The 57,671-nt window shown below is 44.2% G+C and carries 51 protein-coding genes, 1 tRNA gene, 3 rRNA genes and 1 other RNA gene (1 of these 56 running past the window's edge); 23 read left to right on the top strand and 33 right to left on the bottom strand.

All coding sequences use genetic code 11. The annotated features are described in order from the left end of the window. The 7 genes from lpxL to K5Q73_RS16015 form a co-directional block, all read left to right on the top strand. On the top strand, positions 1–79 hold the final stretch of the coding sequence (lpxL, locus tag K5Q73_RS16045; RefSeq protein WP_220764921.1) for an LpxL/LpxP family Kdo(2)-lipid IV(A) lauroyl/palmitoleoyl acyltransferase. It extends 851 nt beyond the left edge of the window; 79 of the gene's 930 nt are visible here — the last part of the coding sequence; its start codon lies off the left edge, out of view; it ends in the stop codon at positions 77–79. Positions 80–427: 348 nt separating this feature from the next. Next, positions 428–1,402 carry a LysR family transcriptional regulator gene (locus K5Q73_RS16040; protein ID WP_220764923.1) on the top strand — a complete coding sequence of 325 codons (975 nt, stop codon included), beginning with the start codon at positions 428–430 and terminating at the stop codon, positions 1,400–1,402. Positions 1,403–1,608: 206 nt separating this feature from the next. Next, positions 1,609–3,810, top strand: coding sequence for a molybdopterin-dependent oxidoreductase (locus K5Q73_RS16035; RefSeq protein WP_220764925.1), 2,202 nt, complete (start codon positions 1,609–1,611; stop codon positions 3,808–3,810). A 12-nt stretch (positions 3,811–3,822) separates the two neighbouring features. Beyond that, positions 3,823–4,371 carry a 4Fe-4S dicluster domain-containing protein gene (locus K5Q73_RS16030; protein ID WP_220764933.1) on the top strand — a complete coding sequence of 183 codons (549 nt, stop codon included), beginning with the start codon at positions 3,823–3,825 and terminating at the stop codon, positions 4,369–4,371. Then, a complete protein-coding gene (locus tag K5Q73_RS16025; protein ID WP_220764935.1) occupies positions 4,371–5,000 on the top strand; it encodes a molecular chaperone in 630 nt (209 codons plus the stop codon). Before K5Q73_RS16030 ends, K5Q73_RS16025 begins: the two co-directional genes overlap by 1 nt. 18 nt (positions 5,001–5,018) lie before the next feature. Continuing rightward, on the top strand, positions 5,019–5,972 hold the full coding sequence (locus K5Q73_RS16020; RefSeq protein ID WP_220764942.1) for a formate dehydrogenase subunit gamma: 954 nt from the start codon (positions 5,019–5,021) through the stop codon (positions 5,970–5,972). A gap of 151 nt (positions 5,973–6,123) precedes the next feature. After that, positions 6,124–7,185 (top strand): porin, encoded by a 1,062-nt coding sequence (locus tag K5Q73_RS16015; RefSeq protein WP_220764956.1) that lies wholly within the window; start codon positions 6,124–6,126, stop codon positions 7,183–7,185. Between the two features lie 28 nt (positions 7,186–7,213). On the opposite strand, the gene K5Q73_RS16010 is transcribed toward K5Q73_RS16015, so the two are convergent. The 3 genes from K5Q73_RS16010 to K5Q73_RS16000 all read right to left on the bottom strand — a co-directional run bounded on the left by K5Q73_RS16010 (position 7,214) and on the right by K5Q73_RS16000 (position 10,590). Next, a complete protein-coding gene (locus tag K5Q73_RS16010; RefSeq protein ID WP_220765081.1) occupies positions 7,214–7,555 on the bottom strand; it encodes a YkvA family protein in 342 nt (113 codons plus the stop codon). A 99-nt stretch (positions 7,556–7,654) separates the two neighbouring features. Continuing rightward, on the bottom strand, positions 7,655–9,970 hold the full coding sequence (locus K5Q73_RS16005) for a YgiQ family radical SAM protein (RefSeq protein WP_220764958.1): 2,316 nt from the start codon (positions 9,968–9,970) through the stop codon (positions 7,655–7,657). Between the two features lie 221 nt (positions 9,971–10,191). Beyond that, on the bottom strand, positions 10,192–10,590 hold the full coding sequence (locus tag K5Q73_RS16000) for an MAPEG family protein (protein WP_220764960.1): 399 nt from the start codon (positions 10,588–10,590) through the stop codon (positions 10,192–10,194). A gap of 214 nt (positions 10,591–10,804) precedes the next feature. Here K5Q73_RS16000 and K5Q73_RS15995 point away from each other — a divergent pair, with 214 nt between their 5' ends. Both K5Q73_RS15995 and K5Q73_RS15990 read left to right on the top strand, forming a co-directional pair. Next, positions 10,805–12,025 carry a threonine/serine exporter ThrE family protein gene (locus tag K5Q73_RS15995; protein WP_220764962.1) on the top strand — a complete coding sequence of 407 codons (1,221 nt, stop codon included), beginning with the start codon at positions 10,805–10,807 and terminating at the stop codon, positions 12,023–12,025. Positions 12,026–12,204: 179 nt separating this feature from the next. Next, the gene (locus K5Q73_RS15990; RefSeq protein WP_220764963.1) at positions 12,205–13,851 is read left to right on the top strand and encodes a ShlB/FhaC/HecB family hemolysin secretion/activation protein; all 1,647 of its coding nucleotides are present in this window, start codon (positions 12,205–12,207) and stop codon (positions 13,849–13,851) included. A gap of 66 nt (positions 13,852–13,917) precedes the next feature. Here the strand turns inward: K5Q73_RS15990 and K5Q73_RS15985 are convergent, their stop codons facing one another. From K5Q73_RS15985 to K5Q73_RS15965, 5 genes are all read right to left on the bottom strand, one after another. Further along, positions 13,918–14,334, bottom strand: a complete 417-nt coding sequence (locus tag K5Q73_RS15985; RefSeq protein ID WP_220764965.1) for a DUF6491 family protein — start codon at positions 14,332–14,334, stop codon at positions 13,918–13,920. A 71-nt stretch (positions 14,335–14,405) separates the two neighbouring features. Beyond that, positions 14,406–14,732, bottom strand: coding sequence for a multidrug efflux SMR transporter (locus K5Q73_RS15980; protein WP_028767378.1), 327 nt, complete (start codon positions 14,730–14,732; stop codon positions 14,406–14,408). Positions 14,733–14,966: 234 nt separating this feature from the next. Continuing rightward, entirely contained in the window at positions 14,967–15,806 is an 840-nt protein-coding gene (gene fghA, locus K5Q73_RS15975; RefSeq protein WP_220764967.1) for an S-formylglutathione hydrolase, read from the bottom strand. Positions 15,807–15,900: 94 nt separating this feature from the next. After that, positions 15,901–17,031: an S-(hydroxymethyl)glutathione dehydrogenase/class III alcohol dehydrogenase gene (locus K5Q73_RS15970; protein ID WP_259650819.1), complete on the bottom strand. Its 1,131-nt coding sequence runs from the start codon at positions 17,029–17,031 to the stop codon at positions 15,901–15,903. Between the two features lie 235 nt (positions 17,032–17,266). After that, positions 17,267–17,533 (bottom strand): DksA/TraR family C4-type zinc finger protein, encoded by a 267-nt coding sequence (locus tag K5Q73_RS15965; protein WP_220765084.1) that lies wholly within the window; start codon positions 17,531–17,533, stop codon positions 17,267–17,269. Between the two features lie 275 nt (positions 17,534–17,808). On the opposite strand from K5Q73_RS15965, the gene K5Q73_RS15960 reads away from it, so the two are divergent. From K5Q73_RS15960 to K5Q73_RS15950, 3 genes are all read left to right on the top strand, one after another. Further along, a complete protein-coding gene (locus K5Q73_RS15960; protein ID WP_220764982.1) occupies positions 17,809–18,684 on the top strand; it encodes a LysR substrate-binding domain-containing protein in 876 nt (291 codons plus the stop codon). A 289-nt stretch (positions 18,685–18,973) separates the two neighbouring features. Next, a complete protein-coding gene (locus K5Q73_RS15955) occupies positions 18,974–20,182 on the top strand; it encodes an NAD(P)/FAD-dependent oxidoreductase (protein WP_220764984.1) in 1,209 nt (402 codons plus the stop codon). A 430-nt stretch (positions 20,183–20,612) separates the two neighbouring features. After that, positions 20,613–21,893 (top strand): carbohydrate porin, encoded by a 1,281-nt coding sequence (locus K5Q73_RS15950; protein WP_220764986.1) that lies wholly within the window; start codon positions 20,613–20,615, stop codon positions 21,891–21,893. A 731-nt stretch (positions 21,894–22,624) separates the two neighbouring features. Here the strand turns inward: K5Q73_RS15950 and rnpB are convergent. Together rnpB and rsmI are read right to left on the bottom strand one after the other, a co-directional pair. Further along, positions 22,625–22,970, bottom strand: an RNA gene (gene rnpB / locus K5Q73_RS15945) — RNase P RNA component class A. Between the two features lie 148 nt (positions 22,971–23,118). Beyond that, the gene (gene rsmI, locus K5Q73_RS15940) at positions 23,119–23,961 is read right to left on the bottom strand and encodes a 16S rRNA (cytidine(1402)-2'-O)-methyltransferase (protein WP_220764988.1); all 843 of its coding nucleotides are present in this window, start codon (positions 23,959–23,961) and stop codon (positions 23,119–23,121) included. A 102-nt stretch (positions 23,962–24,063) separates the two neighbouring features. On the opposite strand from rsmI, the gene K5Q73_RS15935 reads away from it, so the two are divergent. The 4 genes from K5Q73_RS15935 to K5Q73_RS15920 all read left to right on the top strand — a co-directional run bounded on the left by K5Q73_RS15935 (position 24,064) and on the right by K5Q73_RS15920 (position 27,636). Beyond that, complete coding sequence (locus K5Q73_RS15935; protein ID WP_220764990.1) at positions 24,064–25,950, top strand: penicillin-binding protein activator; 1,887 nt, start codon at positions 24,064–24,066, stop codon at positions 25,948–25,950. A gap of 114 nt (positions 25,951–26,064) precedes the next feature. Continuing rightward, positions 26,065–26,403, top strand: a complete 339-nt coding sequence (locus K5Q73_RS15930) for a YraN family protein (protein ID WP_220765086.1) — start codon at positions 26,065–26,067, stop codon at positions 26,401–26,403. 73 nt (positions 26,404–26,476) lie between these two features. Continuing rightward, positions 26,477–27,070 carry a phosphoheptose isomerase gene (locus K5Q73_RS15925; RefSeq protein WP_028767370.1) on the top strand — a complete coding sequence of 198 codons (594 nt, stop codon included), beginning with the start codon at positions 26,477–26,479 and terminating at the stop codon, positions 27,068–27,070. Then, complete coding sequence (locus K5Q73_RS15920) at positions 27,067–27,636, top strand: BON domain-containing protein (RefSeq protein WP_220764992.1); 570 nt, start codon at positions 27,067–27,069, stop codon at positions 27,634–27,636. The genes K5Q73_RS15925 and K5Q73_RS15920 overlap by 4 nt, the downstream gene beginning before the upstream one ends. Before the next feature lie 30 nt (positions 27,637–27,666). Here the strand turns inward: K5Q73_RS15920 and K5Q73_RS15915 are convergent, their stop codons facing one another. Continuing rightward, the gene (locus K5Q73_RS15915; RefSeq protein ID WP_220764994.1) at positions 27,667–28,551 is read right to left on the bottom strand and encodes a DMT family transporter; all 885 of its coding nucleotides are present in this window, start codon (positions 28,549–28,551) and stop codon (positions 27,667–27,669) included. Between the two features lie 143 nt (positions 28,552–28,694). Here K5Q73_RS15915 and K5Q73_RS15910 point away from each other — a divergent pair, with 143 nt between their 5' ends. Beyond that, a complete protein-coding gene (locus K5Q73_RS15910; RefSeq protein WP_220764996.1) occupies positions 28,695–29,564 on the top strand; it encodes a LysR substrate-binding domain-containing protein in 870 nt (289 codons plus the stop codon). A gap of 84 nt (positions 29,565–29,648) precedes the next feature. On the opposite strand, the gene trpS is transcribed toward K5Q73_RS15910, so the two are convergent. From trpS to rpe, 3 genes are read right to left on the bottom strand one after another with little or no spacing between them, the layout of a single operon-like run. Then, positions 29,649–30,659: a tryptophan--tRNA ligase gene (trpS, locus tag K5Q73_RS15905; RefSeq protein WP_220764998.1), complete on the bottom strand. Its 1,011-nt coding sequence runs from the start codon at positions 30,657–30,659 to the stop codon at positions 29,649–29,651. A 5-nt stretch (positions 30,660–30,664) separates the two neighbouring features. Continuing rightward, positions 30,665–31,363 carry a phosphoglycolate phosphatase gene (locus K5Q73_RS15900; protein WP_220765000.1) on the bottom strand — a complete coding sequence of 233 codons (699 nt, stop codon included), beginning with the start codon at positions 31,361–31,363 and terminating at the stop codon, positions 30,665–30,667. 3 nt (positions 31,364–31,366) lie between these two features. After that, positions 31,367–32,041 carry a ribulose-phosphate 3-epimerase gene (rpe, locus tag K5Q73_RS15895; RefSeq protein ID WP_220765002.1) on the bottom strand — a complete coding sequence of 225 codons (675 nt, stop codon included), beginning with the start codon at positions 32,039–32,041 and terminating at the stop codon, positions 31,367–31,369. Positions 32,042–32,242: 201 nt separating this feature from the next. On the opposite strand from rpe, the gene K5Q73_RS15890 reads away from it, so the two are divergent. Further along, on the top strand, positions 32,243–32,581 hold the full coding sequence (locus tag K5Q73_RS15890) for a hypothetical protein (protein WP_220765004.1): 339 nt from the start codon (positions 32,243–32,245) through the stop codon (positions 32,579–32,581). Positions 32,582–32,589: 8 nt separating this feature from the next. Next, positions 32,590–32,775, top strand: a complete 186-nt coding sequence (locus tag K5Q73_RS15885; RefSeq protein ID WP_220765006.1) for a DUF2970 domain-containing protein — start codon at positions 32,590–32,592, stop codon at positions 32,773–32,775. Between the two features lie 31 nt (positions 32,776–32,806). On the opposite strand, the gene K5Q73_RS15880 is transcribed toward K5Q73_RS15885, so the two are convergent. The 9 genes from K5Q73_RS15880 to K5Q73_RS15840 all read right to left on the bottom strand — a co-directional run bounded on the left by K5Q73_RS15880 (position 32,807) and on the right by K5Q73_RS15840 (position 42,021). After that, entirely contained in the window at positions 32,807–33,646 is an 840-nt protein-coding gene (locus tag K5Q73_RS15880) for a Dam family site-specific DNA-(adenine-N6)-methyltransferase (protein WP_220765014.1), read from the bottom strand. A gap of 54 nt (positions 33,647–33,700) precedes the next feature. Continuing rightward, the gene (locus tag K5Q73_RS15875; protein ID WP_220765016.1) at positions 33,701–35,191 is read right to left on the bottom strand and encodes an AAA family ATPase; all 1,491 of its coding nucleotides are present in this window, start codon (positions 35,189–35,191) and stop codon (positions 33,701–33,703) included. 163 nt (positions 35,192–35,354) lie between these two features. Continuing rightward, entirely contained in the window at positions 35,355–36,434 is a 1,080-nt protein-coding gene (gene aroB / locus K5Q73_RS15870; RefSeq protein WP_220765025.1) for a 3-dehydroquinate synthase, read from the bottom strand. Positions 36,435–36,437: 3 nt separating this feature from the next. Next, positions 36,438–36,953 carry a shikimate kinase AroK gene (gene aroK, locus K5Q73_RS15865; RefSeq protein WP_220765035.1) on the bottom strand — a complete coding sequence of 172 codons (516 nt, stop codon included), beginning with the start codon at positions 36,951–36,953 and terminating at the stop codon, positions 36,438–36,440. A 214-nt stretch (positions 36,954–37,167) separates the two neighbouring features. Next, positions 37,168–39,219 carry a type IV pilus secretin PilQ gene (locus K5Q73_RS15860; RefSeq protein WP_220765037.1) on the bottom strand — a complete coding sequence of 684 codons (2,052 nt, stop codon included), beginning with the start codon at positions 39,217–39,219 and terminating at the stop codon, positions 37,168–37,170. Between the two features lie 21 nt (positions 39,220–39,240). Continuing rightward, entirely contained in the window at positions 39,241–39,756 is a 516-nt protein-coding gene (locus K5Q73_RS15855) for a pilus assembly protein PilP (protein ID WP_220765039.1), read from the bottom strand. Then, positions 39,756–40,376: a type 4a pilus biogenesis protein PilO gene (locus K5Q73_RS15850; RefSeq protein ID WP_220765040.1), complete on the bottom strand. Its 621-nt coding sequence runs from the start codon at positions 40,374–40,376 to the stop codon at positions 39,756–39,758. Before K5Q73_RS15850 ends, K5Q73_RS15855 begins: the two co-directional genes overlap by 1 nt. Continuing rightward, positions 40,373–40,954: a PilN domain-containing protein gene (locus tag K5Q73_RS15845; RefSeq protein ID WP_220765042.1), complete on the bottom strand. Its 582-nt coding sequence runs from the start codon at positions 40,952–40,954 to the stop codon at positions 40,373–40,375. The genes K5Q73_RS15850 and K5Q73_RS15845 overlap by 4 nt, the downstream gene beginning before the upstream one ends. Further along, on the bottom strand, positions 40,942–42,021 hold the full coding sequence (locus K5Q73_RS15840) for a pilus assembly protein PilM (protein WP_220765044.1): 1,080 nt from the start codon (positions 42,019–42,021) through the stop codon (positions 40,942–40,944). The genes K5Q73_RS15845 and K5Q73_RS15840 overlap by 13 nt, the downstream gene beginning before the upstream one ends. Before the next feature lie 435 nt (positions 42,022–42,456). On the opposite strand from K5Q73_RS15840, the gene K5Q73_RS15835 reads away from it, so the two are divergent. Then, on the top strand, positions 42,457–45,006 hold the full coding sequence (locus K5Q73_RS15835) for a penicillin-binding protein 1A (RefSeq protein WP_220765046.1): 2,550 nt from the start codon (positions 42,457–42,459) through the stop codon (positions 45,004–45,006). A 79-nt stretch (positions 45,007–45,085) separates the two neighbouring features. Here the strand turns inward: K5Q73_RS15835 and argH are convergent, their stop codons facing one another. The 5 genes from argH to argC form a co-directional block, all read right to left on the bottom strand. Beyond that, positions 45,086–46,453, bottom strand: a complete 1,368-nt coding sequence (argH, locus tag K5Q73_RS15830) for an argininosuccinate lyase (protein ID WP_220765048.1) — start codon at positions 46,451–46,453, stop codon at positions 45,086–45,088. Between the two features lie 110 nt (positions 46,454–46,563). Then, positions 46,564–47,802, bottom strand: a complete 1,239-nt coding sequence (locus K5Q73_RS15825) for an argininosuccinate synthase (RefSeq protein WP_220765056.1) — start codon at positions 47,800–47,802, stop codon at positions 46,564–46,566. 62 nt (positions 47,803–47,864) lie between these two features. Beyond that, the gene (locus tag K5Q73_RS15820) at positions 47,865–48,770 is read right to left on the bottom strand and encodes an ornithine carbamoyltransferase (RefSeq protein ID WP_220765058.1); all 906 of its coding nucleotides are present in this window, start codon (positions 48,768–48,770) and stop codon (positions 47,865–47,867) included. Positions 48,771–48,781: 11 nt separating this feature from the next. Further along, a complete protein-coding gene (gene argB, locus K5Q73_RS15815; RefSeq protein WP_220765060.1) occupies positions 48,782–49,585 on the bottom strand; it encodes an acetylglutamate kinase in 804 nt (267 codons plus the stop codon). An 18-nt stretch (positions 49,586–49,603) separates the two neighbouring features. After that, positions 49,604–50,593, bottom strand: coding sequence for an N-acetyl-gamma-glutamyl-phosphate reductase (argC, locus tag K5Q73_RS15810; protein ID WP_220765062.1), 990 nt, complete (start codon positions 50,591–50,593; stop codon positions 49,604–49,606). A 276-nt stretch (positions 50,594–50,869) separates the two neighbouring features. Here argC and argE point away from each other — a divergent pair, with 276 nt between their 5' ends. From argE to K5Q73_RS15795, 3 genes are all read left to right on the top strand, one after another. Next, on the top strand, positions 50,870–52,021 hold the full coding sequence (gene argE / locus K5Q73_RS15805) for an acetylornithine deacetylase (RefSeq protein ID WP_220765072.1): 1,152 nt from the start codon (positions 50,870–50,872) through the stop codon (positions 52,019–52,021). 167 nt (positions 52,022–52,188) lie between these two features. Continuing rightward, entirely contained in the window at positions 52,189–54,825 is a 2,637-nt protein-coding gene (gene ppc, locus K5Q73_RS15800; protein WP_220765074.1) for a phosphoenolpyruvate carboxylase, read from the top strand. Further along, a complete protein-coding gene (locus K5Q73_RS15795; RefSeq protein ID WP_220765077.1) occupies positions 54,825–55,367 on the top strand; it encodes a DUF1439 domain-containing protein in 543 nt (180 codons plus the stop codon). The genes ppc and K5Q73_RS15795 overlap by 1 nt, the downstream gene beginning before the upstream one ends. 73 nt (positions 55,368–55,440) lie before the next feature. Here K5Q73_RS15795 and K5Q73_RS15790 read toward each other — a convergent pair whose 3' ends face one another. The 5 genes from K5Q73_RS15790 to K5Q73_RS15770 all read right to left on the bottom strand — a co-directional run. Next, on the bottom strand, positions 55,441–56,715 hold the full coding sequence (locus tag K5Q73_RS15790) for a CinA family nicotinamide mononucleotide deamidase-related protein (protein WP_220765079.1): 1,275 nt from the start codon (positions 56,713–56,715) through the stop codon (positions 55,441–55,443). A gap of 320 nt (positions 56,716–57,035) precedes the next feature. After that, a 5S ribosomal RNA gene (gene rrf, locus K5Q73_RS15785) occupies positions 57,036–57,151 on the bottom strand. Between the two features lie 17 nt (positions 57,152–57,168). Further along, positions 57,169–57,244 (bottom strand) — tRNA-Thr (locus tag K5Q73_RS15780). 71 nt (positions 57,245–57,315) lie between these two features. Further along, a 5S ribosomal RNA gene (gene rrf, locus K5Q73_RS15775) occupies positions 57,316–57,431 on the bottom strand. 121 nt (positions 57,432–57,552) lie between these two features. Further along, positions 57,553–57,671 (bottom strand): 23S ribosomal RNA (locus tag K5Q73_RS15770); the annotation flags it as partial.

Raw genomic sequence — 57,671 nt, 5'->3', positions numbered from 1 at the left:
TATGACCAAGCCTAGCCAATATATGTGGTTACATAGACGCTTTAAGAATCGCCCTGAAGGCGAAGCGTCTCTGTATTAAGCATCTCTGACTCCAAAATGATAAGCGATAATGCTAACGAGCATTATCGCTTGTATTACATTCCTTGCCCCACCCCCGCCTCAAAATCACGCTTATAATAGTCATCCCAAGTCACAACATTTATTAAACCTTAATTAAAAAACCTTTAATAAGAAAAATTTAAATTAGAGATATTTATAAATTACCTCTACGCATTTCACTTTATAAAAACCATGTATTTCCCATATTGAAAATCACATCACAGCTCATATATCCAAAAAGTCACCTCTTATATTTGTGACAAAGATCATAACTAAATTAACAATGAGGAATCATAGTGTATTCAAGCGATAACAATGGCACTGAAAAATGAAAATGGATAATTTAAACTATAGTCAATTAAAAACCTTGCTTGCTGTTTACAAACACAAACAAGGTAATTTAGCTGCGCTCGAATTAGGCGTTACAAATTGCACTATTACGAGAACATTGAATAGTTTACGAAGTATATTCATGGATTCATTATTCATTAGAAAATCAAATGGATTAATACCGACCCAAAAAACAGAAGAGCTTATCCCTCATGCTCAACTATTAATTGAGCAATATCGCTTAATCGAGAACCAGCACTCTGTTTTCACACCAAGCCACTCAGGTGGGCACTTTACTATTAGGGCATATGACGAATTTATTTATGCTGTACACAAAGTCATAGAAACCTATATTTCTCCTGAAGCGCCAAATATAAGGTTTGATGTTAAAGGACTAAATCATGATTGTTCTCAGGACCTAATCGCTGGCAGTGTTGACTTTGTTGTTGTTTATGAAGGGTTCGACGATACTCGGCTAAACTATGAAATATTCTCTGAAACTGGCGATATCTATATCCTGGCAAATAAAGACCACGCCATTCACCATGAAACCCTGTCTCTAGAGAATATTTCAAAATACTCCTTATTAGAAATAGATAATTATAGCGATCTCAGCTGTCCATTATTAGTCAACTTATGTAGAGACTCAGGACTGCAGATGGATGTGCTTGCCTATACAGATAGCGTCGCCACCGCCATGCGCCTGTTAGCTGACAGCAATAGCATCACATTAAGTTGTAACCATTTTACCCGTGAATTCGTCGATATGCTGCCTAATATCCGCAGCGTTAGATTACCAGATGAATTAATCAAGAGCATAAAAGAAATCAGAAGTGAACAACGAGCGGTTGGTAATTATATCCTCTATGGTAACACCAATAATTCGCCTGTGTTTAATTGGGTGAAGTCAAAGCTTGTTTATGGCCTTGAAAAAGAATGGCGACTTGCTTCTGAAAAACAACCAAACCAATAATAAAGAGATTTATAAACTGACTAATTAGTTACATTTAATTAGTCAGTCAAATAAATATTTCCACCTTACTTAATTAAGTTAGTGCAACACACTATTTAATATTTATAGCACCTAATGAGTTTTTCCTCTTGGATATTAATAAGGGGGAAGAGTTATTGCTATTCCCCCAAAATTCTATCAATAAAAATGAGATGCTGAGTGAACATATGAAAATTAACAGACGCACATTTATGCAAGGAGCTGGCGCAACAGCCATATTATCCTCGTTATCAGGCTTAACCCCAGGAATCGCTAATGCGCGAACGCCAGGAGCACACTCAAACTTATTAGCAAAGCGTAATGGTGAGGTTATTTATCACAGCTGCTTACGTAACTGCGCCGCACGTTGCTTATTAAAGTTTCGCGTACAAGACGGCCGAATGACTTATGTCACAGGAGCAGAAGAGCAGGCCAAAACGGGTAAAGCACCTTGCCTAAAAGGCCAAAGCTACGTGCAGTATACCTATGCACCTGATCGTATTTTGCATCCGATGGAACGAGTCGGAGCCAAAGGTGATGGTAAATGGCGTCGCATTAGCTGGGATGAAGCTTACAAGAAAATTTCAGATCGCTTAAAAGCGGTCGTGGCTGAACACGGCTCAGAGTCTATCTTACCTTATAGCTATTCGGGTAACTATGGTGCCATAGGCATGTCGGCATCTGGTGAGCGTTTCTGGAACCGTATTGGTTCATCTATTCTTGAGCGTAAGGTCTGTACCTACGCAGCATATGATGGTTTAGAGTCTGTCTACGGGACTTTCTTAGGACCCGATCCAGAAGACGTCATGTTAAGCGATGTGTACTTAAACTGGGGTCACGATGAAACCGTTTCTAACACTATCGCGATTAAACTCATTAATCAGGCTCGCGACAGAGGCACTAAATTCTTAGCGGTCAATCCTCAACGCACACCACTGTGTAACCAAGCAGATGTATACCTACAGCCAAAACCAAGTACTGACGTACAGCTGTGTGCAGGGATCATGAAATATCTGGTTGAAAAAGATCTGGTTAACCATAAGTTTATCCAAGAACAATCTATCGGCTATGACGATCTACTCAAGCGCCTAGATGAAATTAGTTACGACGAAATCGAACAGATCACTGGTGTACCAAGAGCCAAAATGTTCGAGTTTGCTCAAATCCTAGGTGAAAACGAAAAAACCATGCTCCGTATGGGCTATGGTTTCCAACGTAACTTTAATGGTGCCCGCATGTCTCGCGCAGTTGCCATGTTGCTAGCTGTAACGGGCAACTTTGGCAAACGCGGTAATGGCCTTGTATATGACAACGTACATGCTGGTGCGGGTTTAAATCAGTATGTAGCCAGTGGCAAATACATGCGTAAGAACCCTGATGCTCAACGCATCAATATGACTGAAATAGCCAAAGCGATTCATCCAACCAACCCAACCAGCCACGACAAGCCAAGTAAACCGATCCACGCAATGATCATTTACAACGGTAACCCTGTGGTAGTGGCACCCGATACCAATGCTGTTATTGAGGGGATGAAACGCGAAGATTTGTTCGTTGTTGGCCACGATATGGTGATGACCGACTCACTGCAATACTGCGACATCATTTTGCCTAGCGCTAGTCAATTTGAGACCGATGATATCGTTGGTGATTATCATGGTTACTACATTCAAGTATGCCAAAAAGTCATTGAACCTGTGGGTGAGTCAAAGTGTAACTGGACCTTCTTCCGCGAGTTAGGCCAGGCCATGGGCTTCGAAGATGAAGCATTTAAAGCAAGTAATGATGACATCATCAAAGAATTGTTAAACACCGATTCTCCAGATTACAAAGGCGTGACGTATGAGCGCTTGATGAAAGAGAAATATATTAAGCTGGATATCCCACAGCCTGTATTAGCTGACGGCAAATATAATACCCCAAGTGGCAAAATTGAATTTAGCTCTAAGCTCATGTCAGACGCTGGTTATCACCCTGTTCTAGACTGGCAGCTCCCCGAAGAAGAGATGGAAGCCAAAGAGCGTAACTTACCGTTTAGATTGCTATCTAGCGGTGTGCCACAGCGGGTAAATAGCTCTTTCTATAACGTTAAGTATATCCGTGCAATTCCAGCCTACTACGTAAAAATTAACCCTGTCGATGCCAAGCAGTACGACGTGAAAGAGAACGATATCGTAAAACTCAGTAACCATCGTGGTGAAGCTCGCTTTGTCGCCATGATTACCGAAGGCGTACTACCAGGCTCAGTCATGACACCGAAATGTAACTGGCTACGCATGAACCCCAATGGTACTGAAGGCTGTACCAATTCATTAACCACCGACAAATTGACCGATATGGGCGGCTGCTCTGCATACCACTCTACTCGTGTAAACCTAGAAAAAGCATGAAGGAGAGTATAAATGGAAAATAAACACCAACTAGGGTTCGTTTTCAGACAAGAAAACTGCATCGGCTGCCAAGCTTGTACTGTTGCCTGCCAAATTCACAACGAGCTTCCTGAGGATGTGCGCTTTCGTAAAGTCGACCGTTACGAAGTGCCTCATGCAGACGGCAGCAAGGATATTTGGTTAAGTCATTCTTGCATGCATTGTGGTAACCCAGGATGCCTAATGGTATGCCCGTCCCAAGCCTATACCGTACGAGATGACGGCTTAGTTGTACTGGATCGCGAAAAATGCACTGGCTGCGGTCTATGCATTAGCGCCTGCCCTTACGATGCAGTTGTGATGCTGAAAAGTGACGGTAAAGCAGCGAAATGCAATATGTGTATTGAACTCATCGACCAAGGCCAAAAACCGGCCTGCGTGGACGGCTGCCCAGTCGAATGCTTAGACGTAGACCGTATTCATGCAGTACTACAACAAAAGAGCACAGCGAGTAAGCAAGGCGTTGGTTACGGCAACTGCATCACTAAGCCCAACATGCTGATCATCAAGGAGCGTGTTTAATGCAGACCGATTTTGGCCCCATTGCCAATGGCTATCAAGCGCTTAAGGGGATGCTATTTACCCCTTCTTCGCCTGAGTCCATGCAGCAGCTTATTGACTGGCTCGAAGCCAGTCAGGCTAACCCAGACCTCTTAGCACAAGCACGTAAAAACCAGCACCAACTGATTGAGCTGGAGTGCGACTTTAACCGGATGTGTATTGGCCCAACTCGATTACTGGTGCCACCATACGAATCTGTTTATCGCAGCGCGGGCTCGCAACTGAACACCAAAGAGACGGTGGCAGTCGCTGATTTTTATCAACAGATCGGCCTAGTGATTGACGCAAAACTCAATGAACCTGCTGACTATATTGGCAATGAGCTTGAGTTTCTATTCTGTGTTGAAGCACTGCTTCATCAACAGCAGAGTCAAGCCAATAATGATGAGTCGGCCGCACTCGATGACTTGGCAGCTCAATTTCTAAATCAACACTTAGGGCTTTGGTATCACTCATTTACAGCTGGGATTGAGCAACACGCTCAATTAGCCTTTTGGCGCAGCTTTGCTCAAACGCTACGTGAGTTTTTAGCCCAAAGACATAACCCAATAATAACTGGGAACACCCCCCAATCAGAACAACGTCATTAAGACGATTAAGGTTATTACATGAAACATTTAACAGCTTTAGTTCCTTTGATGTTAACAGCCATTTTTAGCTTACCGGCGTTATCTTCTGAAGAAGCGCCTACAGCCCAACTGTGGCAACCAGTAACAGAAATTGCTGTGCAAGCCGATGTACCTGAATTATTAGGCATGCCTGAACAGGCACAACTACCACTTGTTGATCCGCTATTCAATCAAGGTAGGATCGAAACGTTAGCGCCCGCAACCTTCTGGGCAGATCTACTCAGCTATAGCTTTTTTGGTGCCATCTTACTACTCGGTGTGTTTGTCATTATCAATGGCAAGTCAAAATTAGCCCATGGCTTTTCTGGCCGTAAGGTTGCGCGCTGGAGTGGTATGGATGTATTTGTTCACTGGCTAGGCGCCATATCTTGCTTATTTCTGATTGTAACCGGCCTTATTATGGTTTCAGGTCGATTCCTGTTAGAGCCTAATATGGGTGTCAATACTTGGATTGGCGTCATTAATACCTCGGTTGGCCTGCATGACCTGATGGCATTCCCCTTTATTCTAGGCTGGGCAGTAATGGTGCTTAAGTGGGCCACTAAACAGACGCCTGAAGCATGCGATATCGGCTGGTTTAAGGTGTTGGGCGGCTATTTGAATTTCGGTTCATTTAAAGGGCAGCATCCTGATGCGGGCTTTGCTAATGCCGGTGAGAAACTCTGGTTTTGGACATTTACCGCTTTTGGTGGCCTTATCGTCGTATCAGGGTTAATTCTTATGTTCCCAAGCTTGGTCGCAACCAAAGATGCAGCGAACCTAAGCCTTATCCTACACCTTATCTCGGCAGCCATTCTTGGCGTATTCACCGTAGTACATATTTTTATGGCAACCGTGATGTCCGAAGGTGGTATGGAATGTATGACTTCCGGCTACTGCGACGAAAACTGGGCAAAGCAACACCACAACTTGTGGTTCAATAAACTGAAGTAATCACTTCCAACCCATCAAAACTTAATGCCTCAAACGCCTGTCAGCATCAATGCTGATAGGCGCTCCGACTAATCATATTAAATCGTATTGCACCAACTCTAGCCTTTAGAGAGGGCGACTTGTTGCAGCCGAAATATAGGGAAATACACCGATGAACACATATAAATCACTCATAGCAGCCGCCGTTAGCCTTTGCTGCATGAACGCTTATGCGACTGACGCAACCACTGCCGAGCTTGAAGCGCGTATCGCTAAGCTTGAAAGCAATCAAGCGCCATCACAATTTAAAAATAGCCAAGTCAGCCTTTATGGTTCAATTCGCCCAACGCTAAGCTACCTAGACGATGGTCAGAACAAAACGTGGGATGTTCGAGATGCACTTTCTCGCGTAGGTATAAAAGCCAGCACCGAGTTTGCCGATGGCTGGACTGCCATCGCACATGGGGAATGGAGTGTCGATATTGCCAACTCTGGTGATTTTGGTAAAGCACGTCAGGCTTATGCAGCTATTGCCTCGCCTTATGGTCAAATTGGCATAGGTAAGCAACGCCCAGCCCAATACACTTTAGTTGCTGAATATGTGGATATTTTCAACCATGGTAATAGTCCATACGCCTACGACTATGACAATCCATTCTTTGTCGATAACTTTGTCACTTATCAGTTAGTCACTGGCAATTTCACCTGGATGGCTGGCGCTCAATTTGATGGTGATAACGGTGATGATGCGACTGATATGATTAACCTTGGTGTGGGTTACGACATAGCCCAGTTACATATCGGCCTAGGCTATATTACTCAAAATACCGCCGACCCCCAGGGAATTGAAGGCGATAACCAAACGCTGGGGGGAGTCGTGGCTTATACCTTTAGCAATGATCTGTATCTAGCTGTGAGTTATCAAGACAAGCAATACAACTACGACACTGGCAGCATGCAAAAAGATCGCAGTGGTAGCACCTTAGATACGGCGCTAGCTTACCCAATCAGCGAGCATTACACGGTTAAGCTGGGTTACTTCCAATTTGAAGATGGTATCAATGATAGTACCTCTGCCGACTACAACGGTTTTAATACCACTTTAGAATGGAACCCTCTCGACAATGTACGTGTCCACCTCGAATACCTAGACAAAAGCTTTGATAATCGTGATGACGACCGTGCCGTTACTATCGGCTTCAAATACGACTTCAACCTCACCTGGCAAGGCTAATCGTCATATAAGCGAATACTTTTAGCGCTTAGTCAAACCAAGCTGCGGTTTTCTCTGCGGCTTGGTTTTTGACATTATCATCCACATACATAGATACCATAGCTAGCGCCGCAGCCAAGGCTCCGAGATCATCAGAAAATCCCATTATAGGCGTCAAATCAGGTATCGCATCAATCGGTGAAATGAAATAGGCTAATGCACCTAAGATGACTGTTTTAGCCCATTTAGGCGTGTCTGGACGTTTAGCGGCATAATACAAACACAAGGCGTTATCGATCACTTCTCGGCCGGCTTTTTTAGCGAATAGTTTTACCTTCAGCCAAAAGCTTTCGTCACTATATTCAATATTATCGTTTGTCTGTTGCGTCATTTTCGCACCCATTAAAAAGGGAATATCCATTAAGATATTCCCTTATTTTAGTTTATTTAGCTATAGCCAGCTTGTCGCTTGAATTCAAAAACGCTCTATTTACCTTTGGTGTTTAGGCGTTGTGCCCCAAGCATTCTTTTTCGCTGGGCGCTTACCACCTTGACTCGGCTTGCCCTGTCCTGGCTTAGACTGTCCAGATTTACCGCCTGCTTTGTTGCCACCTGATTTATTCGCGCCAGGCTTGCTTGCTCCAGATTTACCACCAGCCTTACGATCTTCAAATTGATCTGCCGAGTGACGGGTGAAGGCTTTTTTGCCTTTGCCATCGTCTTTGGTGTTGAGCTTCTTCTTATTACGAATTGCTTCACGCTCTTGGCGAGACTCTGCCGGTACCAAACAGTTAGGTCCATTGCCAATCAGCTTCTCTTTACCCATAGCAATCAGTGCTTCACGGATCAGCGGCCAGCCCTCTGCATCGTGGTAACGCAGCAAAGCTTTATGCAGCTTACGCTGACGGCCCTTCTTAGGGACTGAGACTTCTTCACTAGTATGCTTCACGTTTTTCAGTGAGTTCAGCTCAGTGTGATAAATCGTGGTCGCATTAGCCATTGGCGATGGATAGAAGTTTTGCACTTGATCTAGCTTAAACTTCTCGCCTTTTAACCATAACGCCAAGTTCACCATATCTTCATTGGTGGTGCCCGGATGCGCCGAGATAAAGTACGGGATCAAATACTGCTTCTTACCCGCCTCTTGTGAGTACTTATCGAAAAGCTCTTTAAACTTATCGTAAGTGCCCATGCCCGGCTTCATCATCTTGTTTAGCGGGCCTTCTTCGGTATGCTCAGGGGCAATCTTTAAATAACCGCCAACATGATGGGTTGCCAGCTCTTTAACGTAACGTGGATCTTCGGTGGCTAAGTCATAACGCACACCAGAGGCAATCAGTACCTTTTTAATACCCGGTACGTCACGCGCTGCGCGGTACAGATCGATGGTCGCTTGATGATCGGTATCTAAATGGCCACAAATCGATGGGAATACACAAGACAAACGACGACAGGTACTCTCGGCTTTTACGCTACTACAGCCTAAGCGATACATGTTGGCTGTAGGGCCACCCAAGTCAGAAATCACCCCGGTAAAGCCCGGCACTTTTTCTTGAATGTCTTTAATTTCTTTAACGATAGAATCCTGCGAACGGCTCTGAATAATACGCCCTTCATGCTCGGTAATAGAGCAGAATGAACAGCCGCCAAAACAACCACGCATGATATTGATTGAGGTTTTAATCATGTCGTAGGCTGGAATTTTCTCTTTGCCGTACGATGGATGCGGCACACGCTGATAAGCGAGATCAAACACGCCATCCATTTCATCGGTATTAAGCGGCCACGCAGGTGGATTAACCCAAATAGCGCGTTCGGCGTGCTTTTGAAACAGCGCACGGGCACAGCCTGGATTTTGCTCTTGATGCAAAATACGCGATGCGTGGGCATAGAGGTACTTATCTTCTGAGACCTTTTCATAGCTTGGCAGTAACACATAAGTCTTCTCCCAAGGCTTGGGTCTAGCAGGTTGAACACTGACCGCTTTTGGCGCGTCATTGTCAAAAATCTTTTCATCCGTTGGCCCTGACAGGTTTTTACAACCTACGTCATCGGCGCCATACGGGTTTGGAATAGGATCGATCTTATGCAGTTGATCGATCTTACGTGAATCCATGCCCTTCCATTCTGGTAACGGCTCTTTACGGATCACTGTGGTACCACGAATATCATGCAGCTCAGATATAGGCTCACCGGCTGCCAAGCGGTGCGACAATTCCACCAAGGGACGCTCGGCGTTGCCGTAAACCAAGATATCGGCTTTAGCGTCTAAAATCACACTGCGGCGCACTTTATCTGACCAGTAATCGTAGTGAGCAATGCGGCGTAAGCTGGCTTCAATACCACCAATCACTACTGGCACTTGCTTAAAGGCTTCTTTACAACGCTGGGTATAAACCGTTACTGCGCGGTCTGGGCGCTTACCGCCCACATTACCTGCAGTGTAGGCATCGTCATGACGCATACGACGCTCGGCCGTATAACGGTTGATCATCGAGTCCATGTTACCCGCGGTCACACCAAAATAGAGGTTAGGCTTACCTAACTTCATAAAGTCTTCTTTGTTTGACCAATCAGGCTGGGAAATAATCCCCACTCTAAAGCCTTGCGCTTCGAGCATGCGACCAATAACGGCCATACCAAAGCTTGGGTGATCCACGTATGCATCGCCAGTGACGATAATGATGTCACAACTATCCCAACCTAACTTAGCCATCTCTTTACGAGACATAGGCAAGAAAGGCGCTGGGCGCGTGAGCTCAGGGCGATACTTTGGAAAGGTAAATAACGTGGATTCTACTTGCATGGATTAGGCAGCCTAACTGAAATACAAAAATTACGCAGATATTGCGCCCCAGCTTGCTTGCGCAATGGGGACGCGGAGTATAACAGGCTACGCCTGCAAGGTGTGACTAAAAAAGCATCAAATTAATGCTTTTTTTAGTATAGACCTTTATCCCATAATTTGGCTGTGGGTATTACTGTACTAGGCTTTAAGGCTTTTTAATGGCTATTAATACCTGCTGACTATAGCGCGGTCATAAAAGAAAAAAGGTTTATCAGCGCCAAACCGATTATCACCGCCCAAGTTAACAACATGCCCCAAAAGCGGCCTATATGGTAACCGCCCTTTCCCAGAGTTAAACCAACAGCATGCAGCACACGAGCAAGCAACCAAATGCAGCCAAAAATATGCAAAACCATATTGTTAGTGCCATTAGTCTCGGCTACTAGCAACAGCAGCAAAGCAATGGGTGCATTTTCAAGTAAATTAGCATGCACCCTTTGGGCTAATGCTAGCGATTCATTGCCTGCACTGCCAATGCCAATTTTGTGAGTACGCCTTAGATTTATCACCCGATAAGTCAGAGCAACAATAAGCAATGCTGTGAGGCTGATATATAGTCCAGATATAGCTAGTGTCATGATTATTTCCATTTAAATTCGCATTCAACACCTCAGCATTACAATTAACGAACATCATGTAAATAAATGGCAACTTTTTTAGCTCAAATAAGGTAAGATGCGCTCGTCAAAATATAGCAAGCGAGCATCTGCGCCGAACAACCCATAACAATCATAATAAGCAGTTGTTTAATCTAGTAAATCATCCTGAAGTCACCTATAGCGAAGTAAGATAGTGGATAATCAAGAGTTTTTAGAAAAGCGCCGTTTCATCATCAGGCTAGGTAAAGCCCTACATAAATTTGGTACGCCAGCCTACCGCCTTGAAACCCACCTGCAAGGTGTGTCTAACGTGCTCGGCATTGAGGGCTATTTCTTAATTTCACCTACCGCGATGACTTTCGTGCTACAGCACGACGAAGATCAGGAATACAACCATGTTGCGAGGGTAAGACCCGGCGAATTGGACTTAGGTGCTTTAGCCCGAACTGACGAGCTTGTTGAAGAGCTGATGTCAGGTCAACGCACCCTCAGTGAAGCACTCGAGCGTTTAGAAGAGATTGCTAACAAGCCTAATCCTTATGGCACTAAACTCACCCTGCTGGCTTTTGGCATTTCTGCCGGCGCATTTGCCATGCTGATGGGCACTAGCTGGAACGATGTATTTTGGTCTGGCATGCTCGGCCTGATGGTGTATGGCTTAGTGTACCGCGCTGAACACTCAAAACGCATGGCTGAGATGCTAGAACCTCTATCTGCCATTTTGTGCGCCATTCTTGCCTACGGTATCGCTCGAATCGACCCCTCGGTCAATATTCCGGTTATTATCCTTTCTGGGATTATCATCTTTATACCAGGTTTAGCTTTGACGCTGGGCTTAGCTGAACTTGCCGCACGAGATTTAATCTCAGGTACAGCAAGGGTAATGGACGCTTTTATGCTGCTATTTAAGCTGTATTTTGGCGTGATATTGGGTATGGCAATTGGTAAGGCGATTTTTGGTGAAACCATTTATGTGCCACCAGCCAGCCTCCCACAATGGGGGATTTGGGCTGCAGTCCCCATCCTTTCTACCGCATTAGTTATTATCTTTAAGGCACGCTTAAAAGACTCACCATGGGGGATTATGGCAGGTATTGTGGCCTTCTTCTCAGCTATGCTCGGTGGAATTTATTTTGGTGAATCTATCGGCATTTTCTTTGGTGCGTTAGCTGTCGGAGTGTATTCAAACTTGTTTGCCCGCTGGATGAAAGCCCCTGCATCAATTGCTCTCTTACAAGGCATCGTTATTTTGGTGCCAGGCAGTAAGACCTATATTGGTCTTAACACGCTTATTCTCGGTGAGACTATCTTTAACCAGTCCCATTTAGGCATTCAAATCTTCCTGATCTTTATGTCGATTGTCGCTGGACTCATTTTTGCGAACGTTGCAGTGCCACCAAGGCGAACCCTATAAAGTTAACCTCAGCAAATACCGAAAAAGAGCGCTTATAAGCGCTCTTTTTTATTGCATCACATCATTTTCAGCTTTAGTAAATCAGTACGTTATTACTTGAGTAATCTACACTTACCCTGTATTACAAATTTGTGACCTGTTGCAATTAGTGGATCGCGCCAAGGAGTATAACGAATAGGATGAAATGGCTTTTCCGCCTGACATTGGCACTCATATTTAGCATCCAGGCGGGTGTGGTTTCGGCTGAAACAAAAACCACCTCAGGTTATAACGAGCATGCAGATGATTACGAGCAAAAAAAACCAACCAAAAATATTGTCATCAAGAGTAATGACATTTTCGACCTATCAGATCCCGAAACTTTTTTTATTCACCGTTGGGCTAATTACCTGCATATTAATACTCGAGACTTAGTGATCCGCGACAAATTAAGCTTTTCGGAAGGCGATAAAGTCAGTCCCAAAGACTTAGAAGAAGCACAGCGACTACTGCGTGCACAAGCCTATATCCGCGATGCCAGAGTTACATTCCCCAAACCGGCAGCCGATGCCGACCTTGCCGATGAAGGTGAAAATATTCTGGTCGAAACTTGGGACAACTGGTCACTATTACCGACCTTTAGCGCTAGCCATAGCGGCGGGGAGAGTAAGTTTTCTATCGGCCTTAAAGAAGACAACTTGCTCGGCTATGGCATTCGTACTCGCGTGAAGTACCAATCTAATGCCGACAGAACAGGTTACAAATTTGCCATCGAGGCGCCTGTTTATTTCATCAGACACGCTACCATCGCCGCTGACTTTTACGACAATAGCGACGGACAGGCTACGCACCTTTACTTTGACAAGCCTTTTTATAGCTTAGATGGCACACATATGTACTCCGCCGAATACTTAGATGATAAGCGTATCGATACTCTCAAACAAAACGGCAAGGACATTAACGAATTCGAACATACCGAGACCTACAATAATGCCCGTTTTGGCTGGCTGATTGAGCGTAATAATGACGAACTGTCGCGGATAGTCACAGGGATAACTCAAGACAAACACGAGTTTGCTCATATCGACAGCTATCCAACCTCTGAGCTGCCCCAAGCAAGAGACTTTTTGTATCCATGGCTGGCCTACCAATACCTACAAGATGACTTTAAGGTGCTTAATAATGTGTACCTTATTAATAACAACGAAGACTTTAATCTCGGCTGGCAACACTATTTCAAGCTAGGCTTAGAAACACGAGATCTCAATGATAATTCGCCCGTAGGCTATCATATCGATTTGCACTCAAGCAGAGGTTATCAAAGCGATGATCAACTAATTTTATTAGAAATGGACGCTGAAGGGGTCTTTGCCACCAGCCAAAAAGATTTTTATCAAGTCAATGTCGCCGCAGAGTACTTCTTCCATCTCAGTCCTAAATGGACAGCATATTCAAAACTGAGACTCAGCACTTCAAAGAACAATTACTTAGATAAACCCTTCGCTTTAGGTGATGAAACCGGGGTTCGTGGCTACCCTAATGACTATCAATATGGCGACCATCAGTGGGCTTTTACAGCAGAAGTCCGTAACTATCCAAATATTAACCTATATCAGCTAGCTGAGCTCGGTTGGGCTATTTTTACCGATATCGGTCACGCATTTGGCGGGCCAGATGAAAACAATGCAATATCATCACCTATCGGCAGTTTCGGTATTGGTGCGAGAATTTATTCATCAAAATCCAGCTACGGCAATGTCGCCCATATCGATTTAAGCGTGCCCTACACTAGCGGACCTGAAGTGAATAGTTGGGAATGGCGCTTTCAAGTAAAAACACACTTCTAACCGAAATCACCAGCAATTAATTCCGGTATAAACAAGTAGCAAAAAGCGATTATTCACTTCAATAAATCACTCATCATCAAAGGCTTCGATTTTAGCCTTAATTGCATTTTTCTGCTGTTTATTTTCCAGCTTATAGATCCGTTTTATCTGTGACTTCATCATAGGATCTTGTACCGTTGATACCGAATCAAACCCCACCTCAACTTTACCTAAAGTTGAGCTCACCAATAGGCCTTGAGCAAAGTTAAGGTCGGTTAAACCACCACTTAAAATTAACAGGTAACTCTGCCTTGGGCGCGAGTTAACGATAACTGAATACCTATCAATGCTCTCCCAGCCATCAATTCGAAAGTTATCGATAGAGTTAACCTGCTCAAGCTCTGGAAAGGTATACATTGCCGCACGCTCTTTGCTAGCCTCACTCGAGGTGCAACCCGCTAACAACACTATCAATAATAAAGACACTCGTTTTAGTAAACGCATAAATTCATCTCCTTACAATCTCAATTTACTGTAGCAGTTAATAATAAATGCGCAAAAAACGCCCAAGCAACCTAATGGGCGTGACCTTGAGAGAAGTTAATCATCATCACGCCAACGGCCACCAGCGCCATACCGACCCAAGCTGTCATATCTAAATGTTGACGATAAAACAGAGCAGATAATAGTGTTACGGTAACAATGGCTAAGCCTGCCCATAATGCGTGCACTACACCAACTGGCATGCCCTTCATCGCCTGGCCTAAAAAGATAAAAGCGGTTAAGTGGCCAAGAAGGACTAAAGCAGCAGGCAAGGGCTTACTAAAACCATCGGTAGCTTTTAACGCCACGTGAGACAATGCTTCTGCAACTACGCCCAATAAAAGAAAAATCCAGCTCATGCTATTACCCTAATGTTGCTCAGCAATTGTTTGTTTGCAAAGAGGTTTAAATTAATGACGCTATTATATTCATCTGGCTTAGATTGATAATCACCATAAAACACAAATGACTTTTACCCTTGGGTAATAATCTGTTAAGTCATGAATATCAGTAACAAAAAAAGCTGCCTTAGTAGGCAGCTTTTAGTGTCGGTATGTCAGTGAATAGCAGTGATTCACTAATTGAAATTTAGCTTATTTAGCCAAATGCTCAGCATGGAAACGTAAGTGGTTTTCAATAAAGCTAGAGATGAAATAATAACTATGATCGAAACCTTCTTGCATGTTTAGCGTTAATGGATAACCACTGACCTTAGCTGCAGCTTGTAACACTTCAGGCTTTAGCTGCTCAGTAAGGAAATCATCAGCCTCACCTTGATCCACTAAAGCAGGCACAAACTCAGTGGCTTGACGCATGAGTAAGCTAGCATCGTATTCAGCCCAAGTTGTGGTGTCGCGACCTAAGTAAGCCGTAAATGCCTTTTTACCCCAAGGACAATTAACAGGATTAGCAATTGGACTAAATGCAGACACTGACTGATAAGCCTGTGGATTGCGCATCGCAATCACTAACGCACCATGACCGCCCATAGAGTGACCGGCGATAGAGCGTTTATCGCTAACTGGGAACATAGATTCAATCAGCTGTGGCAGTTCATTTACCACATAGTCATACATGCGGTAATGACGGTTCCAAGGAGCTTGGGTGGCATTCACATAAAAGCCTGCGCCTTTACCTAAATCGTAGCCAGCATCGTCGGCAACATCGTCACCACGCGGGCTAGTATCTGGTGCAACAATCGCTATGCCTAGCTCAGCAGCCATGCGTTGTGCACCGGCTTTTTGCATAAAGTTTTCATCGGTACAGGTTAAGCCTGACAGCCAATAAAGCACTGGCACTTTTTTACCGTTTGACGCTTGAGGCGGTAAATAAACCGCAAATCGCATGGCGCAATTAAGGGTTGTAGACTGGTGGCTATATTGCTTATGCCAGCCGCCAAAGCTCTTATTTACGCTGATATTTTCTACAGTCATTTAATACCGACTCCTAAAAATTTGTGACATCGAGAGTCGTTGACCCTCTAAAAAAACAAGCGCCCGAAAGCGCTTGTTATTTTGTACGACTTAATTACTTATCGAAGTGGATAACAGTACGAATACTCTTACCTTCATGCATTAGGTCAAATGCTTCGTTAACTTGCTCAAGACCCATAGTGTGAGTGATGAAGTCGTTTAACTTGAACTCGCCAGCCATGTAACGCTCTACGTACTCAGGTAGTTCAGAGCGGCCTTTAACGCCACCAAATGCACTACCTTTCCATACACGGCCTGTTACTAGCTGGAATGGACGAGTTGAGATCTCTTGGCCAGCACCTGCAACACCAATAACTACTGACTCACCCCAACCTTTATGGCAGCACTCTAGTGCGCTACGCATCACATGTACGTTACCGATACACTCGAATGAGTAATCTACGCCACCGTCAGTTAACTCAACAATCACGTCTTGGATTGGCTTGTCGTAATCTTTAGGGTTGATGCAATCAGTTGCACCCAACTTACGTGCTAGGTCGAACTTGCTTTCGTTAATGTCGATAGCGATGATGCGTGAAGCTTTAGCCATTGCCGCGCCAATAACCGCTGACAGACCAATACCACCCATACCGAAGATAGCAACCGTTGCGCCTTCTTCTACTTTAGCGGTGTTCATTACAGCGCCCATACCAGTAGTTACACCACAACCTAGCAGACACACTTCTTCAAGCGGTGCTTCTGGGTTAACTTTGGCTAGAGAGATCTCAGGTAATACTGTGTACTCAGAGAAAGTTGATGTACCCATGTAATGGAAAATTTCAACGCCATCTTTAGAGAAACGCGTGGTGCCATCAGGCATCAAACCTTTACCTTGAGTTTCACGGATCTTCTGACAAAGGTTAGTCTTGCCAGACTTACAGAATTTACATTCGCCACATTCTGGCGTGTAAAGTGGAATCACGTGGTCGCCAACTTGAACGCTAGTTACGCCTTCACCGATTGACTCAACAATACCGCCGCCTTCGTGGCCAAGAATACAAGGGAAAATACCTTCTGGATCATCGCCTGATAATGTAAATGCATCAGTGTGACATACGCCAGTGGCGATCATCTTAACGCGCACTTCACCTTTTTGTGGTGGCATTACATCAACGATTTCCATTGATAGTGGTTGGCCAACTGCCCAAGCTACTGCGGCTTTTGATTTGATTGTTTGTGCTGTCATCTTGTATTCCTACTCTTAATAAACTTTATATACGGTGGTTCACCGCAGTGGGTATGGTAAGATTATAACTACCTGTTTGACATTGATAATCCCATCAATAGGTAATTTACCTTTACCATATGGTAATAATCTTTTAAAAATGGCTTCATTATTTATATGAAGCACTTTATGTGGCTTGAGCTAAACCCAAGCCGACTAGTTAATTAATTGCGACTCATTTTCTATCGTGTCAGCATTAGCGCAGTTGGCTATCTTTACTACCACGACGATTAAATAGATGCTGTTTAGCCTGTTGGTTATCAATTTCATTTTGACAACTAATACAGAGTCGAACGCCGAGTAATGCCAACCTTCTTGCTTCTGGTATAGCTTCACCGCACTCTTCACAATGCAGTAAACTCATCCCGCCACGTAATCGACTTCTTGCCTCGGCCACAGCATCTTCGACGCTACTGTCGATTTGATCTTGCACTGCACCATCTCTAGACCATCCACCCGCCATATTGATACCTCTGCATGACAATTGTGCTGCCCAATAAATGATCGACAAATGGCGCATTCAATTAGCCGCCATTAATCTATAGTTGAAGTCTGCTCTTTAGTCGACATTGGCTAAAGATACATTAGTGATTAAAACTGATTATCTATATCAATCAACACCACTCGACTCGATGGATGTATTATATTTATTTCATCAAAGATGATAATTGGCCAAATATGCAAATATCTTTTACTATATAGTAAAAATAGTTTATTCAATCCTTATAAGGAAACAGCATGTTTAATTGGGAAGGTGTCAGTGAGTTTGTTGCTGTAGCCGAAGCTGAAAGCTTTACTAAAGCATCGCAGCGATTAGGCATTTCGACAGCACAAGTCAGCCGCCAAATCAGTGCGCTGGAAACCAGACTCGCGTCTAAGCTGTTTCATCGAACCACCCGCAAAGTATCGGTTACAGAAGTTGGCCGCATCTATTATCAACATTGTCGCCAAGTATTAGATGGTTTAGAAGAGGCCGAACGCGCGATTACCAATTTGCAGACCAGCCCACGTGGGCTACTGAAGATCACCGCGCCTGTCACTTATGGTGAAATGACCATAGCACCATTAATTAATGACTTTGCATCGCTCTACCCCGAGCTTGAGGTGAAGCTTAATCTCACTAATCAAAAATTAGACTTAGTTGATGAAGGTTACGATCTGGCTATTCGACTTGGGCATCTAGAAGATTCGAGCATGATGGCCAAAAAGCTAAGTAGCCGTACCCAATATGTTTGTGCATCACCTAGCTATATATCTACTTATGGCATCCCACATTCATTATCAGAGCTTGATCAACACAACTGCTTAATTGGCACCATGGATTACTGGCGCTTTCAAGAGAATGGTAAAGCCCGTAATGTTCGGGTCAAAGGCAGCTTGAGCTGTAATAGTGGTCATGCATTAGTGGATGCGGCCATAAAAGGCATAGGCATAGTGCAGCTGCCAGATTATTACGTGCAGCCTTACATTGAAGCAGGGGAGCTCACCGCATTACTTGAACAGAACCGTCAACCAGAGGAAGGGATTTGGGCGCTGTATCCGCAAAATCGCCACCTTTCACCTAAGGTGCGTATGCTGTTAGATCACCTAACGGCAGGACTAAAGACCGCATAACTCGTAATAAACATGGCCTATAGCACTCGCAATAGGCCATTTAAGACGCTGTCGAAGAAAGTTAAACAACATACCTATCAATAACCTACCTCGATCTCACCTTTTATTATTACCTATTGGTAAAAGTAATTTGCATTTTTAGCCAATTGTTCCAAATACGACGATAACTATAATGAGCGCCATCTAATAGCCATGCACTCGGTCATACCTTGCGTATCCCCTTTCAGTTCCAAGGCTCTTTTCAATTTTCAAATTTTGTCTGCATCTACCGATGCATAGAGGAATTATAATGTCTCGTATTGTTATTGTTGGTGGCGGCGCTGCAGGCCTTGAAATCGCAAGCATGCTAGGTCGCAGTGTGAATAGCCAAGATGAAGTTATTCTGGTTGAAGGTGAAACTCACCACTACTGGAAGCCACGCTTCCATGAGATCGCTGCAGGTACTTTTGACAGCGATCTAGACACAATCTGCTATTTCAGCCATGGCGCTAATAATGGTTACATGCATTACCAAGCTTGGATGACAGACGTCAATCGAGCAGCAAAGCAACTTGTTGTGCGCAAACCTAATGGAGAATCCGATACGCTTAATTACGATTACTTAATTATTGCCATCGGCGCTATTAGTAATGACTTTGCCACCCAAGGCGCAAAAGAACATTGCTTGTTCTTAGATACACCAGAGCAGGCCCGTGATAGCTGGCACCAAATAAGCTCATTGCTACGCTCAGGTAAAGACTGCACCATCAATATTGTTGGCGCGGGCGCGACAGGACTAGAGCTTGCAGCTGAATTGGCTAAGGTTAGCGCCGAGCTAAGCGAAAACCCTTATGCAGCATGGCTCAACATTAACTTGATTGAAGCGGCAGACAGAGTGCTACCAAACGGCCCAGTTAAGATGTCTGAGCAAGCATTGCTAAGACTTGAGAAATACCAAATCAACGTGATGCTTAATACGCGTATTGCCAGTGTAGATAGCGACCGTATGACCACCAGCGACGGCCAAGTGCTTAATGCCGACATCCAATTTTGGGCGGCGGGTATTAAAGCGCCAGACTGGTTAAAAGATATTGGTGGACTGCAAAGCAATTCGCTTAATCAATTAGTGGTTGAACAAACCCTAATGACCACCTTTGACTCAGCTATTTTTGCACTTGGTGATTGCGCCGCCATTCCACAAGCAGATGGCAGCCAAGTCCCACCCAAGGCGCAAGCAGCTAATCGCGCAGCAGTGCATTTGGCTAAAAACTTAGTCGCCCATTTAAATGGCAAACCACTTAAGCCGTTTGTTTACAACGATGGCGGTATGGTGGTTGCGATTGGGCATAACTTTGCCATTAGCACCATGATGAACGATAGATTGATCTTAAAGGGCCGTTTAGTGCGTCGCCTGTACGATACGATTTTCCGTTTACATCAAAAAACCGTTAGCGGCTATTTAGCCATGTCGCGCTTGATTATTTTCAAACGACTCAAGTGTCTATTTAAACCAGCTTAAGCTTATTACCTCAAAGCCCACTAACCTTTGGTTAGTGGGCTTTTTTACAGGCTTCATCTACCACAAACCATCCAGCATTAGAGTCACTTAAATATCAGAAACTAAATCAACAAAAAATAAGTGCCACGCCCTAATAACATCTCGCATTACAAAGCCAGCATTTCATATGTAAGCAAACTATTAACCATGCACTAAGTATGTTAATTTTATCCACTACATCACAACTAAGTCTCAACATGAAACACTGTAACGAGCGAGGTTGTCAGTAATAGAGATTGAAGTATGCCATTTGCTTGCACGTTCACTCTGAATAGGATCGGAGTAAACCGCAATACACGTAAGCAGTTGCCACAGTCGCGCTATCGAACCTTACTGCAAGGCTTAGATAACCGCCATGACACTAAATCAACATGATCAATAAGGATATCTGATGACCCGTTACTCACTTGCCGCCTCTTGTATCGCGCTAGCCCTAGCAACCCCAGCGCAAGCCTCTCCGATTGACTATGAACTCGCCGCATTAAAAGCGCGTATCGAACAACTCGAGTCGCAGCAGCAACAGGCAAAAGAACAGAACCAACAGCAGCGAGAGCAAGAAGCACTGGCTAAGCAACAAGCTGCCGTTGAAGAGCAAAAAGTACAAGAGAGTTCGTTAAAGTTTGGCGGTGCAGTACGTGTTAACTACTCCTATGAAGATTTTGATGAAGATAATGCAGATCGTGGTGGTGACTTTGATTTTGACCTATTTCGTATCGATGTTTCAGGCAATTATCAGGACCTTATTTTTTCGGCTCAATACCGCTGGTTTGAGTATATGAATGTCATTCAGCATGCATGGATTGGCTATAACTTTGACGAGCAACAACAAGCAAAAATTGGTGTTACTCAAGTGCCTTTCGGTATTTTAAGCTACGCCTCAAACAACTACTTTTTTAGTTCTAATTTCTATCTTGGGCTTGAAGATGACCATGATATGGGACTGAACTACACCTATAAAGGTGATAGTAACCAATTTGATTTTGCCTTCTACAAAAATGATGAACAAGGCGGCCTCGACGGTTTTGTTTCTGACCGCACTGACCGCTATGCTTATGATGTGGTGGGTATTCGCTTAGACGGAGAAGATGCTTACGACGCGCCAAGTGCAGGCTATGCTGCAGGAGAAGTGAATACCTTCAATGCACGTTATGCGCACAACTTCGCCTTTGATAAAGTAAACCTTGAGCTAGGCGCATCAATTCAAGCCGGGCAATTAGAAATAGAAAACGGCACCGATGGTGATAATGTCGCAGCAGCGATTCATGGCGTAATCAATTATGGCCGCTGGAATGTGAAGCTACAGATGACTGATTATAAGTACGACGTTGACGGCATGGATGTGGATCGCATCGTTGTGGCCGCCTATCATTTTTATGATTCTATCCCAGCTGAAGCCACTACATACATTGCCAACCTCGCCTACAGCCTTCCTGTTGATATCGGCCCAATATCAAACCTTACCTTCTATAACGATTACTCGCTAGTCACCGATAAACCAGCAGCTATGGAAGACACCTTTATGAACGTTACCGGTATGGCAGTTTCTGCTGGCGGCCTTTACACCTATTTTGATTTTGTCGTTGCCGAAAACCAACCGTTTATCGGCGGCACTATGGTTGGCGACGGCGGCACTAATACCCGCTTTAACATTAACTTTGGTTACTATTTCTAGGTTTGGTTAGTTTAAGCAACAGGACATAATTAACAGAAAATAAAGAATCCACCTTCTGAAGAAGGTGGCTTTGCCCATATGTTACAAAGCAGACTCCCTAGAAGGGAGCTTTCCTATCGTGCTTTAGCAAGACGCCGTAAATATATCCCTATAGGCTCTGCTAAATCATCCCTGATTTAGAAGCTTGCACTGCACTTCTAGCAAAGCTTAACTTTATCACTGAGTCTAACCTGGATATGTTTAAATGAACTTATAAGCCGTGTATCGCAGGGATGCTAAGCTCGCCTCCATAGACCTTTTCTGTTTTAACAAAAGTCGGCGTGCTAATAAGCCATTAAACATAGCCTACTCCATGAATTTCATTTGTTTTATTTCAGGCAAAGCCTAATTGATGATAACCATCTACTGAAATAGGTGATTTAGGGCTGAAAACAAAAGCCGCAGCCCCTAACTCAAGAACAGGCTGGACGTTTTGGAACTAACAGATAACAAAAAGCCCACTTCTCTTACGATAAATGGAATTGTCTGAATAGGTGACATTGATGCCCGATAAACCGCTGTTCCTAGATCAAGAGTAGAATGGTAGTTTTGCATCAGACAGAAAGCAAAAAGGCCTCACATTACTGTTGAGGGCTTTCTTAAATAGGTGACATTGATGCCCGATAAGCCTCGGGAAGTCCCAGAAAGTAAAAAACCGCATCCCTTGCGAGATGCGGTTTTTTACTTGTAATAGGTTGAGTTGGCCGATAAGCCGGGTCCTGTCGTGGACAGTTATTCATCTAGGCCTGCAATCGCTCACAGGCTCAAGCGACCTACCCGGTCCCAACGCGAGCAGCGCCATACGGGACCCTATTTGGTCTTGCTTCGGGTAGAGTTTACCTTGCTACGAACTATTACTAGCCGCACGGTGCGCTCTTACCGCACCCTTTCACCCTTACCAATCCGAAGATTGGCGGTCTCCTCTCTGCTGCACTTGTCGTCGGTTCACACCGCCCAGGCGTTACCTGGTACCCTGCTCTTTGAAGCCCGGACTTTCCTCCCCGTTCTTGCGAACGCGGCAACTGTCTAGCCAACTCGGCGCGGATTATAGCTAAGCTCAAGCAACAAACCAAGGACTTTCACTAATCAACTTAACCTAACGCTCAACTATTAGAGAATCATCTATTAATAAAGAGCGATAAATAGAGCACTAACTGGAGAGTGCTAAATCGTACAACTGAAAAACTTATAGCCCAATAGATAAACCATGCTTATACAACGCATTCTTTTTAATGTCGTAAATCTGGCCAGCAACAGCTGCGGCTTTCTTAAGTGGTAACTCTTCACACAACAATTTAAGGGTATTGATCACCGTTGGTGAAAACTCTGCTTCTTCATCGCTACGGTGACCATGACACATCAACACGATTTCACCGCGCTGCTGGTTAGGATCATCCTTAACGATTTGCAATACTTCACCAACTGGACCGGAAAGAAAGGTCTCAAAAGTCTTAGTCACTTCACGCGCCATAACGATTTCGCGATCTTCACCTAAAGCGGCCAAGATAGACTCTAGGCTATGCACGATACGATGCGGCGACTCATAAAATATTAAGGTACGAGGATCATCTTTCAAGGCCGTTAATTTATCTAACCTTGCCTTCTCCTTTGATGGCAAGAAGCCTTCAAATGAGAAACGATCCGATGGTAAACCCGATGCAGATAAAGCGGTGATCGCAGCGCATGGCCCCGGTAGCGGAATAACGTTAAAGCCCGCCTCGCGTACTTGTTTGACTAAGTGATAGCCCGGATCTGAGATAAGCGGTGTGCCTGCATCTGAAATTAGCGCGACCGCCTCACCATTACCTAGTTTTTGAATGATCCACTGGGCTCTATCACGCTCGTTATGATCATGCAGTGCCGTTTTACGGGTCTCGATACCGAAATGACTCAACAACTTGCCGCTGTGGCGAGTGTCTTCGCAGGCGATAAGTGATACCTGATTCAGCACCTCTAGCGCACGGCTACTGATGTCTCCTAAATTCCCTATTGGTGTGGGAACAATGTAAAGCGCGACCGACAGGTCCATATCTACCTCTGTATTGAGTGTTGGCAAGAGTTTCTAACAATACTTTCGCCAAGGGGAAGAGCAGGTTAAACTATTAGCAGCATCTTACCAGAGTGAAGACCCGTGTTAAAAAGACTGAATACAACAAAATTTATCTCTATCGCAATTTTATCTGCGGTTTTGTTCGGTTGCGGCACGACTTCTGCGCCGGTAAAGACTGAAAAGACTGAAGTTTCTCTATCTTCGGTGACCAAACCGTCATCGCAATACTTGGCATTAGCTGCCAACGAAAAAAATAAAGAAACCCAGGATAAGTATGTTTTACTCGCCGCTCATGCCTTTATCAATGAAGGTAATGCCAGCGCCGCCGATAAAACATTGAAGTCTATTGCTCAAGATATCAGCCAAAAGCCTGAGTTATTGGCCGAACATATTTACCTTTCGGCTCGCGTGCTCGAGATGACTTCGACTTACGATCATGCGCTACAAGTGCTCAAGTATCCAAGCAACTGGAAACTGCCTAACTGGCAATGGGTCAGCTATTACCAATTCAAGGCCCACCTATATCAGCTAATTAACCAGCCGATTGATCAAGTAAGGCAGCTCAGCTTACTGAGCCAGTATCTTCCTGCCGCCGAAGCCCATGAAGTCAATGACACCATTTGGCGCTCACTGCAGCCGATTAATGAACAAACACTACTTAGCTTTAGCGACGATAGATCAAATCCTATTTTTGCTGGCTGGGTACAGCTCGCCTACATAGCTAAACACTATGCCGTGGATCCTAATGATCTGGTGCGTCACTTAGGCAGCTGGCAGCAGCTCAATCCTAACCACCCTGCTGCAGCTAAATTACCAACTGATTTAGAAAAGGCGCTCAACACCCAGCCTTACCAACCGAAAAATATCGCCGTATTGCTGCCTTTAACGGGTTCACGCGCCGTTGTTGCTAACACGGTAAAACAAGGCATTCTGGCTAATTATATGGCATTAGGTGATGACCATGTGACGCTTAACTTTTTCGATACGGCTACTGGCGCTCAGGCTGCATATCAACAAGCTGTCGCTGCAGGTGCAGAATTTATCATTGGTCCATTACTGCAGTCTGAGGTTGAAGAGTTACAAAATATGACGCCGGCGACTGATACTGTCAATCCAGCAGATCCAGCAGTGGCAAGCCCAGTTTCAGTAAGCCCTGTAGCAAACAAAACCATACCTCAACTTTATCTAAACCATATCGATACCTTTACGGCCGATCCAGATAAGTTCTTCTTTGCTCTGTCTCCAACGGATGAAGCTATCGATGCCGCGCAGCGCCTCTACAATGATGGTATTAAGCAACCACTGCTGCTGGTAAGCAACGATGCTGTTGGCCACCGCATGGCCGAAAGCTTTGCTAACGCCTGGAAAAAACTAACCAATAACCCTGCCGAAATTCATTACTATGACGGTGGCGATAAGATGAAAGTCACAGTGCAAAAGGCACTAGGTGTTATCGACAGTAAAGAACGTATTGCCCGTATTAAGGCAATTCTAACGCCTAAAATTGAAGCCGATTTCCGCTCTCGCCGTGATATCGATGCGATTTATATGATTTCTGCGAGCAAAGATTTAGTGCTGCTTAAGCCTTTTATCGATGTTAACTTTAGCGTATTTGCCGATCCTGTTCCGCTCTATACCACCAGCCGTAGCCGAGTCGAAGGCAGCAGTCGCGAGACCGCTGAAGAGCTCAATAACCTAACCATTAGCGACATTCCTTGGTTACTGACGCCGAACACTGAAACGCAAATGGTCAACGAGCTATGGCCAAACTGGAGCAATAGCCGTAAAAGACTATTTATAATGGGCTATGATGCACTGGATTTAGTGGGTAAACTGGCTCAGATGCGCGCCTTGCCTGGCTATCAGTTTTCAGGTCGTAGTGGCATGCTATCGGTGCAACCTGACGGCACATTAAATCGCCAACTAAGTTGGGGCCGCTACCAAAGGGGTAATTTACGTCCGCTATAAAGCAGATTTACCCTGATATTAGCAAGATTTACAGCTGCATTAGTACAGATAAGCAAGTCTAGGTTATTGCTTTAGAAAAGAGTCAAATTGACGCCACAGGGATGAGCGAGTTTGATGGTAGAAAATCAAAACCAAGGCCAAATAGCCGAGCATAGTGCGCGGCAGTATTTGGAGCAGCGCGGCCTGACATTTGTCGCACAAAACGTACGATATCGCTTTGGCGAAATCGACATTGTGATGAAAGATGGCAGCGATTGGGTGTTCGTTGAGGTAAAATACCGCTCTCCATCTCAATACGGTGGAGCCATCAATGCGTTGAGCCAAGCACAAACTCTACGCATTAGAAAAGCAGCGAGCCATTACATACAGATTAATCGAATCGATGCCATATGTCGTTTCGATGTTGTCGCGGTCGATCCCAATGCCATACAGTGGATCCGCGACGCTTTTTAAATAGCTTAATTTTCATATGCTCAGTTCGGTAAAATACCGTGATACCAAGCATATATAAACATAGGGTTTATCCATGTTAGAACGCATAAAAGACAGCTTTACCGAATCAATTCAAACTAAGATTGATGCATCTGAAGCCCTTCCAGAGTCAATCGCCAAAGCCGCAGAGATGATGGTTAACTGTCTACTCAGTGGCAATAAGATCTTAGCCTGTGGTAATGGTGGTAGTGCTGGCGATGCACAGCATTTTTCTGCTGAACTGTTAAACCGCTATGAAATTGAGCGTCCACCGCTTCCTGCGATTGCATTGAGCTGTGATACTTCAACCATCACTGCGATAGCTAATGATTACAGCTATGATGAAATCTTCTCTAAGCAGATCATGGCACTGGGTCAACCTGGCGATATCCTGCTAGCGATTTCAACTAGTGGCAACTCAGGCAACGTTATTAAGGCAATGGAAGCAGCCCTAAGCCGTGACATGACGATTGTTTCGTTAACGGGTAAGGACGGCGGCGCGATGGCTGGTCTTCTGAGCGTCAATGACGTTGAGATCCGTGTACCTTCTAACGTGACTGCGCGTATTCAGGAAGTGCACCTGTTAGCGATTCACTGCCTATGTGACAATATCGACCGCACGCTATTCCCACAGGACGAGCAGGCATGAGAGCACTGCTCCCATTAATCGCCGTTGTATTAATGCTGCAAGGCTGCGCTGGTGCCATTATGGTCGGCGCAGTTGGCGGCGCAATGATGGTTAATGACGAGCGCAGCTTTAAGACTCAAATTGACGATACTAATGCTGACTTTAATGTCTCCAGTGCATTAGCCTCTCATGATGATTTAAACAATCAAGCCAACATTAGCGGCATCGTAATGAACTCAAACGTATTGATGATTGGCCAATCGCCAAACTCTATGCTGCGAGATAAAGCCATTCGTGTCGTTAAAGAGTTGCAGATTGGTGGCAAGATCCACAACCAGATCCGCATCGGTAATCCGACTTCATTTACCACTCGAAGTAACGACACCTGGATCACCACTAAGGTGAAGGGGCGCATGCTTAATGAGAAAGGCTTAGATGTAACTAACATCAAAGTGGTAACTGAAAACGGTGAAGTTTTTCTAATTGGCTATGTTGAGCGAGATCAGGCAGATTTAGCCGTAGAGGTCGCTCGAAATACCGCTGGCGTTCGTAAGGTCATTAAGGTGTTCGAATACACGGACTCTTAATAATATGAAGACCACCAGCGCTTAAAGAAATCATCCAGCCTTTTGCTCGATGATTTTTTTTGGCCGTAAATAAGCAATTCTAGTCGTAACCCACGGGATAATTAAAGACGGCAACACGATAAAGCTAGCACCTATCCAACTCAAACCATCTAGCCACTCGTCAAACAAGAGCCAGCCAAACAGCACGCAAAATAGTAACCCAGTGTATTCGGCAATAGCGATTTGACTCGCCTCAGCCTTGCGGTAAGCCAGCACACATAACCAGTGATACGCCAGTAAGAAGCAGTTACTCAGTGCTGCTGTGCCGATAAGCCCCCAGCTTACCCCCTCAAAGCCCTGTACCAGTACCATCACCAATGTCAGCGGGATACTGAGCGTGTTATACAACATCAGGGTCACACTTGGATTCTCGCTATCGGGCAGCTTACGTAGCGCGAGCTGATTCAGGGCAAAAGTAAATGCCGAGATCAACACCGCAATCCCAAACCAGTTGATTTCGCTTGGGCGCAGTAAGATTAAAATACCAATAAAACCTAAAATGGTGGCGAGCCACTGAGTTGGCGTTACCTTCTCTTTTAGAAATAAGCAGCCCATTAGGACTATCATCAGAGGCGCAGAAAAGAACAGTGAGCTTACCGTTGCAATCGGTAATGACATTAATCCCATGATCAAACAAACCGCGCCGAGTGCCCCGGTGTTAGAGCGAAAGAAATGCACTTTTAGGTGCTGAGTCGTAGGCCTTTTGCCGTAAACCCATAAAGGCAACAACATCAAAACCGATAGGATTTGCCGTATTAATAAAAAAGTAGCCGCGTTACTTCCCTCAGGCATCCACTTAATGGAAACATCGTAAAGTGCGCTAAAAAGGTTTCCAAAAACGAGTATTGCCATAGCAATCATGACATTGGATTTCATCTGTTATTCCACAGTACAACTGAATTTGCCCGCATGATATAGCCCGCAAAACCTAAACTAAAATGATGTTTTTTATCCATTCATGAATTAAATTAATACCATGATAAAGATCACTTATTAAATTCATACATAGGATCATCGACATGCGCAAACTGCCTCCTCTTAGGGCGTTGCAAGTATTTGAAGCCGCCGCCAGACAGTCACATTTCTCTCGTGCAGCCGCAGAGCTTTGCATTACTCAAAGCGCGGTGTCCCATCAAGTTAAACAACTTGAAGAGCATTATGGCGAGCGACTCTTTAAGCGCGAAGGGCGACAACTACAACTGACTAACAAAGGCGAGTTGCTATATAAAGAGTTAGAGCGGATCTTTAATGAACTGAGTGATTTAAGTATGCAGATAAGTGGCGACAGTAATGATCAACTGCGCCTTGCCGTTTACAGCTCATTTGCGATCAAATGGCTAATCCCTAGACTCAGTGATTTTAGGCGCCAACATCCGCAAATAAAAATCCGCCTCGATATGATTGCTGATGATCCCGAATTAAGCGACAGCGTGGCAGATATGTTCATTACGGGTCAAAGTGGCCAATTGGGCTACCATCATCTCTTATTGCATAAAGAGCGCTTAATTCCGGTTATTAGCCCAAGTTTGCTGGCGTCTGATAGCCAAGCACTGGACGAATTAGCTAAGCACCCATTGCTGACTGTCGATGAGGGGCCGCTCGGCTTAGATTGGGACAGATGGTTTGTGGCAAACAATTTAGCCCTACCCGCAGAGCAACAACAGCATATTTTTAGCCATGTATTAATGGCTATTGAGGCTGCTATTGCAGGCCAAGGGATTGCTCTTGCATCGGACTTTATGGTGCAAGCCGATATCGAAAGGGGCTTATTGGTTGAGTTGAATTTACCCGATATTTTGACTGGGTTTGAGTTCTACTTCAGCTGTAAACAACGCCGCCTTAAAGAACCTGCTATCGCCGCCTTTGTGACCTGGCTAAGCCAACAATAAACATCTGATTTTTTTGTATTTAATATTTTATAGCCAATAAAAAAGCCAGTGATAATCACTGGCTTTTTTGTCAAATATTTAATCTTAAACGATAAGACCGATCTTCTCGTATACACTCTTAATGGTCACTTCAGCGCGTGCCTGTGCTTTTTCAGCGCCATCTTTCATCACTTGATTCAAGAATGCGTGGTCCGCACGGTACTCTTTAAAGCGTTGCTGCAATGGCTCTAGCATCCCAACAACCGCTTCGCCTGTTGCCACTTTTAAGTGACCATACATTTTGCCTTCGAACTCAGCTTCAAGGCTGGCAATCGATTGGCCAGTACAACCAGACATTAGACTCAGTAGGTTTGATACACCAGGCTTTTCAGCAACGTCGAAGCGCACTACTGGCGGCTCTTGGCCATCAGTCATCGCTTTCTTGATCTTCTTCATGATCGCTTTAGGATCTTCAAGCAGACCAATAACGTTATTACGGTTATCGTCAGACTTAGACATCTTCTTTAACGGATCTTGCAGTGACATCACCTTAGCACCATGCTCTGGGATGAATGGCTCAGGGATCACAAAAGTTTCACCATAAGCATTGTTAAAGCGAGTCGCGATATCACGAGTCAACTCTAAGTGTTGCTTCTGATCTTGACCAACTGGGATCTCGTTAGCTTGGTAAAGCAAAATATCTGCAGCCATCAATACTGGGTAACCAAATAGACCGACGTTGATATTGTTAGCGTGCTTCTGAGACTTGTCTTTAAACTGCGTCATGCGGTTTAGTTCACCCATCTGGGTGTAACAGTTTAACGCCCAGCCTAGCTGAGTGTGCTGTGGCACCTGAGACTGGATAAATACCGTGCTCTTTTTAGGATCGACGCCACAAGCTAAATACAGTGCTAACGTATCTAAACACGCCTCACGTAATTTAACTGGATCTTGTCTGACAGTAATCGCATGCAGGTCAACGACGCAATAAAGGCAATCATGACTATCTTGCATTGCAACCCACTGACGTAACGCGCCCATATAGTTGCCGATGGTTAGCTCGCCCGATGGCTGCGCTCCGCTTAGAACTACTGGTTTCGTTAGGGGGGTCGTCATTTTGTTTATTGCTCCGTTGCTTTATCGCGCAGATTAAGTAGCGCGGTTATTTCACTAAATTGTTCACATACGGCATCTGGGCCGCTTAGCCCGATATCTTCACCGTAGTTGTAGCCATAGGTCAAGCCCACAGAGGCAACCTTAGCCGCTTTTGCGGCTAATATGTCGTTCTTTGAGTCACCCACCATCAACAACTGCTCAGATCCTAACTGCCACTCATGCAAAATATGCTGCAGTGGCAATGGGTCGGGTTTCATTTTTGCTAATGAGTCACCACCAAGCACCATGTCAAAGTAACCAGCAATATTAAATGCTTCAAGCAGTGGAATGGTAAATTCATAAGGCTTGTTTGTAACAATCGCCATACGATAACCCGCTTGTTGCAGCTGGGATAATACCGATTCTACACCTACATATAACACACTGTGCAGTTGCAGATTCAGCTTATAAAAATGCATAAATCGCGGCATAGTGTTTTGCAGCTTTTCTTCACTCACTTGAGTATCAAGCGCAAAAGATAGCGCTCTACGCATTAGCATCTTAGCGCCATTACCCACCCAGCTTCGCACCTGTTCATCGCTGCAAAGTGGAAGGTTTAGCTCTTCTAGGGTCGCGCGCGTGGCGACAGCTAGATCCGGAACGCTATCGATTAGCGTTCCGTCTAAGTCAAATGCTACTGTGTTAATTTGACTAAAAGGCTTCATTAATTACGCCTCAACGCTGGCAAGTTCTGCACGCATCTCGTCGATTACCGCCTTGTAATCAGGCTTATTGAAGATAGCTGAACCCGCTACAAACATATCCGCACCCGCAGCAGCGATTTCGGCAATATTATCGACTTTTACGCCGCCATCAACTTGCAAACGAATGTCGTAACCGCTGTCATCAATCAATTTACGCACTTGACGCAATTTATCCAAAGTAGTCGGAATAAATGATTGGCCACCAAAGCCTGGGTTAACAGACATCAGCAAAATCACGTCGAGCTTATCCATTACATGGTCTAGGTAATGCAGTGGCGTTGCAGGGTTAAATACTAGGCCTGCTTTACAGCCAGACTCTTTGATTAACTGTAGCGTGCGGTCCACGTGCTCAGAAGCTTCTGGGTGGAATGTAATAATCGATGCACCAGCCTCTGCAAAATCAGGAATGATACGGTCGACTGGCTTCACCATTAGGTGCACGTCGATATCGGCTGTGACACCGTAGTTGCGTAGCGCCTGACACACCATAGGGCCAATTGTTAAATTTGGCACATAGTGATTATCCATGACATCAAAATGAACTACATCAGCCCCTGCGTTTAATACCGCATCGACGTCTTCACCTAAACGAGCAAAATCGGCAGATAAAATAGAAGGAGCAATCAAAAATGGACGCATATCGAACTCACCTGAATGTTTAAGAAATATGCTATTCTACCTGCTGCAGCCATAGCCCTCCAGACTTGAGCGCCCATTTAATATAAATTGCACAGATAAAATAATTCACTTAAACAGTGAAATAGAATTTATGGGTAAAAAATGTTTAAAATATAGCCGACTTTGCTATAATGTTTCGACCGAGTTAATAAAGGAGGCGTGATGAAAGGACTTATCCAGAATACAGCAATGCTAAAATCTGCTGTGATTCTTGCGCTTGCGAGCTCTGCAATTGGCACACTTGCGTTATCGTCTACTTCTGTAGAAACAGCATCTAACAATGCTTGCGCCTGTGATAGTGCCACCAGCCAGTATAACCCTAGCTTACCTGCGAGCCATCCAAATAATCGCTGCGCGAGTCAGTCTGATGATCTAAGTTGGAAAAGTTGGTTAACAGGTAAGAGCCAAACCAATCAATTACACTTCATCGATCTATTTGAGTTGTTATACGGTCACGAAAGTGCGCCTATAAGCAAAAGTTCTCCGCTTAACGGCAAGTAATCACTGATATGCTGCGCCAGCTCTGGCAACTTTTCTCAAGTACAATCGCGGCATTTTTTGGTGTGCAAACAGAACAAAATCGCCTTAGAGACTTCCAAGCATCTTCACCGTTACCCTTTATTGTCATGGGTATAGTGCTGGCGATTGTGTTTGTGGCTGGGCTATTGCTTATCGTTAAGCAAGTACTCGCATAAACGCTAAGCAAAAAAAAGCTAACAGGGTGGGTTAGTCATTCTCACTATGGTACGAGTCATCGTACAAGGCCATCAATTCATCAACCTTCTTACGACTACTTCCCTTCTGACTAATGTTACGTTGAACCTGAATCGTTCCAAAACGTGCACCATGGTATAACTCACGCGTTAACGGAATATCATGGTTACTGATCAGTACGGGAATACCTCTTTCTATTGCTGTATGACGCGCCTGCCTAGCAAGCAACGCCTGATCGTCTAGCGAGAAACCACTGCCCACATAAGTTGTAAAGCTAGCAGTCGAAGACAGAGGTGCATAAGGCGGATCGCAATAAACCACATCGCCAGATTGAGTCATATCGATTGCCTGTTCATAACCGATACAATGAAACTCAGCATTTTGTGCCTTTAGCGAAAACGCACGGATCTCTTTTTCAGGGAAGTATGGTTTTTTATATGAGCCAAATGGCACATTAAAGCCACCTTTACGGTTATAACGACATAGGCCATTAAAGCCGTGACGATTCATATAAAGGAAATAGACTGAGCGCGTAAAGGGGTCTTGAGTCGCATTAAAGGCTGTACGGATTTTGTAGTAAGCCTCTTTATCATTCATCTCTGGAACGAAAAGCGTCTTCGCTGCTTCGATATATCTATCGGGCTCTTTTTGCACGATCTTGTACAAATTAATCAGGTCATGATTAATATCGCACAAAAGGTATTGGCTGTAATTAGTATTGAGAAATACCGAACCAGCACCGACAAAAGGCTCGACTAGGCGATCACCTTCAGGCAAATGATCAGCCAAGGCTTCAATCAGTTTAAATTTTCCGCCTGCCCATTTTAGAAAGGCTCTTTGTTTTTTAATCATTTAAATTGATTGAACACTGTGAAAAAAAGAGAGCTGATGATTGTACTCTGTTTATTATTGAATTTCACGAGTTGGAAGTACATCTTGCAGCTCATATTCACTAAGATTTTGCCACGCACGGATCCAAGGTTCTGAAATCCCGTTTTCCGCTATCAATAATGCTGACTGTTGCTGTGCAATTTTTCGACTACCAAACTCACCGAGTAACACGACCCAACGCTGTTTATAGCGCGCCACTTTCACTTGAGGGATACCTTTTAGCCTTTTGAGGGTGTTATGCAGCGAATCTAAGCGCTTTACACTAGCCAATTGCAATGTATAACCCTTTACTGGCATAACATTTTGAGCTTGTAGATCCATTGAGTCCACTCGCTCTGCAGGCACAATATCTTCAGAGCCGTTAGCACTCGGCTTATCAATCGATTCAACTTGCTGTTCGGAAAACTGCGATCTTGTCGGTTTAACTGGTTGTTCAATAGCATCAAAGGTAGGAGCTTGCTCGACTCGATAGGTAGTAACCACTGCCGTGCTAAAAGCAACACTTGAAGATTCTATCGACTCATCTATGGGCGTAACCTTAACCACAGACTCTGGATCATTCGCTGTACGCTCATTGTGACTCACTAATCGATTTTCACTGGAGTGAGATATTGGCAAATAGCCCTCAAGCACACGTTCAGCATACTCAAGCAGAAACGCATTATCCATCGCAACCTGCTCGTTTGTTTCTAGAGCAAATTCGATCTTATTAGCTCCGGCAATATTAGTGGCATCATTGTTATCACTCAGCCCCCAAGCTGCTAGCAAAGCGGTTATGCTTAATATTGAGGTGGCAATAAGCACTGTTAGTTTAGACTTTTTCGGCGGCAGCTCTTGCTCGCCATTAAGGGCAAGCTCAAGCAGGTTAACCACTTCTTTAGGTGTGCCTTGGTGTTGCTCTAAACGGTTTTTAACGATATCTCTTGGAGTAAATGGTTGCTGCTCACTACGACTTAAAAGCGTGTAGTACAGACCTTCTCGTTCAGCTTGCTCTAAGGGTTCGATATTAATGGCAAGCACTTGCTCTAAGAGTGAGTCAGGAAGCTGAGTGAGCACATTATTTAAAAACTCACTCGGTGATGTCATTAAGATCTTAATCACCTTGCCAGGTAAAGTCATTTGACTAAGCACTATGCACTCAGCCCAAACTTCTAGAGGTAATAGGTGTGCATCATCTAACACGATACAGCTTACAGCAGGCAAAGAGCCTAAAACACTTAGCAAGCATTCAGGTAATGGAATCTCATCATCAAACACTGGATCACTTAATAACTGAATAAGTATTTTGCGTCTGATTTCAGCACTATCACAGTGTTTGGGGCAAATAACTAAGGCCGAACTATGGTTATCCAACTCATTGACTAGTGCTGTGGCCAGCGTAGTTTTACCCGCACCATCCTCACCCGTCAATACCATCAATTGATCGCCGTATAAGCTCAAATGCAATAGACGATGCAGTAATTCATCTTGGCTAGGTAATAAAGTGGAACCAGCTAAAATCGACATTTAGTTCCGACCCCAATTCAACTGCGGCCATGAGGAGATAGCATTAATTTTAAGCGATAAAGAGCCGTGACTATGGCCTGTACAGGTCATAGCGTGCAAAGAGAATTTAAAGACTTGCTTTGTAATGCTGAGTTTAGCGTTCACCTATCACCTGCCACATAATTTATGCGCAGCTGATAACCTCTTCCAGTAGCTCATCGGTAACGTCACTGTAGATCCCTGCTTGGCCTATGCCTTCAGGTAAAATAAGTCGTAACTGACCTTTGAGCACCTTCTTGTCTCGGCGCATATGCTTAATGAATTGATCAAAATTCATTGTCTCGGGAGCCTTTGTAGGCAGATCAAATGCCGCTAATAACGCTGTTATACGACAAACAATTGACTCATCAACTAACCCAAGCTTATTTGAAGTTATTGCAGCAAGTACTGTGCCAGCAGAGACGGCCTCACCATGTAGCCAAACGCCGTAGCCCATTTCGGCTTCGATAGCGTGACCAAAGGTATGTCCTAGATTGAGTAAAGCTCGAACGGCTTGTTCGGTTTCATCCTTCTCTACGACTTCTGCCTTAATTTCACAGCAACGGCTAATTGCGTATTCAAGCGCTTGAGTATCTAATGACTTCAACGTTTCCACGTTGTTTTCAAGCCACTCAAAAAACTCCAGATCCCAAATAACGCCGTACTTGATCACCTCAGCCATTCCCGCAGCAAATTCACGCTTAGGTAAAGTGCTTAGGCAATGGGTGTCAATTAATACACACTTAGGCTGATAGAAGGCACCTATCATATTTTTACCTAATGGATGATTAACTGCGGTTTTACCACCAACAGAAGAGTCGACTTGCGATAGCAAGGTTGTTGGGATCTGAATAAAATCCACACCTCGCTGATAGCTTGCAGCAGCAAAGCCTGTCATGTCGCCAATCACACCACCACCTAGAGCAATTAAAACCGTATCTCTACCTAGGTTTTGCTCCAGCAATGAAGTGAATATAGTATTCATCTGTTCGAGAGTTTTAAACTGCTCGCCGTCGGGAAGTATGACGGGATTAACGCACGCGAAATCCGACAGCATAGCTTTTACCTTTTCGAGGTAAAGAGGCGCTATCGTTTCGTTGGTGACGATTAGAATGTTTTTATTTTGAAGATAGCGAGCCAATGGCTCGCTACTACTAAACAAATTCTGGCCAATTTCAATTGGGTAACTACGCTCTCCGAGCTCAACCAGAACTTGTTTAGTCATATCTTAAAAACCTAACTGTTCGATAATTTGATTTGCTACAACTTTGGCACTTTGCTCGTCAGTCTTAACGATGACGTCGGCAATCTCTTCATAAAGAGGATTGCGCACCTCGGCTAGACTCTCTAGCACTTCTCTTGGATCATCAACCTGAAGCAGTGGACGACGCTTATCTCTTTGCGTACGTGCAACTTGCTTATCGATAGTGGTTTCTAGGTAAACAACGATGCCGCGTGCAGAAAGATTATTACGGATCTCTTTGCTTTGAATTGAACCACCGCCAGTTGCTAGGACAATGCCTTGTTTTTCGGTTAGATCAGCGACAACCTGTGTTTCACGATTGCGGAAACCCTCTTCACCTTCAACATCAAAAACCCAAGCGATATCAGCACCTGTGCGGCTTTCAATTTCTTGATCTGAATCGTGGAACTCTAAGTGCAGCATCTGTGCCAGATGACGGCCTATAGTGCTTTTACCAGCCCCCATAGGGCCTACTAGGAAAATATTACGTTTCTCGGCCATTTGATTTATACGTCTGAATCTTATTTAAGTTTGCCAACGTCAACTCAAATTAACGGAGTTGACCTTTAATCTTACCTTGCTCTATTGAGACTTGACCGCAGATTATCTCAGCTAAGTGCCATCTATGGCAAGCGGGGAATGCATTTCTATCAAAAATGTATCAACCAAACTGACAAAGCCAGCGGATTTCGCTGGCTTTGGATGCCTAAATAATTTATAGCGCTTCGGAAACTATCTTAGGCGTAACAAAAATAAGTAGCTCTTGTCGCTCATTTTTGTCAGAGGTACTTCTGAACATAAAGCCTAGGTATGGAATATCGCCCAAAATAGGTACTTTACTCACTCGACTGATAAGTTGTTGCTGGTAGATGCCGCCCAACACAATTGTCTCACCGTGATCCACCAACACTTGAGTGCCAATGCGTTGAGTATCGATTGAAACGGCTTGTCCTGTCGGTGTATCAACTGTCTTACCCTGCGAGTCTTGAGTAATTTCAAGATCTAAGATCACCCGGTTATCTGGTGTGATTTGCGGTGTAACACGTAGCGATAGCACTGCCTTTTTAAAGGTTACCGTTGTTGCACCACTTGAGCTCGCTTCAACATAAGGGATCTCTACACCTTGCTCGATGAAAGCTGCTTTCTGGTTAGAGGTAGTGATACGCGGACTCGCGATAATTTCACCCTTATTCTCTTGCTCTAAGGCGCTCAATTCAAGATCTAGCACGGTACCATCGGCAAGTTTGGCTACATGAAATGCAATACTTGTAGGGTTAGCCACTGCGGCTGGTAGATTGACGTTTAAACGATCATCTAAGCTTGGAACTGTACCATTTGCAATGTCTCCAGCACCTTCCAAACTGCCTGAAGTGCCTTTGTTTCCTTGCTGATCGGTAACGCCCCAACGCACACCTAGATCTTCTGAAACATCATCCTTTACTGTCACCATTCTGGCTTCAATCAACACCTGTTTAATTGGAATGTCTAGCACTTCAATTAGGCGATGAATATTTTCTAATGTTTCTTCGGTATCTTTAACTAGCAGAGTATTGGTACGTTCATCGACTGCAACACTACCACGACTGGTTAACAGGCTAGAGTCTTCACCCTTTAGCAAGCCTGCAATATCAACGGCTTTAGCGTAATTAATCTGTAAATATTCAGAGTAAAGTGGAGCTAGCTCCTTCACTTCCTGCATATTCTTCAGCTCTTGGCTTTCACGAATAGCGATCTCTTCGATAGGGGCAACCATCAATATGTTACCTTCGATACGCTTATCTAGACCTTTTGCTTGAAGAATAAGATCTAATGCCTGATCCCATGGCACATCATCAAGCCTTAACGTGATATCCCCTTCAACCGTATCACTGGTTACCAAATTGAAGTTATTGTAATCGGCAATAATCTGCAGCACGGTTCTAACCGAAATATTTTGGAAGTTTAATGACAGTGAACGCCCATCATATTTCTTATCTTCCTTAACGATATTCATACGCTCGGTTTTCGTCATGGTTAACTTGAATAAACTCCCCTCTTGTTTGTAGTTATATTCGTAGTTACCATCGATATCGATAAGAAAACGTGCTGTTAAATCATCTTTGAAAGTTTCAAAACTCTTAACGGGTGTCGCAAAATCATAGACATCCATCACGTATAGGAAGTCACTATTAATATCTGTGTTATAAAGTTTTAATTCTAACTTAGCACCTACCTGCTCAACGTTAGCAGCCACGGAGCCGTTATTAAGCTTTACAAGTAACTCGCCACCACCGTCTGCAGTGCGGCGAAAATCAATATTCTCAATGCTATTAACAAAAGGGTTTTCGCCTGTGGTTCCCTGACTGGCCACCTCGTCATTAATGGTTAAACGATAGGTATTACCCACCACTTTACCTTGATAGGGTTTCACCTTATTTAAGCCAACAAAAACCTGTAAATTTTTGCCATTGGGTACCGTACTTACCGTTTCGACACCAACGGTTTTAATCGGTAGAGTTTGCTTTTCTAGTGCTGAAATACTGTCATCAAAACCTAGAATTATCTGTGCAGGAGAGGCATTTAAATCGATTTCTGGCTCTTTAATATCTTTCTCAAAAATCAACTGTAGTTCGAGCTGATGATCCACTACAGCATGATATTTGACATCAATGAGTCGATTCGCGGCATATGAATGCTGAGTCATGCCAACGATTAATGCGAAACCAATAATGGCCTTAAAATAAGGTAGCACCTTAAAGCTGGCTTTTGGCGTGGTTAAAGATCTCATTATTCCCTCAGTCATCTCTTATTATTCTCCCGTTAATTCCATGCTACTGTTGCGCTCAGTCCAGCAGCCAGATCCATCTGGGATTAATTCTATTATTTCGACAGTTTGTGGTGTTACTTTAGCTATTTTGCCGTGATAGAGGCCCAAGTATTGGCCTACACCTAAACGGTAAACACTGCCATCAGTGGTCTCAAGTAGAGCCCAAATATCTTGTTGCTCGCTTAGGGTGCCTCGCATACGCAAATTATCTAATGCGTAAGTCTCTAGTCGGCCTTTACGACGCTTTAGATCGGGTTGTAAACAATCTTTGGTGGTGTCGATAACCTCTTCAGTTAACTCTCTTGAAGGTGGCACATATGGACTTCTCATTAAATCTGCTTGATAAGCAAAGTGCTCAAACTTCGGCGTTTCTTTTAATGGCGGAATATGAGCAACATGCTGAGCCTTAGTTGTAGTGACAAACAACTCCAGATCGCTTTTATCCCCAATACAGCCTGTTAGTAAAACACTTAACATTAAGAGTGGTAGCCGTTTCATTATTTTGCCGCCCCCCTCTTACCCTTTGCCGGTAATTCTGCACCTTCTTTAAATCGGTAGGTTTTGGCCAGAATATCCATCCCAAGCTCACCAGAATCATTTCGCTTAATAACGAAATCGTGCAAGCTAACAATTCGAGGGAGCTGAGCAACGCCTCCAACTAGGTGACCTAATTCATGGTACTCACCACCCACCACGATTTTAATGGGAAATTCGATATAAAAATCACGAGTGATTTCTGTCTCCCAATCTAGGCTCTTAATATTTAATCCTGAATCTGTTGCCACAAAGGTAATGTCATCCAGTAACCCAGGCATTTCATTTTTTGAGGGCAGCATTTTAAGTAGCTCAGCAAACTGCACTTCCATAATCGCAAGTTGTTCACGGTAGAGTTTCAAATTTGCAGCTAGCTGATATTTGGATTTAAAGTCTGTTTTTAATTGTTGTTCTTTATTCTGTTCAGCACTCAGCGAGTCAAGCGCATCTGAAATGAACAAAAAGTAACTGCCAACAAACACACACACGGCTAATACGACAGCAAATACAATTTTTACCAGTTGTGGCCAAGCGCCAATATTTTCAAAATCAATATCTTTAAATTGGTCTAAATCTATATTCATTTACTCGCTCCCTGCACTGTGTTTGCAGATAGCAGTTCACCATTCACTATGGTCACTCTTAATGTGAAACGCTGTAACTGTCTTAATTCTTCATTTTGGGCAACTATCGACTGCATATTAGGGTCTTGCAACCAAGATGATGCTTCAATTTTTCGCATCATATTAGCGACATTATTATTTGACTCACTGCGCCCTTCAATCCACAACATGCTACCTTTCTTTTCGATACTAGAAAGATAGATCCCAGGAGGAACTACACGTACTAATTCGTCTAACACATGAGTCGGTAAGTTTCTCGATTGCTGTAGACCCAAAATAATTTCGGTACGTCTTTCGATATCTTTCTTACGAGTGCGGATCTTGGTGATTTCAGAAATCTGCGATTCAAGAAGTTGAATTTCCGATTGCAAATAAGCGTTACGACTTTTCTGATCATCGATAAACATATCGATTGTCATCAACGACAAATAAACCACTAAACCAGATACCAAGAAAACTAAGGCTAAGATCCCCGTGTAATCTCGCTTCTGTTTTTCTCTTGCTTCTTCACGCCAGGGTAGTAAGTTTATGTTCGCCATTCTGAATAGCTCCTTAGCGCTAAGCCACAGGCCAACATATACTTGCTAATTTGAGGCTGGAGATGGTTCTTTATAGCCTCATCGGCTTGCAAGCAGCCTTGGAATGGGTCGGCAATAATCGTATGAACGCCTAATTCATTCACCATTAATTCAGCCATACCTTCAAGCTTCGATGTTCCACCACACAAAACAATATGGTCTACTTTATCTCGGCCGCTAGAGGTGCAGTAAATTTGTAAGGTGCGCTTAATTTGTTGTAATAACTGCGTCTGGAATGGCGATAAGACTTCAAATACATAGTTACGCGGTAGTTCGCCATCAAGCTTGGCTTTCTCAGCCTGCTCATAGGTCATACCATAAAAAGATAAGATTGATTGGGTAAACTGCTCACCACCAAAGGCTTGCTCACGCACAAATGTAGTTTCACCGTACTCAACCACTGAGAATGTGGTGATATTGGCGCCGATATCCACCAGCGCAACCACTTTGTCATTTACATCATCAGGCAGTTGACCCGCTATCATGTCAAAAGAGCGACCTAACGCATAACCTTCAACATCTACCACTTTGGCTTCTAGGTTCACCGCATCGAGCGAGTCACTTAAACTATCGATATTTTCAGATCGACAAGCACTTAATAGCACATCGACTTTAGTGGGGTCGCTACGATTAGTACTTAGGGTTTCGAAATCGATATTCACTTCATCGAGCGAATAGGGAATAAGGTTGTCGGCTTCAATTTCAATTTGAGCCTCCATCTCTTCTTCACTTAATGCCGAATCCATAAAAATGACTTTGGTCATAACAGCAGAACCAGAAACAGCAACCGCGGCATATTTAGTCGACTTAGGTAACACACGCTTTATTTGTTTTAATGCGTCAACAACGGCTTCACTATCACGGATTTCATGATCATTTACGGCTCCTTTTTTTAAAGGAACGGCTGCATGGCTTAATATTTTGTATCCATCAGCAGTCTTGCTCAGCAGAATAGCTTTTACTTCATGGGATCCCACATCTATCCCAACCATCTGCGGGGCCTGACGCTTCCAAAAATTAGAAAGCATAGTCCAAAGTCACTTTTATAGTTATTGTATCCAAAGTAGATTAGCACAAAATCAACTCGTTATAGCTATTTGTACAAAATGTTTCTCCACTTTACAATTGCTATTTTTTTGACGCCAAACACTCACTTATCAGTAACTCTGACGCGAACCTCTCCGACCTTGGTTACATTTCCAACATAATTGCCACTTTATTCTTCAGAGCAGCGATATAAACCAAAAAAGCGATTAACATTAGTCATAAAAACTGAGTCTGTTATTCAAAATAATTAGACGGTGTTATTGCGAAAATTAAGTTTTCAATGAGTTTTATTTTAATAAAGGCATTCAAATTAAGTTATCAAGAAAAAAGCTCAAGCTAATCTGGTCACAAGACTTCACCATTTCCGCCTTGGCTTATATACTATTGTTCTTATTTTTAGTTCTTGGAATATTGCGGTGAAGTGGTTTAAAAGACTTTTAATAGCTTTCTTTAGTCTTGGCTTACTTGGCATTGGAGCGATAGCAGCAGCTTATTTTTATGTGCTGCCAGATCTCCCTGATGTCACAACGTTAAAGACAGTAAAATTACAAACACCACTTCGTATTTATAGTAGTGATGGCAAGCTGATCTCTCAATTTGGTGAAAAGCGCCGTATTCCACTTACGCTAGAAGAAGTGCCTAAGCCTCTACTACAAGCTTTTATCGCTACCGAAGATGCACGCTTCTATGAGCATCGAGGTATCGATCCAATCGGTATTTTACGTGCCGCATCTGTAATGTTAACTACAGGTCAAAAGAAGCAAGGCGCAAGTACTATCACCATGCAGGTAGCGCGTAACTTCTTTTTAACTCGCGATAAAACCATCATACGCAAAGTAAAAGAGATCTTCATTTCGATCCATATCGAACAACTGCTCACCAAAGATGAAATTCTAGAACTGTATGTTAACCGTATCTACTTAGGCCAGCGTGCTTACGGTGTTGGTGCCGCAGCACAGGTTTATTATGGAAAACAAGTAAGCGAACTGACTCTGCCAGAAATGGCGGTAATTGCCGGCTTACCTAAAGCACCATCTACTCTTAACCCTATTACTTCAAAAGCACGTGCCAAAGCACGACGCAACGTAGTTTTAATGCGGATGAACGAAGTTGGCTATATCAATTCTGCTGAATATCAGGCCGCTATTGCTAGTCCAATAACCGCTAAATATCACGGTGCCGTAATCGATCTGTACGCCCCGTATATTTCTGAAATGGCACGTGATTATCTGGTCGAAAAACTGGGTGAAGAAGAAGCCTATACTGGCGGCTACGACATCTATACCACTATCAGCTCTAAACTGCAGCTCGATGCGCAAAAAGCACTACGCAATAACGTTTACTCTTATGATGAACGCCACGGCTATCGCGGCAGAGTAAAAGAGTTATGGACAAAAACAGCTCTTGAGCCTGAAGAGATCACCGCCAAATTAAAGCAAACTGGTGCATTCCAAGGCATGCTCCCTGCGGCGGTATTATCTGTAAATGAACAGACCGCAACAGTGATGAACGCCAAAGGTGAAACCATTGAGCTATCTTGGGATGGGATTAAGTGGGCGCGTAAATTTATCACCAACAAGCGTCAAGGCAAGGCTCCTAAATTGGCGTCAGATGTGTTAAAGCCAGGCGAACAAGTGTGGATCCGCAACAATGGTAGCTTCTGGCAATTGAGCCAGGTACCACTGGTTGCCAGCGCACTCGTTTCTCTAGACCCGCATGACGGTGCCATTCGCACCTTAGTCGGCGGCTTCAGCTTCTATACGAGCCAATACAACCGCGTGACACAGGCAAAGCGCCAGTTAGGCTCTAACATTAAACCTTTCATCTATAGTGCAGCGCTAGAGAAAGGCTACACCCTTGCCACCCTGATTAATAACGCGCCGATTAATAAACCTGATACGCGTCAGGGTACGGCTTGGCGCCCTAAAAATTCGCCAGATATTTATGGTGGTCCTACTCGCCTTCGAGTGGGCTTGGCACAATCAATTAACGTGATGTCTGTTAGAGCCATGCGCTATGCGGGCCTTGATGCCACCATCGCAGAATTAGTTAAGTTTGGTTTTGATCCTGCCGATTTACCACGTAATGAATCGATAGCTTTAGGCTCACCATCGGTAACCCCACTGCAAGTGGTTACTGCATTTTCTGTATTTGCTAACGGTGGCTACCTAGTCGAACCGTACTTTATCGAACGCGTTAAAACCGCTAATGGCGATATCGTAGAAGAAGCTAACCCTACACTAGCTTGCAAGCCTGTGATGACTGCGCCTGCAGCGAGTGATGATCCTTTTGCTGCGATGGCAAATGAGCTTCAAGCAAGCACAACACCTTTAGAAAACTTATCTGTTGTTAATGAAGTCCATCAATGCGGCGATGAGGATTCGCGTTATGCGCCACAAATCATCTCCGAGCAAACGGCTTTCTTAGTCACCGAAGCACTAAAGAGTGTTATCTGGGGTGGCGGAAACTGGAGTAAAGGTACAGGTTGGAATGGTACGGCGTGGCGTGCAGCGCGGGTAGTTAATCGTCGAGATATTGCTGGCAAAACAGGTACAACTAACGAATCTCGTGATACTTGGTTTAGTGGTTTCAATCCAAAACTGGCCACCACAGTCTGGGTAGGTTTCGATGACCATAGTCAGGAACTTGGCCGTACCAGCTGGAATGCTAACGGTGCTAAAGATCAAATATCTTTAGCGGAAGCCGGCGCAAAAACAGCAGGACCAGGCTGGAATGAGTTTATGAAGGATGCCTTAGCGGGTACGCCTGAGGTGCCAATGTCGCCACCTGAAGGCATCGTATCGGCACGAATCGATCTCGCCACCGGTAAGTTAGCTCGTAAAACAGATTACACCAGTAAATTTGAGTACTTTATTGCTGGTACTGAACCTACGGAATACGTAACTGAGCAAGAAGATAACAGCGATATATTTATCGACGAGCCAGACGAAGATCTATTCCAATAGCGAATACTGAGTAAAAATAAAAACGCGGTCACTCAATAGAATGACCGCGTTTTTTTATACTGACTAATTTTAGCGATTATCAGCTCTCTTGTTTCGTCGCCAAGGCGCCTCGAACTTGAAGCAAAGAGGTACCGCCTAGAGCTTCACGCTTTGCTAAGCAAGACTCTATGGTCAAGCAGTCATACACATCGGCTTCAATTGCTGCGCTAAATGCTTGTAGCTCTTCCAGCGTTAAGTCCTCTAGTGGCGTTTGCTTGGCAATAGCACTCACTACCGCTTCACCCACCACGTGATGCGCTTCTCTAAACGGCATACCTTTAGCTACAAGGTAATCAGCCAGTTCAGTCGAGTTAGCATAACCCTGCTTAGCGGCCTGAAGGGTTTTCTCTCTATTCACCTGCAAGCCACTCAATACTAATGCCGCCATTTCTAAGCATATTGACCAGCTATCCATTACATCGAATAGGCCTTCTTTGTCTTCCTGCATATCTTTGTTGTACGCAAGTGGCAACGCTTTCATGGTAGTTAAAATACCCATTAAGGCACCGTAAACACGACCAGTCTTGCCTCTAATTAGCTCTAGAGCATCAGGGTTTTTCTTTTGCGGCATCAATGAAGAACCCGAAGTCACTTCATCATCGAGATCGATGAAACCGGCTTCACCACTGTTAAAGAAAATTAAGTCTTCAGCCATACGGCTTAAGTGCATCATGCTAATAGAGGCATCGCTGCAGATCTCAATCACATGATCTCTATCTGAAACAGTATCTAAACTATTGAGTGTCGGCGAGGCAAAGCCTAAGGATTTTGCCAGCTTCACTCTGTCCATAGGATACGCTGTACCAGCAAGTGCTCCCGTACCTAGCGGACAAGTATCGGCGCGCTTTAACGCATCTTGCAAACGGCTAATATCACGCTCAAACATCTCAACATAGGCTAAACACCAGTGACCAAACAATACTGGCTGAGCTCTTTGAAGATGCGTATAGCCCGGCATTACCGCGTCTATTTCTCGCTCGGCAAGCTCGATCAATGCCGTTCTTAAGTTGGTAAGTAAGCCTAGTAGCTGTTCTCCCTCCTTCTTACACCACAGCTTAAGATCGGTAGCTACCTGATCGTTGCGCGAACGCCCCGTATGTAACTTTTTGCCAAGATCACCTACTTTTGCAATCAGCGACTGCTCAACAAAACTGTGAATATCCTCGGCACCCGAAGCGATGATAAGTTCAGGACTCTCTTGCGTTTCCGCGAGTAACTCATTTAACGCTTGATGTAGCTCTGTGCATTCTGTATCGGTAAGAATGCCGACTTGCGTAATGGCACTTGCCCAAGCAATTGAGCCTATAATGTCTTGCTCTATGAGTCGAAAGTCCACAGGTAATGAGTCATTGAAAAGTTTAAACAGTGCACTGCTTTCTTGGCTAAATCTGCCACCCCATAATGCCATTATGACTTCCTCTAAAATCTAATAAAGTGGTGTTATCCACTTTTAACCATATGCTTTTAAAGCGCTAACGACATGCTGTTAGCGCTCACTAACCTTTACTGATTTACCGCTTACTTTTGCTGGTGTAATGCTCTGATGCGGCTTGATAGCGAATAAAGACGGATAAAGCCTTCGGCATCTTTTTGGTTATAAACATCATCGGCACCAAAGGTGGCAAATTCTTCTGAATACAAGCTATTTGGTGAACGCTTTTTCACGATACTTGCTTGGCCTTTATAAAGCTTAACCACCACTTCACCGTTAACTAGATCTGCCAGAGGCTTAGAAGCGCCAAGCAGAGACTCACACAATGGCGTGAACCAGCGGCCGTCATACACAAGATGCGCCATCTGCGCGCCCACTTGCTCACGCCACTCACGGCTTGTTTTATCAAGCACTAATTCTTCAATCGCACGCAAGGCTGCGAACATCACCGTGCCGCCAGGTGTTTCATAACAGCCACGAGACTTCATGCCTACCAATCTATTCTCAGTAATATCAATTCTGCCCACACCATGTGCACCCGCCACTTCGTTCAATACCATCAGCGCTTGATATGGACTAAAAGCTTCACCATTCACTTTGGTAACCTTACCTTGCTCAAGTTCTAACGCTACATATTCAGGCTGATTAGGGGCCTCTTCAGGGGCTACCGTCATGGTCCAAACCCCTTTCGAAGGCTCATTCCATGGATCTTCTAACTCGCCGCCTTCATGGGAAATATGCCAAGCATTTGCGTCACGGCTATAAATCTTGGTGGCTGATGCAGAAGTGGAAATATTACGCTCAGCTAGGTAATCAAGTAGATCTTCACGACTTACCATTTCCCATTCACGCCATGGTGCAATCACCTTAAGATCAGGAGCTAGCGCAGCAAAGCAACCTTCGAAACGCACCTGATCGTTCCCCTTACCGGTACAGCCATGGCAAACCGCATCCGCGCCAACCTTACGTGCCACTTCTACTTGCGCCTTAGCAATAATAGGTCTCGCCATTGAAGTACCTAGTAGATAAGTTCCTTCGTAAATTGCACCTGTTGCAATCGTTGGGTAGATATAATCGGCCACCAGCTCTTCTTTTAAGTCGACGATGTAACACTCTGATGCGCCAGAGGCGATAGCTTTTTCATATAAGCCTTCTAACTCTGCATCACCTTGGCCAACATCGGCGCAAAAGGCCACAATTTCACAGTTATCGTAGGTTTCTTTTAACCAAGGAATAATCGCCGAGGTATCTAAGCCACCGGAATAGGCTAAAACCACTTTCTTTACATCTGATGTAGAATTTACCACTGAATTTACGTTAGACATTTGTTGTTCCTACTGCTTTGTTTTGTCTTTAGTTCACCAATGCAAACTAGTCTTTGTTCTTATTAACTTAAAAGCGTTACTAATACGGCATTTTGAGCGTGCATACGGTTTTCTGCTTGATGCAAGATGAGTGAGCCGTCTCCATCAACAATCTCTGCTGTCACTTCGACTTCGCGATAAGCAGGTAAACAATGCATAAAGTGCTTAGCATCGGCTTTTTGCATCAGCTCTGCGTTAACTTGATAAGGCTTAAATTTAGCTTCAATCTCTTCCATTGATGCTGAATCCCCCATTGAAATCCAAGTGTCGGTATAAATAGCGTGATGATTGCTAATCGCTTCGATGTCTGAGCTAAGAGTTAACTTACCGCCATGCTTAGCCGCGAGTTCTTGCGCCTCGCACACCACTTTACCGTCAGGGAAATGACCTGGAGGACAGATGACGGTCAACTCAGCGCCTAGAATCGCTGCACCAAACATTAATGAGTGCGTCACATTGTTACCATCGCCTACATAGGCTAGCTTTACCTTGCTCACGTCGCCATATTGCTCGGTTAATGTCAGAAAGTCCGCTAGACCTTGGCAAGGATGATAAAGATCCGATAGTGCGTTAATTACCGGCACAGTACCGTGCTCAGCAAGCTCTTCGATGGTCGAGTGCAAGAAGGTTCTCGCCACAATCGCGTCTGCCCAGCATGAAATATTGGCGGCAAAATCAGATACCGGCTCACGCTTACCAAGAGCACCATTTTGCTGATCTAGATATAAGCAGTGGCCACCAAGCTTATTAATACCGATATCAAAGCTCACCCGAGTTCTTAGCGATGGCTTCTCAAATAGCATCACTACACTCTTGCCTTCTAAAGCATGCTTATACTCAGCAGGGTTAGTCTTAATGTTTTTTGCCAATGCCAGCAGATCGAGTAATTGCTGCTGGCTAAGATCTTTGATCGATAGTAGGTGTTGCATAGACTTATCTCCTAAGGTTGGATCTGCGTGCCAACGGCTTCACCCTGGCATAATGCGATTAACTGATGCGCATGACGCCAAGAGGCTATCTGTACGGCTTGCCCCATGGATTCTGCAACATCCAATGCAGCCTCCACTTTGACCTTCATTCCTTTTTCAATAACACCGATCTTGGTTAATTCATTAACCTGTGCTCTATTTAAACTATTAATTAACTGACCTTTACCATCGAGTACACCTGATACGTCTGACAGTAAGACTAATGAACCACCAACCAACTTCGCTAATGCTGTTGCCGCTTGGTCAGCATTCACGTTGAGCATCTCACCTTGCTCACTAATGGCAATAGAGCTCACAATTGGCATCCAGCCCTTCGCCAAGACATATTCCAAATAGCTTGCATCTTTTGGCTCAACTTCACCCACCAGCCCTAACAAGGGATCTTTAACCTTGGCGTTCATCATGCCTGCATCAGCTAAGCTCATACCTAAGCAAGTGACGCCCGCCTTAATTGCTGCAGCCTGAAGTGTCTTATTTGAGGTTCCCGCTAATGCACCGACGATAACTGGGATCTGCACTTCTGGCGTCACCCGTAATCCATCCAGTTTTTCAGATATCATGCCATTGGCTTTCAACTGCTCATCCACTAAGCAGCCTCCACCATGCACCATGATAATCGGCTGGCCAGATGCAATTATCTTAGCGGCTGCCTCCATCAAACGAGCCATACCCATTTCACACTGCAGTAAAGCCCCACCGACCTTTAGCACCATAACTGGGTTTTGTTCTGTGTTGTTTAGATCTGTTTGTGTCATCTCAATTCTCCACACCAGTTACTTAACCGACTCACCAAAATGAATCTTTATGCACTGAACGGCTTGACTAGCAGCGCCCTTCATTAAGTTATCGATGGCGCTAGCTACCACTAGGTATCCAGTTTGCTCATCAAATTTCCAACCCAAATGGCAATGAGGTGTTTGTACTACATCATCTACCTTTGGAAATTGATTCTGTTTTACCGTGACAAGCTCGGCCGAGTCGTAACATTGATAGGCTTGCTCAATATCACTAAGAGTTGTGCCTGGCTTCAATTTGGCCGCAATCGTAGCCAAGATCCCGCGCTTAAAGTTGCCTAAATGAGGAGTGAAGATAACTTCTTGCCCTAGTTGAGTAGCAATCTCAGGTTGGTGTCTATGACCGAGTACGCCATAGGGAGTTAAGCTCACCTCACAAAAGCTGGTGTGTAATTGAGCCTTTCTACCCGCTCCAGTTACACCACTGACCGCATTAATCACAGGCAATACGTCGGTTAACAAATGAGAAAGAGGCTTCAGAGCCGTAAGTGACGCCGTTGGATAACAACCAGGAACGGCTATCATTTTATTCGCTGCTATTTGATCGCTGTTCCATTCGGCTAGACCATATACGGCATCGGCTAACACTTGCGGATATTCATGAGTAAAACCATACCACTTAGGATATTGTGCTACGTCGCTAAACCGGTAGGCACCACTTAAATCAAATACGGCTAAACCTTGCTGATAGAACCAAGCAGCTAGATGTAAACTCACAGCATGATCAGTTGCTAATACCACGGCGTCAGCAGTGGCCACTATGCTTTGCTTTGCGTTTTCCGAAAGAGGATTAAGGCAGAGTGAGATATGGCTATATGCCGGGTAGAGCTCAGATAATGCCTTACCTTTATCTAGGCTATTTTCAGAAACATAAAGGCCTTGAATTAATAAATTCGCTTCGGCATTTATAAGAGAGGTGATCTGTGCGCCGGTGTACCCACTAGCGCCAATAATGGCTATATTCTTCATAGTCTATGACTTTAAAACCTTAATCTTGAAATTAGATGACACAACGAAAAAAAGATTGGGCACTACTTAAGCCCTGGTTGAACACCATGTATGACAAGATTATCGTCGCAGGAAGTGGGTATAAATAACCTTAACTATGATTAATTGAACCAGATTGAACATAAATACTCTCATTAAACAGACCATTGAAATGTGGTAGTTGCCTTAGCTGTTTGATAGACTAACACGCAAAATTAATTATGCAATATATTTGAATATATATTTAGGTATTTTTTAATGAAGACACTTCCAGAGATAAAGAGTAGCTTTAGCCAGCTTATCGCGGCGCCTTCTATTAGCGCCCTCGAAGCCGAGCTAGATACCAGCAATATGGCTGTCATCGAACTATTGCATACTTGGTTTACCGATTTAGGTATGCAGTGCCAGTCAGTGCCCGTTGCTAATACACGCAATAAACACAATTTAGTGGCATCTTTCGGCCAAGGTCAGGGAGGATTACTTCTGGCAGGACACACAGATACAGTACCTTTCGATGAAGGACGCTGGAGCCAAGATCCGTTTGTGTTAACTGAAAAGGATAACCGTTGGTACGGTTTGGGCACCTGCGACATGAAAGGCTTTTTTGCTTTAGTACTCGAAGCACTAAAAGAGTTACCGATGGATAAATTTAAACGTCCACTACATATCTTAGCCAGTGCCGATGAAGAAACGACTATGAATGGTGCTAAAGCATTTGCTGCAGCTAAGTCGATTGCACCTGATTATGCCATTATCGGCGAGCCCACTAGCCTAAAGCCTGTGTATATGCATAAAGGACATTTAACTCAAGGGATCAGAGTGACCGGCCGTAGCGGCCACTCATCAGATCCGGCAAAAGGACTCAACGCTATTGAAGTGATGCACTTAGTGACTGGCCAGCTACTAAAGCTCAAACAGCACTTAACTAATAATTATCGAGAAGATGCCTTTAGCGTACCTTATCCAACCATGAATTTCGGTCATATCCACGGCGGAGATGCAGCCAACCGTATCTGTGGTTGTTGCGATCTACATATCGACCTTCGTCCAATCCCAGGGCTAGCGCTACAGGATTTAGAATTGATGGTTGCCAACTACCTTGAGCCAATATGCAGCCAATACCCTGGAAGTATTCATGTTGCGCCCTTATATCCGGGATCTGAACCTTTTGCAGATAACAAAGACGGCAGTTGGACCCAGCTTGTCGCTGAGTTGAGTGAGAGCCAACCTGAAGTGGTGAACTATGCCACTGAAGCCCCCTACATTAGCCAGTTAGGTTGCCAAACTTTAGTACTTGGCCCTGGCAGTATTGAACAAGCACATCAACCCGATGAATTTTTGGATCTTGATTATATTGAACGCACCAAAGATCTTTTGAAAAAACTGATTTATCAGGCCTGTATAAAATAAATCGCTATTTATCGTATGTTTATGGGCTAAATTGAATACTAGCTATAAGATGAAATACTTAAAAAGTGGTATAAAGCCTATTCAAGCAGGATATTTTAATCTCGGCCATTGCCTAGCTCTAAGCTGCTAGGTATTGTGATCGATTAGCTTACCGATATGGAGCACGTATGGTAGACATGTATGCCTCGCTAAGGTCTAACGTTGGAACCTTAGGGCAGATTTTAGGTGACACAATCCGAACCGATCTTGATGATTCGTTCCTAGATAAAATTGAACAGATCCGTCATCTAGCAAAAAGCTCACGCCAAGGCGATGATGCTGCTCGAGAAGAGATGCTGACTTTACTCTCCTCTTTGAGCGATGATGAGCTAGTTCCTTTCGCTAAAGCATTTAATCAGTTTTTGAACCTTGCGAATATCGCTGAACAGTTCCATACCATTAGCCGCAATTGTGATGAATTAGTTTGTGTACCAGATCCTGTAGAGCAACTACTAGGACGCATGCTAGGTGGCAAAATAGATCAAGAAAAAGTCCTCGACAGTCTCAAGACGCTAGATATTGATCTTGTCCTAACAGCACACCCGACCGAGATTTCTCGTCGCACCTTAATTCAAAAGTATTCTGCAGTCATCGACTCACTCACAGCTCTAGAAAATACCCAACTAACAGAGCAAGAGAAAAAGCAGCATCACCTACGCCTACGTCAGTTAATTGCACAAATTTGGCATACCAATGAGATCCGTAATGAGCGCCCTACGCCAGTCGACGAAGCACGCTGGGGTCTAAGCACAATTGAAGCCTCATTATGGCAAGCAATCCCTGACTTCTTACGTCAGCTTAACCAACAGGTTGAAGAGCGCACTAATACTCAATTACCTATCGATATCGCTCCGGTCAGATTCTCAAGCTGGATGGGTGGAGATCGCGACGGTAACCCATTTGTCACTTCAACCGTTACCCAAGAAGTGCTCGATAGAAACCGCCACACCGCTGCACGCCTATACTTAAAAGACGTAGTGTTACTGGTTAACGAACTCTCGATGGAAGGCGCTAATGAAGAGCTACTAGCCTATACCAATAATAGCTGTGAGCCTTATCGCGATGTGCTTAGGGATCTGCGTAAAAAGCTGAGAACAACCATTGATTACCTCAATGCAAAACTTGAAGGTCATCAGCCAGACGTTAATCCAAAAGACATTATTTGGCATGAAAGCGATCTAAAAGATCCATTAATGATGCTTTACAAGAGCCTATGTGACCAAGGCATGAGCCTAATTGCTAACGGCTTACTACTTGATATGTTACGTCGTATCGCTTGTTTCGGTATTCATATGCTGCGACTCGATGTACGCCAAGATGCTCAGCGTCATGCCGATGTTATTGCCGAGCTGACACGCTATCTAGGCATGGGCGACTATGCTCACTGGGATGAAAGTGAAAAGCAATCATTCTTGCTGCGTGAGCTTTCAAGTAAACGTCCAATAATTCCAGCCAATTGGCAAGCCTCTGCTGAAGTTGAAGAAGTCGTCAAAACTTGCAGACTTGTCGCAAGCCAACCGGCACGAGCAATGGGCTCGTATGTTATCTCAATGGCAAGCCAACCATCAGATGTATTAGCAGTTCTGTTACTACTTAAAGAAACTGGCTGCCCACATCCGATCCGCGTAGTGCCGCTATTTGAAACCTTAGATGACTTAAACAATGCGTCTAACTGTATGTCGGCACTGTTTGCTATCGATTGGTATCGAGGTTACACCAAAGGTATTCAAGAGGTCATGATCGGCTACTCTGACTCAGCTAAAGATGCTGGAGTTATGGCGGCTGCATGGGCACAGTACACAGCACAAGAAAAGCTCGTTTCCATAAGCCAAGAAGCCAATATCAAACTAACCTTGTTCCATGGTCGCGGCGGCACAATTGGCCGCGGGGGCGGACCTGCACACCAAGCGATCTTGTCTCAACCGCCTGGCTCTGTAGATGGCCGCATTCGAGTTACAGAACAAGGTGAAATGATCCGCTTTAAGTTCGGCTTACCGAAACTTGCCGTCCAAAGCCTTGCTCTTTATACCTCAGCGGTAATGGAAGCGACATTACTGCCTCCACCAGAGCCGAAACCTGAGTGGCGTGAATGTATGGAGCGTCTAGCAGCAGACTCTGTTCTCGCTTACCGAGCAATGGTACGTGAAGAACCAGATTTCGTATCTTACTTCCGTGCTGCGACCCCAGAAGTAGAACTTGGTAAACTGCCACTAGGTAGCCGTCCAGCAAAACGTAGAGTAGATGGTGGTATTGAAAGTCTACGCGCGATCCCTTGGATCTTCGCATGGTCGCAAAACCGCTTAATGCTGCCTGCTTGGTTAGGGGCTGGCGAAGCGTTGAAAGCCGCTACCGAGCGAGGCGAACTTGCATTGCTACAAGAGATGGAAAAACAATGGCCATTCTTCACTACACGTATCTCTATGTTAGAAATGGTCTATGCTAAAGCAGAACCAAACTTATCTAAGTTTTACGAAACCAGCTTAGTACCAAAAGAGCTGCATCACTTGGGTGTACAACTTAGAGAGCGATTAGTTACAGGTGTTGAAGCTGTATTAGAGCTGACCCAAGCAGAAAGCTTAATGGCGCATACTCCATGGAATCGTGAATCAGTAGAGTTACGCAACCCTTATATTGATCCCTTAAATTTCCTTCAAGCGGAACTGCTTGCAAGAACACGTAGAGAGCAAGAATCTTCTCAAAATGTTGAGCTAGCATTGATGTTAACCATCGCTGGTGTTGCTGCAGGAATGAGAAATACAGGCTAATGAAATCACTAAAAGTGGCGCTTACTAGCGCCTTGCTGTTATTGACTGGCTGCGTCAGTCAATACAGCATCACAGAAACAGAGCTAGAAACTTATCTAAACGATGAAATGCACTTTGAAGTAAAGCAGGGCAATAAAATTTTTGGCGTTGATCTGCGCGTAAATGACATCGAGGTCACCTTAGGCGAAAAGCCAGATACCATGGCTGTATCTGCGGTCACTATCGTCAAGGTAAGAAACCCTCTGATGCCGATAAACGCAAATTTAGTTACTGAGTTTGAAGCTGAACCTTGGTACGACGCAACGAACAATAGTGTTCACCTGCGTAATCTGCAATTAGTTAAAGTAGAGTCAAAACCTCAGGATATCGAAAAAGCCATTGGTTCTATTGCACCTCAGCTTATGGGGTTTTTAACTCAGTTTTTAGAAACTCAACCTGTATATGTACTCGATACAAAAGAGTCTAATCAGGCATTAATTGCCGATATGACCAAGCGAATTGAAGTGAAACCAGGTAAGCTAGTTCTTATATTTGAAGAATAATTAAATTCTTTTTCAATAGAACGTCATAAAGCAAAAAGGCAGTACCAATAGGTACTGCCTTTTTCTTAATAAATTATTTTTTGAATCGGCCTATCGAACCATAATCGACGATAACAGCTTCTCCAAGCAGCTCTCTTCTTAACATATCAAATGCCACCGCAGTACTTAAACTACGCACCAACTCACGAGAACGCCGAGGCAATTTAATCATCTGGCTATATACGCCGCCTTTAGTTGCGAGTGCGATGGCAACGGTACCAACAGGCTTATCATCTGTACCGCCTGTCGGGCCTGCAATACCGCTTGTAGCAAGCGCAAAGTCACTCTTGAGTATTGCCCTTGCTCCAATCGCCATCTCCTCTACTGTCGCTATGGAGACAGCGCCATGATCATCTAAGGTCTCAGGCTTAACCCCAAGCACACGAACCTTAGATTCATTGCTATAAGTCACCAGACCTTGATCTAAGTATGATGAACTGCCAGAGAAACTAATTAATTGGCTTGCAATCATGCCACCAGTACAAGATTCAGCGATACTCAAGCTTCGGCCAGAGTCAACCATTAGGGAATGAATTTCATCGGCTAAACTTTTCTTATCGTAGGCAACAATAGCATTAGAAAGCAGGAATTTTATTTGTGCTTCAACTCTATCAAGTTGAGCTATTGCTTCTACACCACGAGCGAAAAGCTTTATCTCTATGTGCGGCATAAATGAGCGATAGCCAATGGTAATCCCACTCGGTAACTCTATCTTTTCAAGCTTATCTGCAAGTGATGACTCCCCTTCACCTAAAGTAAGGTATTTTCTTAGTGCTACATCACCTGCAATTTCAAATCGCTGCTTGATGAAAGGAATAAACTGTTCGTTGACCATCTGTTTAAATTCAAATGGTACACCTGGAGTAAAAAACAACCATGCTCGATTAAGTTTTACTGCGAAACCACAAGCTGTCCCAACAGGATTATCAATCATAATGGCAGACTCTGGCAGCAGTGCTTGCTTAAGATTACTCTGCGCCATGACGCGACCGTTACGGGTAAACCACTCTTCTAACCTTTCTCGCCAAATTGCGCTCTCTACCAAGGACTCTCCTTTAGCAAGTGCCATAGCCAGAGCAGAGAGGTCGTCACTTGTCGGCCCTAGACCGCCATTAACCAAAATGACATCAGCCTCATGACTACGCTCTCGAAATACTGACACGAGATCTTCTAAACGATCACCAACTGTCACTCGCCGTTGGCACTCAACACCATTCTCCATCATGGTGTTACCAAACCACGCTGCATTAGTATCTACTATCTGGCCAGCCAATACCTCTTCGCCTGTACAAATCATTTCTAGCTTCATTTTCACAATCCTTAGTGTCCCCATTGAAGCTAAACTATGAAAGCTGAGCCTTAATAGCAATAAGCACTTATGATATTTTTATCCATTAATGCGAAGATGCTTATACGTTACAGAAGAAAACAAGTTCTGATGGAGTATTGAAGATATCAGTCTCACTAATAATGGCTGATAAATGAGTACTTCCTGTACAAAAAAGCCACCTACTCTTATCGCATAAAGAGGGGGCTGTATCACGGTTAAATTTTGAGTGCGTTTGACAATCGTAAATTTCAGACGTAAAAAAGCCCGTTGCATTAGCAACGGGCTTTCTCGTATTTGGCGCCTGGAAATGACCTACTCTCACATGGGGAGACCCCACACTACCATCGGCGATATTGCGTTTCACTTCTGAGTTCGGAATGGATTCAGGTGGTGCCACAACTCTATGGTTTCCAGACAAATTCTTTTAAATCATGGTGCTGATACCCAGAATCGAACTGGGGACCTCATCCTTACCAAGGATGCGCTCTACCGACTGAGCCATATCAGCAAAATCTCTATATATTAATCCGTCTTACACTTAATCTGCGGTTTAATACTACTCTTTCGAGTAAAATAGGCGCCTGGAAATGACCTACTCTCACATGGGGAGACCCCACACTACCATCGGCGATACTGCGTTTCACTTCTGAGTTCGGAATGGATTCAGGTGGTGCCACAGTTCTATGGTTTCCAGACAAATTTGGTAAATTCGGAAAGCTTGAAATTCTTTATTGAGTTCACACTACATTAAGTGCTTAATTCTAATTCTGGTTTCTATAAGAAACATAGTTAACTCATAAAACCCATCAGGGTTGTATGGTTAAGCCTCACGAGTCATTAGTACAAGTTAGCTCAACGCCTCACAACGCTTACACACCTTGCCTATCAACGTCCTAGTCTCGAACGGCTCTTTAGAGGAATTAAATTCCTAGGGA

The organism is Shewanella sp. MBTL60-112-B2, from assembly GCF_019655055.1.
In the GTDB taxonomy this organism is placed as follows: Bacteria; Pseudomonadota; Gammaproteobacteria; order Enterobacterales; family Shewanellaceae; genus Shewanella.
This window is presented reverse-complemented; position numbering and strand designations above follow the sequence as displayed.

Bases quoted from the DNA above. Each gene is read 5' to 3' on its own strand.
- K5Q73_RS15840 (WP_220765044.1), bottom strand. From the start codon at position 42,021: ATGCTTTCTAATTTTTGGAAGCGTCAGGCCCCGCAGATGGTTGGGATA.
- K5Q73_RS15965 (WP_220765084.1), bottom strand. From the start codon at position 17,533: ATGGCGGGTGGATGGTCTAGAGATGGTGCAGTGCAAGATCAAATCGAC.
- K5Q73_RS15885 (WP_220765006.1), top strand. From the start codon at position 32,590: ATGCTGCGCCAGCTCTGGCAACTTTTCTCAAGTACAATCGCGGCATTT.
- K5Q73_RS15960 (WP_220764982.1), top strand. From the start codon at position 17,809: ATGTTTAATTGGGAAGGTGTCAGTGAGTTTGTTGCTGTAGCCGAAGCT.
- K5Q73_RS16015 (WP_220764956.1), top strand. From the start codon at position 6,124: ATGAACACATATAAATCACTCATAGCAGCCGCCGTTAGCCTTTGCTGC.
- K5Q73_RS16040 (WP_220764923.1), top strand. From the start codon at position 428: ATGAAAATGGATAATTTAAACTATAGTCAATTAAAAACCTTGCTTGCT.
- K5Q73_RS15900 (WP_220765000.1), bottom strand. From the start codon at position 31,363: ATGAAGCCTTTTAGTCAAATTAACACAGTAGCATTTGACTTAGACGGA.
- rpe (WP_220765002.1), bottom strand. From the start codon at position 32,041: ATGCGTCCATTTTTGATTGCTCCTTCTATTTTATCTGCCGATTTTGCT.
- K5Q73_RS15985 (WP_220764965.1), bottom strand. From the start codon at position 14,334: ATGCGTTTACTAAAACGAGTGTCTTTATTATTGATAGTGTTGTTAGCG.
- K5Q73_RS15920 (WP_220764992.1), top strand. From the start codon at position 27,067: ATGAGAGCACTGCTCCCATTAATCGCCGTTGTATTAATGCTGCAAGGC.
- K5Q73_RS15910 (WP_220764996.1), top strand. From the start codon at position 28,695: ATGCGCAAACTGCCTCCTCTTAGGGCGTTGCAAGTATTTGAAGCCGCC.
- K5Q73_RS15850 (WP_220765040.1), bottom strand. From the start codon at position 40,376: ATGAATATAGATTTAGACCAATTTAAAGATATTGATTTTGAAAATATT.
- K5Q73_RS15930 (WP_220765086.1), top strand. From the start codon at position 26,065: ATGGTAGAAAATCAAAACCAAGGCCAAATAGCCGAGCATAGTGCGCGG.
- argE (WP_220765072.1), top strand. From the start codon at position 50,870: ATGAAGACACTTCCAGAGATAAAGAGTAGCTTTAGCCAGCTTATCGCG.
- K5Q73_RS15875 (WP_220765016.1), bottom strand. From the start codon at position 35,191: ATGTCGATTTTAGCTGGTTCCACTTTATTACCTAGCCAAGATGAATTA.
- K5Q73_RS15980 (WP_028767378.1), bottom strand. From the start codon at position 14,732: ATGAGCTGGATTTTTCTTTTATTGGGCGTAGTTGCAGAAGCATTGTCT.
- ppc (WP_220765074.1), top strand. From the start codon at position 52,189: ATGGTAGACATGTATGCCTCGCTAAGGTCTAACGTTGGAACCTTAGGG.
- K5Q73_RS15915 (WP_220764994.1), bottom strand. From the start codon at position 28,551: ATGAAATCCAATGTCATGATTGCTATGGCAATACTCGTTTTTGGAAAC.
- fghA (WP_220764967.1), bottom strand. From the start codon at position 15,806: ATGACTGTAGAAAATATCAGCGTAAATAAGAGCTTTGGCGGCTGGCAT.
- argB (WP_220765060.1), bottom strand. From the start codon at position 49,585: ATGACACAAACAGATCTAAACAACACAGAACAAAACCCAGTTATGGTG.
- K5Q73_RS15845 (WP_220765042.1), bottom strand. From the start codon at position 40,954: ATGGCGAACATAAACTTACTACCCTGGCGTGAAGAAGCAAGAGAAAAA.
- K5Q73_RS16030 (WP_220764933.1), top strand. From the start codon at position 3,823: ATGGAAAATAAACACCAACTAGGGTTCGTTTTCAGACAAGAAAACTGC.
- K5Q73_RS15820 (WP_220765058.1), bottom strand. From the start codon at position 48,770: ATGCAACACCTACTATCGATCAAAGATCTTAGCCAGCAGCAATTACTC.
- aroK (WP_220765035.1), bottom strand. From the start codon at position 36,953: ATGGCCGAGAAACGTAATATTTTCCTAGTAGGCCCTATGGGGGCTGGT.
- aroB (WP_220765025.1), bottom strand. From the start codon at position 36,434: ATGACTAAACAAGTTCTGGTTGAGCTCGGAGAGCGTAGTTACCCAATT.
- K5Q73_RS15795 (WP_220765077.1), top strand. From the start codon at position 54,825: ATGAAATCACTAAAAGTGGCGCTTACTAGCGCCTTGCTGTTATTGACT.
- K5Q73_RS15955 (WP_220764984.1), top strand. From the start codon at position 18,974: ATGTCTCGTATTGTTATTGTTGGTGGCGGCGCTGCAGGCCTTGAAATC.
- trpS (WP_220764998.1), bottom strand. From the start codon at position 30,659: ATGACGACCCCCCTAACGAAACCAGTAGTTCTAAGCGGAGCGCAGCCA.
- K5Q73_RS16020 (WP_220764942.1), top strand. From the start codon at position 5,019: ATGAAACATTTAACAGCTTTAGTTCCTTTGATGTTAACAGCCATTTTT.
- K5Q73_RS15970 (WP_259650819.1), bottom strand. From the start codon at position 17,031: ATGACAGCACAAACAATCAAATCAAAAGCCGCAGTAGCTTGGGCAGTT.
- argH (WP_220765048.1), bottom strand. From the start codon at position 46,453: ATGGCATTATGGGGTGGCAGATTTAGCCAAGAAAGCAGTGCACTGTTT.
- K5Q73_RS15890 (WP_220765004.1), top strand. From the start codon at position 32,243: ATGAAAGGACTTATCCAGAATACAGCAATGCTAAAATCTGCTGTGATT.
- rsmI (WP_220764988.1), bottom strand. From the start codon at position 23,961: ATGGACCTGTCGGTCGCGCTTTACATTGTTCCCACACCAATAGGGAAT.
- K5Q73_RS15990 (WP_220764963.1), top strand. From the start codon at position 12,205: ATGAAATGGCTTTTCCGCCTGACATTGGCACTCATATTTAGCATCCAG.
- K5Q73_RS15855 (WP_220765039.1), bottom strand. From the start codon at position 39,756: ATGAAACGGCTACCACTCTTAATGTTAAGTGTTTTACTAACAGGCTGT.
- argC (WP_220765062.1), bottom strand. From the start codon at position 50,593: ATGAAGAATATAGCCATTATTGGCGCTAGTGGGTACACCGGCGCACAG.
- K5Q73_RS16035 (WP_220764925.1), top strand. From the start codon at position 1,609: ATGAAAATTAACAGACGCACATTTATGCAAGGAGCTGGCGCAACAGCC.
- K5Q73_RS15825 (WP_220765056.1), bottom strand. From the start codon at position 47,802: ATGTCTAACGTAAATTCAGTGGTAAATTCTACATCAGATGTAAAGAAA.
- K5Q73_RS16005 (WP_220764958.1), bottom strand. From the start codon at position 9,970: ATGCAAGTAGAATCCACGTTATTTACCTTTCCAAAGTATCGCCCTGAG.
- K5Q73_RS16025 (WP_220764935.1), top strand. From the start codon at position 4,371: ATGCAGACCGATTTTGGCCCCATTGCCAATGGCTATCAAGCGCTTAAG.
- K5Q73_RS15790 (WP_220765079.1), bottom strand. From the start codon at position 56,715: ATGAAGCTAGAAATGATTTGTACAGGCGAAGAGGTATTGGCTGGCCAG.
- K5Q73_RS15950 (WP_220764986.1), top strand. From the start codon at position 20,613: ATGACCCGTTACTCACTTGCCGCCTCTTGTATCGCGCTAGCCCTAGCA.
- K5Q73_RS16010 (WP_220765081.1), bottom strand. From the start codon at position 7,555: ATGACGCAACAGACAAACGATAATATTGAATATAGTGACGAAAGCTTT.
- K5Q73_RS15880 (WP_220765014.1), bottom strand. From the start codon at position 33,646: ATGATTAAAAAACAAAGAGCCTTTCTAAAATGGGCAGGCGGAAAATTT.
- K5Q73_RS15860 (WP_220765037.1), bottom strand. From the start codon at position 39,219: ATGAGATCTTTAACCACGCCAAAAGCCAGCTTTAAGGTGCTACCTTAT.
- K5Q73_RS16000 (WP_220764960.1), bottom strand. From the start codon at position 10,590: ATGACACTAGCTATATCTGGACTATATATCAGCCTCACAGCATTGCTT.
- K5Q73_RS15925 (WP_028767370.1), top strand. From the start codon at position 26,477: ATGTTAGAACGCATAAAAGACAGCTTTACCGAATCAATTCAAACTAAG.